Annotated in this window: 45 protein-coding genes (2 of these 45 only partly in view); 33 read left to right on the top strand and 12 right to left on the bottom strand. The window is 69.7% G+C overall.

Going from position 1 to position 57,671, the window contains the following annotated elements; genetic code table 11:
- Window positions 1-147: the 3' portion of an ABC transporter substrate-binding protein gene (locus ACOKM3_RS12345; protein WP_426899863.1), read on the top strand. Its footprint begins 1,380 nt before the window's first position; 147 of the gene's 1,527 nt are visible here — the last part of the coding sequence; the start codon falls outside the window, past its left edge; it ends in the stop codon at window positions 145-147.
- Here the strand turns inward: ACOKM3_RS12345 and ACOKM3_RS12340 are convergent.
- Together ACOKM3_RS12340 and ACOKM3_RS12335 are read right to left on the bottom strand one after the other, a co-directional pair.
- Window positions 108-314 (bottom strand): DUF397 domain-containing protein, encoded by a 207-nt coding sequence (locus ACOKM3_RS12340; RefSeq protein WP_426899861.1) that lies wholly within the window; start codon window positions 312-314, stop codon window positions 108-110. The genes ACOKM3_RS12345 and ACOKM3_RS12340 overlap by 40 nt on opposite strands.
- The gene (locus tag ACOKM3_RS12335) at window positions 311-1,135 is read right to left on the bottom strand and encodes a helix-turn-helix domain-containing protein (RefSeq protein ID WP_426899859.1); all 825 of its coding nucleotides are present in this window, start codon (window positions 1,133-1,135) and stop codon (window positions 311-313) included. The genes ACOKM3_RS12340 and ACOKM3_RS12335 overlap by 4 nt, the downstream gene beginning before the upstream one ends.
- A 113-nt stretch (window positions 1,136-1,248) precedes the next feature.
- Between ACOKM3_RS12335 and ACOKM3_RS12330 the strand changes: the two genes are divergently transcribed.
- A complete protein-coding gene (locus ACOKM3_RS12330) occupies window positions 1,249-1,704 on the top strand; it encodes an ATP-binding protein (protein ID WP_426899857.1) in 456 nt (151 codons plus the stop codon).
- Here ACOKM3_RS12330 and ACOKM3_RS12325 read toward each other — a convergent pair.
- Window positions 1,644-5,531 (bottom strand): GH92 family glycosyl hydrolase, encoded by a 3,888-nt coding sequence (locus tag ACOKM3_RS12325; RefSeq protein ID WP_426899855.1) that lies wholly within the window; start codon window positions 5,529-5,531, stop codon window positions 1,644-1,646. The two genes, ACOKM3_RS12330 and ACOKM3_RS12325, sit on opposite strands and share 61 nt — an antisense overlap.
- Before the next feature lie 261 nt (window positions 5,532-5,792).
- On the opposite strand from ACOKM3_RS12325, the gene ACOKM3_RS12320 reads away from it, so the two are divergent.
- Window positions 5,793-6,857: a PP2C family protein-serine/threonine phosphatase gene (locus ACOKM3_RS12320; RefSeq protein WP_426899853.1), complete on the top strand. Its 1,065-nt coding sequence runs from the start codon at window positions 5,793-5,795 to the stop codon at window positions 6,855-6,857.
- Between the two features lie 24 nt (window positions 6,858-6,881).
- On the opposite strand, the gene ACOKM3_RS12315 is transcribed toward ACOKM3_RS12320, so the two are convergent.
- Window positions 6,882-7,733, bottom strand: coding sequence for an SDR family oxidoreductase (locus ACOKM3_RS12315; protein WP_426899851.1), 852 nt, complete (start codon window positions 7,731-7,733; stop codon window positions 6,882-6,884).
- A 92-nt stretch (window positions 7,734-7,825) separates the two neighbouring features.
- Here ACOKM3_RS12315 and ACOKM3_RS12310 point away from each other — a divergent pair, with 92 nt between their 5' ends.
- The 11 genes from ACOKM3_RS12310 (at window position 7,826) to ACOKM3_RS12260 (ending at window position 22,325) form a co-directional block, all read left to right on the top strand.
- The gene (locus tag ACOKM3_RS12310; protein ID WP_426899849.1) at window positions 7,826-8,197 is read left to right on the top strand and encodes a winged helix-turn-helix transcriptional regulator; all 372 of its coding nucleotides are present in this window, start codon (window positions 7,826-7,828) and stop codon (window positions 8,195-8,197) included.
- Window positions 8,198-8,602: 405 nt separating this feature from the next.
- The gene (gene ngcE, locus ACOKM3_RS12305; protein ID WP_426899847.1) at window positions 8,603-10,006 is read left to right on the top strand and encodes an N-acetylglucosamine/diacetylchitobiose ABC transporter substrate-binding protein; all 1,404 of its coding nucleotides are present in this window, start codon (window positions 8,603-8,605) and stop codon (window positions 10,004-10,006) included.
- A 7-nt stretch (window positions 10,007-10,013) separates the two neighbouring features.
- A complete protein-coding gene (locus ACOKM3_RS12300; protein WP_426899845.1) occupies window positions 10,014-11,072 on the top strand; it encodes a carbohydrate ABC transporter permease in 1,059 nt (352 codons plus the stop codon).
- Window positions 11,069-11,977, top strand: coding sequence for a carbohydrate ABC transporter permease (locus ACOKM3_RS12295; protein ID WP_426899843.1), 909 nt, complete (start codon window positions 11,069-11,071; stop codon window positions 11,975-11,977). The genes ACOKM3_RS12300 and ACOKM3_RS12295 overlap by 4 nt, the downstream gene beginning before the upstream one ends.
- A gap of 206 nt (window positions 11,978-12,183) precedes the next feature.
- The gene (locus ACOKM3_RS12290) at window positions 12,184-13,395 is read left to right on the top strand and encodes an ROK family transcriptional regulator (RefSeq protein WP_426899841.1); all 1,212 of its coding nucleotides are present in this window, start codon (window positions 12,184-12,186) and stop codon (window positions 13,393-13,395) included.
- Between the two features lie 121 nt (window positions 13,396-13,516).
- A complete protein-coding gene (locus tag ACOKM3_RS12285) occupies window positions 13,517-14,635 on the top strand; it encodes an ABC transporter substrate-binding protein (protein ID WP_426899839.1) in 1,119 nt (372 codons plus the stop codon).
- A 192-nt stretch (window positions 14,636-14,827) separates the two neighbouring features.
- On the top strand, window positions 14,828-15,619 hold the full coding sequence (locus ACOKM3_RS12280) for an ATP-binding cassette domain-containing protein (protein ID WP_426899837.1): 792 nt from the start codon (window positions 14,828-14,830) through the stop codon (window positions 15,617-15,619).
- A 17-nt stretch (window positions 15,620-15,636) separates the two neighbouring features.
- On the top strand, window positions 15,637-16,926 hold the full coding sequence (locus ACOKM3_RS12275) for a sugar ABC transporter permease (RefSeq protein ID WP_426906774.1): 1,290 nt from the start codon (window positions 15,637-15,639) through the stop codon (window positions 16,924-16,926).
- A gap of 237 nt (window positions 16,927-17,163) precedes the next feature.
- Window positions 17,164-19,086, top strand: coding sequence for a 1-deoxy-D-xylulose-5-phosphate synthase (gene dxs / locus ACOKM3_RS12270; protein WP_426899836.1), 1,923 nt, complete (start codon window positions 17,164-17,166; stop codon window positions 19,084-19,086).
- A gap of 162 nt (window positions 19,087-19,248) precedes the next feature.
- Window positions 19,249-20,766 (top strand): amino acid permease, encoded by a 1,518-nt coding sequence (locus ACOKM3_RS12265; protein ID WP_426899835.1) that lies wholly within the window; start codon window positions 19,249-19,251, stop codon window positions 20,764-20,766.
- A 71-nt stretch (window positions 20,767-20,837) separates the two neighbouring features.
- Window positions 20,838-22,325 carry an ArnT family glycosyltransferase gene (locus ACOKM3_RS12260; protein WP_426899833.1) on the top strand — a complete coding sequence of 496 codons (1,488 nt, stop codon included), beginning with the start codon at window positions 20,838-20,840 and terminating at the stop codon, window positions 22,323-22,325.
- Between the two features lie 10 nt (window positions 22,326-22,335).
- Here the strand turns inward: ACOKM3_RS12260 and ACOKM3_RS12255 are convergent, their stop codons facing one another.
- Entirely contained in the window at window positions 22,336-23,430 is a 1,095-nt protein-coding gene (locus tag ACOKM3_RS12255; protein ID WP_426899831.1) for an LCP family protein, read from the bottom strand.
- A 193-nt stretch (window positions 23,431-23,623) separates the two neighbouring features.
- On the opposite strand from ACOKM3_RS12255, the gene galE reads away from it, so the two are divergent.
- The 8 genes from galE to ACOKM3_RS12215 all read left to right on the top strand — a co-directional run bounded on the left by galE (window position 23,624) and on the right by ACOKM3_RS12215 (window position 36,099).
- Window positions 23,624-24,610 carry a UDP-glucose 4-epimerase GalE gene (galE, locus tag ACOKM3_RS12250; RefSeq protein WP_426899829.1) on the top strand — a complete coding sequence of 329 codons (987 nt, stop codon included), beginning with the start codon at window positions 23,624-23,626 and terminating at the stop codon, window positions 24,608-24,610.
- Between the two features lie 8 nt (window positions 24,611-24,618).
- Window positions 24,619-25,728, top strand: coding sequence for a PLL family lectin (locus tag ACOKM3_RS12245; RefSeq protein ID WP_426899827.1), 1,110 nt, complete (start codon window positions 24,619-24,621; stop codon window positions 25,726-25,728).
- Between the two features lie 40 nt (window positions 25,729-25,768).
- Window positions 25,769-27,373 carry a PLL family lectin gene (locus ACOKM3_RS12240; protein WP_426899825.1) on the top strand — a complete coding sequence of 535 codons (1,605 nt, stop codon included), beginning with the start codon at window positions 25,769-25,771 and terminating at the stop codon, window positions 27,371-27,373.
- Between the two features lie 182 nt (window positions 27,374-27,555).
- A complete protein-coding gene (locus ACOKM3_RS12235; protein ID WP_426899823.1) occupies window positions 27,556-28,749 on the top strand; it encodes a CDP-alcohol phosphatidyltransferase family protein in 1,194 nt (397 codons plus the stop codon).
- Window positions 28,746-33,257 carry a bifunctional glycosyltransferase/CDP-glycerol:glycerophosphate glycerophosphotransferase gene (locus ACOKM3_RS12230; protein ID WP_426899821.1) on the top strand — a complete coding sequence of 1,504 codons (4,512 nt, stop codon included), beginning with the start codon at window positions 28,746-28,748 and terminating at the stop codon, window positions 33,255-33,257. The genes ACOKM3_RS12235 and ACOKM3_RS12230 overlap by 4 nt, the downstream gene beginning before the upstream one ends.
- Window positions 33,247-34,053 (top strand): rhamnogalacturonan acetylesterase, encoded by an 807-nt coding sequence (locus ACOKM3_RS12225; RefSeq protein WP_426899819.1) that lies wholly within the window; start codon window positions 33,247-33,249, stop codon window positions 34,051-34,053. Before ACOKM3_RS12230 ends, ACOKM3_RS12225 begins: the two co-directional genes overlap by 11 nt.
- On the top strand, window positions 34,050-34,814 hold the full coding sequence (locus tag ACOKM3_RS12220; RefSeq protein WP_426899817.1) for an Ig-like domain-containing protein: 765 nt from the start codon (window positions 34,050-34,052) through the stop codon (window positions 34,812-34,814). Before ACOKM3_RS12225 ends, ACOKM3_RS12220 begins: the two co-directional genes overlap by 4 nt.
- On the top strand, window positions 34,804-36,099 hold the full coding sequence (locus ACOKM3_RS12215; RefSeq protein WP_426899815.1) for a phosphodiester glycosidase family protein: 1,296 nt from the start codon (window positions 34,804-34,806) through the stop codon (window positions 36,097-36,099). Before ACOKM3_RS12220 ends, ACOKM3_RS12215 begins: the two co-directional genes overlap by 11 nt.
- A gap of 24 nt (window positions 36,100-36,123) precedes the next feature.
- Here ACOKM3_RS12215 and ACOKM3_RS12210 read toward each other — a convergent pair whose 3' ends face one another.
- Both ACOKM3_RS12210 and ACOKM3_RS12205 read right to left on the bottom strand, forming a co-directional pair.
- A complete protein-coding gene (locus tag ACOKM3_RS12210) occupies window positions 36,124-36,480 on the bottom strand; it encodes a PIN domain-containing protein (RefSeq protein WP_426899813.1) in 357 nt (118 codons plus the stop codon).
- Window positions 36,477-37,301: a hypothetical protein gene (locus ACOKM3_RS12205; RefSeq protein ID WP_426899811.1), complete on the bottom strand. Its 825-nt coding sequence runs from the start codon at window positions 37,299-37,301 to the stop codon at window positions 36,477-36,479. The genes ACOKM3_RS12210 and ACOKM3_RS12205 overlap by 4 nt, the downstream gene beginning before the upstream one ends.
- A gap of 164 nt (window positions 37,302-37,465) precedes the next feature.
- On the opposite strand from ACOKM3_RS12205, the gene ACOKM3_RS12200 reads away from it, so the two are divergent.
- From ACOKM3_RS12200 to ACOKM3_RS12175, 6 genes are all read left to right on the top strand, one after another.
- Complete coding sequence (locus tag ACOKM3_RS12200; RefSeq protein WP_426899809.1) at window positions 37,466-38,686, top strand: CapA family protein; 1,221 nt, start codon at window positions 37,466-37,468, stop codon at window positions 38,684-38,686.
- A 236-nt stretch (window positions 38,687-38,922) separates the two neighbouring features.
- The gene (locus tag ACOKM3_RS12195; protein WP_426906773.1) at window positions 38,923-41,223 is read left to right on the top strand and encodes a HAMP domain-containing protein; all 2,301 of its coding nucleotides are present in this window, start codon (window positions 38,923-38,925) and stop codon (window positions 41,221-41,223) included.
- Window positions 41,224-41,231: 8 nt separating this feature from the next.
- Window positions 41,232-42,734 carry a poly-gamma-glutamate synthase PgsB gene (gene pgsB / locus ACOKM3_RS12190; protein WP_426899807.1) on the top strand — a complete coding sequence of 501 codons (1,503 nt, stop codon included), beginning with the start codon at window positions 41,232-41,234 and terminating at the stop codon, window positions 42,732-42,734.
- A complete protein-coding gene (locus ACOKM3_RS12185; RefSeq protein ID WP_426899805.1) occupies window positions 42,731-43,213 on the top strand; it encodes a poly-gamma-glutamate biosynthesis protein PgsC/CapC in 483 nt (160 codons plus the stop codon). The genes pgsB and ACOKM3_RS12185 overlap by 4 nt, the downstream gene beginning before the upstream one ends.
- Before the next feature lie 34 nt (window positions 43,214-43,247).
- Window positions 43,248-44,309, top strand: a complete 1,062-nt coding sequence (locus ACOKM3_RS12180; RefSeq protein WP_426899803.1) for an NlpC/P60 family protein — start codon at window positions 43,248-43,250, stop codon at window positions 44,307-44,309.
- A 50-nt stretch (window positions 44,310-44,359) separates the two neighbouring features.
- On the top strand, window positions 44,360-45,397 hold the full coding sequence (locus tag ACOKM3_RS12175) for a PLL family lectin (RefSeq protein ID WP_426899801.1): 1,038 nt from the start codon (window positions 44,360-44,362) through the stop codon (window positions 45,395-45,397).
- Window positions 45,398-45,472: 75 nt separating this feature from the next.
- Here the strand turns inward: ACOKM3_RS12175 and ACOKM3_RS12170 are convergent, their stop codons facing one another.
- The 5 genes from ACOKM3_RS12170 to ACOKM3_RS12150 form a co-directional block, all read right to left on the bottom strand.
- On the bottom strand, window positions 45,473-47,605 hold the full coding sequence (locus ACOKM3_RS12170) for a 3-hydroxyacyl-CoA dehydrogenase NAD-binding domain-containing protein (RefSeq protein ID WP_426899799.1): 2,133 nt from the start codon (window positions 47,603-47,605) through the stop codon (window positions 45,473-45,475).
- Window positions 47,602-48,828, bottom strand: a complete 1,227-nt coding sequence (locus ACOKM3_RS12165; RefSeq protein WP_426899797.1) for a thiolase family protein — start codon at window positions 48,826-48,828, stop codon at window positions 47,602-47,604. The genes ACOKM3_RS12170 and ACOKM3_RS12165 overlap by 4 nt, the downstream gene beginning before the upstream one ends.
- A gap of 305 nt (window positions 48,829-49,133) precedes the next feature.
- Window positions 49,134-50,435, bottom strand: a complete 1,302-nt coding sequence (locus ACOKM3_RS12160; protein ID WP_426899795.1) for an HRDC domain-containing protein — start codon at window positions 50,433-50,435, stop codon at window positions 49,134-49,136.
- A 99-nt stretch (window positions 50,436-50,534) separates the two neighbouring features.
- Window positions 50,535-51,197 carry a response regulator transcription factor gene (locus ACOKM3_RS12155; RefSeq protein ID WP_266602921.1) on the bottom strand — a complete coding sequence of 221 codons (663 nt, stop codon included), beginning with the start codon at window positions 51,195-51,197 and terminating at the stop codon, window positions 50,535-50,537.
- 308 nt (window positions 51,198-51,505) lie between these two features.
- Window positions 51,506-52,129 (bottom strand): DUF3000 domain-containing protein, encoded by a 624-nt coding sequence (locus ACOKM3_RS12150; RefSeq protein WP_426899793.1) that lies wholly within the window; start codon window positions 52,127-52,129, stop codon window positions 51,506-51,508.
- Between the two features lie 214 nt (window positions 52,130-52,343).
- Here ACOKM3_RS12150 and hemE point away from each other — a divergent pair, with 214 nt between their 5' ends.
- The 5 genes from hemE to ACOKM3_RS12125 all read left to right on the top strand — a co-directional run.
- Window positions 52,344-53,441 (top strand): uroporphyrinogen decarboxylase, encoded by a 1,098-nt coding sequence (hemE, locus tag ACOKM3_RS12145; RefSeq protein ID WP_426899791.1) that lies wholly within the window; start codon window positions 52,344-52,346, stop codon window positions 53,439-53,441.
- Window positions 53,442-53,575: 134 nt separating this feature from the next.
- Window positions 53,576-54,946: an MFS transporter gene (locus ACOKM3_RS12140; RefSeq protein WP_426899789.1), complete on the top strand. Its 1,371-nt coding sequence runs from the start codon at window positions 53,576-53,578 to the stop codon at window positions 54,944-54,946.
- Complete coding sequence (locus tag ACOKM3_RS12135) at window positions 54,943-56,157, top strand: CaiB/BaiF CoA transferase family protein (protein WP_426899787.1); 1,215 nt, start codon at window positions 54,943-54,945, stop codon at window positions 56,155-56,157. Before ACOKM3_RS12140 ends, ACOKM3_RS12135 begins: the two co-directional genes overlap by 4 nt.
- A 114-nt stretch (window positions 56,158-56,271) precedes the next feature.
- On the top strand, window positions 56,272-57,489 hold the full coding sequence (locus ACOKM3_RS12130; RefSeq protein WP_426899785.1) for an acyl-CoA dehydrogenase family protein: 1,218 nt from the start codon (window positions 56,272-56,274) through the stop codon (window positions 57,487-57,489).
- Between the two features lie 16 nt (window positions 57,490-57,505).
- A protein-coding gene (locus ACOKM3_RS12125; RefSeq protein WP_426899783.1) for a LysR family transcriptional regulator crosses the window boundary here: on the top strand, window positions 57,506-57,671 show its 5' portion. It continues 797 nt past the right edge of the window; the window shows 166 of its 963 coding nt (coding positions 1-166); its start codon is at window positions 57,506-57,508; its stop codon lies off the right edge, out of view.

Below are 57,671 nucleotides of genomic sequence, written 5' to 3'. Positions count from 1 at the left end.
GCGACCGGTACGTACGGTTTCTCGGGCCTGGACCGCAACGACCAGTGGTCGGCGTGCAAGCCGGTACCGGTCGTCGAATTCCCGCCCAGCAAGCGGGTGGTGCCGCTCTACCGGACGTACGAGGACGACGGCGCCTGCCCCGGCTGACCACCCAGGAACGCGGTCCAGGCCTCCGGCGCGACGGTGAAGTGCGGGGCGTCGGGGGTCTTGGAGTCGCGAACGTGGACGGCGACGGAGTGGGTGGCGACCTCGACGCAAGCGCCGCCCTCGCTGCCGCTGTAGCTCGACTTGAACCAGTTCAGTGCGGTGCTCATCGGTCTCCTAGCAGCCGGTCCAGCAGGCCCACGGAGTGCTCGGGCGTGAGGGCCTGTGATCGCAGCATCGCATACTTGTGCGCCAGCATGGACACCTCGTCGAGACCGGAAACCCACTGGCTGCCGCGCTGGGACTCGGTGTACGCGAGGTGCTGATGTTCCGGTGTCTCCAGGAGGATGAAGGCGCCGTCGAGGCCGGCATGGGTAGGTGCATCGAGCGGCAGGAACTGCAAGGTCAAGCCGGGGAGTTCAGCGCACGCACGCAGATGGCGCAACTGCTCGGCGCGGACCAGCGGGTCGAGGTAGGCGAGCTTGAGCGCCGCCTCCCAGACGACGAAGCTCAGCGTCGGCGGGCACTTCCGGTGCAGGATCTCCTGCCGCTGCACGCGGGCGGCCGTCTTGGTCTGGATCTCGTCCTCGTCGTATGCCGGGACGCGGTTGCGCAGCACCGTACGGGCGCAGTCCTCGGTCTGGAGGATGCCCGGCACGGTCGGCACGTCGTACCACGCCAACGCGATCGCCTCCCGCTCATGCGCCATGTACTGCTCCGCCCACAACGGGAACTGGTCGATCTCCGGCATCGCCGCGACCGCCGTCACCAACGCGCCTTTCGTGTCGAGGAGTTGGTCCATCTCCGCCGCCAGCTTCGGCACCAGCGGGCGCCTGGCCTGCTCGATCGCCGCGATCGTCGACTCGGCCACTATCAGCCGCTCTCCGAGGGCCGCCTGCGTGTATCCGGCGGTCTTGCGGAAGAGGGCGACCAGGTTGGCGACCAACCTCATCGCCGACGGATTCTTCGGCGGCTGATGTGCAGGGCTCATGACGGTCAATCTCCCCGCCTCCGGTCTCTGTCGACCCCACCCGAACCCCGACAAAAAATCTGTCGGGGTCGGCGAACTGTCAGCAGTCAATCACTCTCCGCAGTATTTCCCTCGTGAACCTGGAATTCCGCGAGCGCTTCTACCGCCGTGAGCGCCAATCGGTGCCTGCTGCACGGGAGTTCACCCGTGCAGCGCTCGACGACTGGGGTGCGGACGCCCACCGCGCCGACGACATCCTGCTCTGCGTCAGCGAGCTGACCACGAACGCCCTGCTCCACGGCGTCCCGCCGGGGCGCGGCTACCTGCTGCGCCTGCTGCCGTACGAGGACGGGCTCCGCGTCGAGGTCCATGACAGCGGAGACGGCGCCCCCGTCCGGCCGGGACCGGACGAGGGCGCCGAGGGTGGCCGCGGCCTGCTCCTCGTGGAGACGCTCGCCGACAAGTGGGGCGTAGGGGAGCGGGAGCCGGGCAAGGTGGTGTGGTGTGACTTCACGTCACTCCGGGGGTGTCACGACAGCAGCTCCACCTCCGCCACCGTCGCCGCCCCGCCGGTGAACACCAGCCGGTAGTGCTTGTGCGCCGCCGGGGACGGCACGGAGAACGCCCGTGTCTGCTTGTCCCAGGCGAAGGACTCACCGGAGCGCTGGTCGACGGTCTTCCAGTCCTTCCCGTCGTCCGACGCCTCCAGCTTCCAGCCGGTCGGCGCCTTCGCCTTGTCCGCCGACGTCAGCGTGTACTGAACCGCCTTCGCGCCGTCCGCACCCACCGGCAGCTCCACCGACTCCGAACTCGCGCTCGTGTCAGAGGTGTTGTCGAAGAGCGGACCCGAACCGGTGATCGCGTCCGAGCGCGGCGAGGGCACCTTGTCGTCGTTCGTGATCGACGTCGGCGCCGCGTCGGCACCCGTGCCCCACTTCGACGGCTTGTCACCCATCGCGAACTCGATGACACCGCCCTTGGCGATCGCCGAGTGCGGCAGCGACGTCTTCGTCCACGTGCGACCGTTGACCTTCACGCCCTGCACGTAGATGTTCTTCGCGCTGTTCTTCGGCGCCTTGACGACGAGGTCCTTGCCGCCGTCCAGGTGCAGCGTCATCTTCGTGAACTGCGGGGAACCGATGGCGTATTCGCCGCTGCCCATGACCAGCGGGTAGAAGCCCAGCGAGGAGAACAGGTACCAGGCCGACTGCTCGCCGTTGTCCTCGTCGCCGTGGTAGCCCTGCCCGATCTCGCTGCCGGTGTAGAGCCGGGACATGACCTCGCGGACCTTCTCCTGCGTCTTCCACGGCTGGCCCGCCGCGTCGTACATGTACGTGACGTGGTGCGCGACCTGGTTCGAGTGGCCGTACATGCCCATCCGCACGTCACGCGCCTCGGTCATCTCGTGGATGACTCCGCCGTACGATCCGGCGACGTCCTTGGAGCCGGTCTCCGGAGTGTCGAAGTACGTGTCGAGCTTCTTGGCGAGACCGCTCCGGCCGCCGTACAGATTGGCGAGGCCGCGGCTGTCCTGGACGGCGGTGAACGCGTAGCCCCAGGCGTTGGTCTCCGTGTAGTCGTAGCCCCAGATCGCCGGGTCGAAGTCCGCGGACTTCACACGCCAGTTGCCGTCCTTGCCCTTGCCCTGGAAGAAGCCGGGACTGGAGCTCCCGCCGGCAGCCTTGTCGTCGAACATGTTGACGTAGTCACGGGCGCGGTTGAGGAAGTACTCGGACTCCTCCTTGTAGTGCTTCTCGCCGGTCTTCTTGTAGAGCTTCCGGCCCATCTCCGCGATGCCGTAGTCGTTGAGGTATCCCTCCATCGCCCACGACATGCCCTCGTGCGTCTCCGACGGCGTGTAGCCGAGGAAGGGCGACGTCTCCATGCCCTTGCGGCCCACACCGGACGACGGAGCCACCACGGTCGCGTTCTTCACGGCCGCCTTGTACGCCGACTCGACGTCGAAGTCGTCGACGCCCTTCACGTACGCGTCCGCGAACGCCACGTCGGAGGAGGTGCCGGTCATCAGGTCCGCGTAGCCGGGGGACGACCAGCGCGAGGTCCAGCCGCCGTCCCGGTACTGCTGCACGAACCCGTCGACCAGCTCACCGGCCTTCTTCGGCGTCAGCAGCGAGTAGGCGGGCCAGGTCGTCCGATACGTGTCCCAGAAGCCGTTGTTCACGTACGGCTTGCCCTCGACGATCTTCGCGCCGGTGTGGGTCGGGGTGTCGGGACCCGGCATCGGCGAGAACGGGGAGGCGTACTTGTACGTCGCCTTGCCCTTGCCGCCCTCCGAACGCACCTTCTCGAACCCGGAGTTGGGGTACAGGTACAGCCGGTACAGCGAGGAGTAGAGAGCGGTCCGCTGGTCGTCCGTCGCGCCCTCGACCTCCACCTTCTTCATCAGCGTGTCCCACTGGGCGCGCGCCGCGTTCCGTACGTCCGTGAAGGACCGCTTCTGCGGCAGCTCCTGCGCCAGGTTGTCCTTCGCCTGGTCGAGACCGATGAGGGACGTGGCGAGGCGCAGCGTGACCGTGCGGTCCTTGCCCGCGTCGAACGTGAAGTGGCCCTTCACACCGGACGAGTCGGCGTCCTTCACCGGCTTGTCGAAGACGCCGTACACGAACAGCCGCGTGGCGCCCGCCGACAGGCCGGACTTCACGTCCGAGTAGCCGGTGACGACCCCGTTCTCCTTGTCGAGCGTGAGGCCGCCCTGGTCGGAGACGTTGTCGAAGACCACGCTCGCGTCGTCGTCCGGGTAGCTGAAGCGGAGCGCCGCCGCGTGATCGGTCGGCGCCATCTCCGCCCGCACACCGTTCTGGAACTTCACGCCGTAGTACGAGGGCGTCGCCGTCTCGTCGTCGTGCTTGAACGGCAGCGCCCGCCCGGAGCGCGAGGTGTCCAGCGCGTCGCCCGACTTCGCCGACGGCATCACCTGGAACGTCTGCCGGTCGCCCATCCACGGGCTCGGCTCATGGCTCGCCGCGAACGCCTCCATCGTCGGCAGGTTGTCCGCGTTGTTGTCGCGCGCGTAGTCGTACAGCCAGCTCAGCGAGCCCGCGTTGGTCACCGGCGTCCAGAAGTTGAAGCCGTGCGGGACGGCCGTCGCCGGGAAGGTGTTGCCGCGCGAGAAGTTGCCGGTGGAGTTCGTGCCCCGGGTCGTCGACGCGTAGTCGCTCAAGTGCGCCTTCGGCTTTGCCGGTCGGGCCTTCGCGATGCTGAGGGCGTCCAGCCACCCGCGGAACTTCGCCGGCCCCTTGGGGGAGTCGTACGCGACGAGGACCCGGTCGACCGTCTTTCCGGCCGCGACGGACCCGATCCCGGACTTCACGGCGTTCCACTGGTTCACGTAGAGCCGCTTGGCCGCGCCCTGCCCCTGCGGAGTCAGCGCCCCGCCGTAGGAGTCGACGGCCTTGAGGTCGCTCAGATACGTGCCGTCGGTGAAGGCGAGGTCGACGGAGACGTTCGTGGCGTCGTAGTCGCGGTCGCCGTCCGCCATCGACGGGAAGATCTTGTACGCGAGCTCGGTGTCCTTGGCCACCGCCACATCGACGTCGAAGACCTTGTTGTACGAGTAGGCGCGGCCGTCGCCCTTGTGCGTACCCGCGTAGCGCAGCGCGCGCGTGCCCGTGAAGCCGACGCCCGCCTTCGCGGTCGGCGAGGCCGTCGGCCCGCGGTCCACCAGGGAGAGCATGTCCTCGGGGGCCGGGGTGGAGTCGTCGCCGGTCGACAGCTGGAGGTCGGCGAGCTGCGTCGCGTCGCTCGCGCCGTTGTTCTTCGTGAACTCGATACGGAAGTGGGAGTAGTCCGCCGGGCTCTGTATGTCGTACGACTTCAGCTGCTGGCGCTTGTCGAACGTCTCGCCGGAGCGGGAGTCGAGCGTGGTCCACTCCTTGCCGTCCTTCGACCCCTTCAGGGTCCAGTCCTTCGGATCGCGCTCGTCGTGGTCGTTGGCGGACGTGAGCGCGTACTTGGAGATCTTGACCGGCTCGTCGAGGTCGTACTCGACCCAGGCGGTCGGCTTGAACGACAGCCATTTCGTCGTCGGCTCACCGTCGACGAGGTTCTCCTTGGTCTCCCCGCCACCCGTGTTCTCGTCGCTGGCACGGATGTCGGTGACATGACCGTTCACATTGCCCGGCATGCCACTGCTGTACGCGCCGTCGACGCCGCTCGCCCGCTTCTTCCCGTCGGCGCCGGTGTCGACGGTGTTCAGCCAGTCGGGGGCGGGCTGACCGGACTCGAAGGAGGAGCGGAACTCCGGCTTTCCCTCGGCGGCGTGGGCGGTGGTGGCGGGGCCGAGGCCCTGACCTGCCGCCGTGAGCACAAGTGCGGCCGCGCCGAGCGCGGCCACGGTCCCGAGTCTGTGTCTGGATCTGAGCTGTCTGGATCCGAGCTGTCTGGAATCCGCACGCATAAAGGGCGCACCCTCCGGCTACTGGACAACGTTGTCAGTTGGTGAACAGGGTCCAGTAGGGGCGCAAGTCCCCAGTGGTGTCAAGGGTGTTGAACCCTTTGGGCGGTTCGGACGGGACGGGCGGGCCCGACACGCCGTGTGTGCCCCCTTTCGACGGGCTGTGATCGCCCGGCCGACTGGTCGAATCGCCGATGTACAGTGGCAAATCTTGGCAAAAACTCCTATATCAGCTCTTTTGCCCTACGGCCCTCTGGAGGCGTCATGCGCGCTCCCGCGCTCCCCGCGTGGACCGCCGCGCTCTGCCCCGGCCTCGTCGCCGCGGCCGTTGTCGCGGTGCTCGACATGGTGCTGGGGGCGGAGGTCGGCCTGCTGCCCCTGTTCGCGGTCGGGCCCGCGCTCACGGCGTGCTGTGCCTCGGCCCGCAAGGTCGTCACCTGCGGGCTCGTCTCGCTCGTACTGTGCGCCGCCGTGGCGTTCTACGACGACCTGCTCTTCACGCGGCGCGGTGTGGTGGCCCTCGCCAGCGTGACCCTGGTGACCGTCGCCTCCGCCTTCGCCGCGCACGCGCGCGTGCAGCACGAGCGGCGGGCCGCCAGGCAGCGCCGGATCTCCGAGTTCGTGCAGGGCGTCATCCTCGCCCCGGTGCCGCAGGACACCGACCCCGCCCGGATCGCCGCCTCCTACGTCTCCGCCACCGAGGACGCCCGGATCGGCGGCGACTTCTACGAGGCGGTCCCGGCGCGCGACGGCGGTGTGCGCGTCGTCATCGGCGACGTACAGGGCAAGGGACTCGCTGCCGTACGTACGGCCACCATCATGCTCAGCGCCTTCCGTATGAGCGCCCATGACTCGGCGGACCTGGACGAGGTCGCCGCCAAGATGTCCGGGGCGCTCGGCCGCAGGGGCGTCGACGAGCAGTTCGTCACCGCGGTCCTCGCCGAACTCGCCCCGTCGGGGCGGCTCACACTGCTCTCCTTCGGGCACCCGCCGCCGCTCGTCGTGCGGGCCGACGGCAGCCATGAACTCGCCCACCCGCCGTGCCCCGCCCTGCCGTTCGGCCTCGACTGGCTGGAGCAGGATCCGCCGCGGTCGAGCCGCGTCGAGCTGGCGGACGGCGACCGCGTGCTGCTCTACACCGACGGGCTCGCCGAGGCCAGGGACGCGGAGGACGCCTTCTATCCGCTCGTCCAGCGCGTCTCGCTGCTGCGCGGCGAGTCCCTCGACGACTGCCTGGTGCGGTTGCGCGGCGATGTGCATGCGCACACGGACTCGGTCGTGGACGACGATTCCGCGCTGCTGTTGATGGAGTACCGCACGCCGGCGTAGGAGGCCTGGACCGGCCCCTGCGCCTCAGCCGAAGGCGGCGAGGTTGCGGGTGACCCAGTCGCGGAAGGGGCGTGGGGCGTGACCGGTGACCCGTTCCACGTCCGGGCTGATCCGCAGCTCGGCGGGGTTCGGGGCGCCGATGATGTCCAGCGTGTCGTCGGCGAGCTCCGCCGGTACGAACCGGGTCATCGCGGCTTTGGCCTCGTCTCGGGTGAGCTCCTGGAACCGCACCGGAGAGCCGAGCGCGGCCGCGATGACCGCTGCCTGCTCGCGCGGCGTGATCACCTCGGGGCCGGTCAGTTCGTAGACCCCGCCGGAGTGCCGGTCGTCCAGCAGGCAGGCGGCCGCGACCTCGGCGATGTCCGCCGGATCGACGACCGGCACCCCGACATCCCCGAAGGGTGCGGCGACCGTCCCTCCCGTACGTACGGACTCGGCCCAGGCCAGCGCGTTGGAGGCGAAACCGCCCGGCCGCAGGACCGCCCAGTCCAGGCCCGACTCCCGCAACGAGTCCTCAAGTGCGCGCATCGCGACCCGCGTCGGGCCGTGCGGCCTGGTCGACACGCCCTGCGAGGACAGCAGGACGACCCGGCGAACTCCCTTGGCCACGGCGAGTTCGATGATGTCGGCCGGCCTCGCCTCGGGGGCGTGCAGGTCGCCGGAGAGCAGAAGGAACAGCGCCTTCGCCCCGTCCAACGCGGGGGCGAGGCCCGCCGGTTCGGCCAGATCGGCCGCCACGTGCCGAACCCCGTCCGGCGTCGACGCCGAGGCCTGCGCCGCGTGCCGCGACACCGCCGTCACCTGCTCGCCCGCCTCGGCAAGGGCCTGCGTCAAAGGCCGTCCCACATTCCCGGTGGCTCCGGTTACCACGATCATCGTCAGCTCCAAATCTGTTGTTCGCCAAGGCAATTGACGCTAGGAGCCGGACTTACTTTCCGTAAGAACATACCCAGAGGTAAGCTCAAGACATGGGGGAAAGCGTGCAGTTGACACAGGGTGGGCCGGACGCTCGGTATGAGGTGTTTCACACCGACTGCCCGGCGCGCGACATGGTCGACCACGTGACGAGCCGGTGGGGCATCTGGGTCCGGATCTCCTTGCGGAGCAACGACCTTCGGTTCTACGAGCTGCGCGACAGCATCCAGGGTGTCAGCGAGAAGATGCTCGCCCAGACCCTGCGCGCGCTGGTCAAGGACGGCCTGGTCTGGCGGAAGGTCGAACCGACGACCCCGCCCCAAGTCACCTACGGACTGACCGAGTTCGGCCGGGACCTCGGCGAGCCGCTGACGGACCTGTTCGCCCGGATCACGCGACGCCTTCCGCCCCGCGACGACCGATAGTCGAAACGCGGGATTCCACAAGCGGCGCGACGGATTCCGTTACACCCTTTGTATGCAAGGAAGTTGGAAAGCTCGGTTCGTCGCTCGTGCGACGTATTTCCGGGAGGTCTCAACTCGGAAAAGACCGATACCCAAACCTGCATTCGATCTTGCCCCCCTCACAGTGAGTGGACTATACCTGTCGCCACCGCCCCGGCCGTGCGTCCTGCCGGGCGGGTATCACCCACTCTCGGTACAGGCCTTTTCCGACATCGCTCAGCTGATCACCATCGGTGCCCCTGAGGGCACCGAGACCAGGACGCGCTCACAGAGAAGTGCGGCAAGCGCATGGCCAATCTGGCCCGGCAGCCGAACATGCAGCAAACCGTCAGAGATCCAATCGATCAGTTCAGTGAGGATGCAGAGATGACCATTCGTGCCGGCTCTCTTGACAGGCGGACGCTCCTGCGCGGGGCGATCGCGACCGCGGCCATGGGTTCGTTCGCCGTTGCGTGTGGCTCCCCCTCCAGCGACGACAGCAACGACGGTCCGAAGAACAAGGGCAGCGAAAAGAACCCGTTCGGTGTCGCCAAGAACTCCAAGGTCGACGCGGCCATCTTCGACGGCGGCTACGGCACCGACTACGTCGACTACGTCAACAAGGTCATCGGATCCCAGATCGCCGGAGTCAAGGTCGACGTCAAGCCGGTCGTCGACATCGCCCCGGAGCTCCAGCCCCGGTTCGTCGGGGGCAACCCGCCGGACCTCATCGACAACTCCGGTGAGGACCAGATCGGCTTCCTCGGCATCCTCGACCAGCTCGAGGAGCTCGACGACGTCTTCGAGGCCAAGAACTACGAGGGCAAGAAGATCGCCGACACGGTCTACCCCAACGTCAAGGAGCCCGGCACGTACAACGGCAAGTTCGTCGGCCTCAACTACGTGATGACGGTGTACGGCGTCTGGTACTCGAAGACGCTGTTCGAGGCGAACGGCTGGACCCCGCCGAAGACCTGGGACGAAGCGCTCGACCTCGGCCAGAAGGCGAAGAAGAAGGGCAAGTACCTCTTCGTCTTCGGCAAGGAAGCCGCGACCTACTACCAGACGATGCTCATCAACGGCGCGGTCAAGGAGGGCGGCGACGAGGTCCGGCTCTCCCTCGAAAAGCTGGAGAAGGACTCCTGGTCGCAGCCAGCCATCCAGGACATCCTCAAGGTCATGGAGACCATGGTCAAGGAGAAGATGTTCGTCCCCGGCGGCTCCGGCACCCAGTTCCAGAAGGCGCAGGCGCACTGGAGCAACGACCAGAAGGCGCTCCTCTACCCGAGCGGTGGCTGGATCGAGAACGAGATGGCTAAGGCCACCAAGAAGGACTTCCAGATGACCGGCATCCCGGAGATGACGGTCACCAGCAGCCCGAAGATGCCCTACGAGTCGATTCGCGCGGAGGCGGGCGAGCCGTTCATCGTTCCCAAGAAGGGCAAGAACGTGGCCGGCGGCAAGGAGACGCTGCGGGCGATGCTGTCCAAGGAGGCGGCCGCCAACTTCTCCAAGACGAAGAAGGCCCCGACCATCGTCAAGGGCACCGTGCCCGCCGACGGCTACGGATCGTCGGCGCTGGTCTCGCAGACGAAGATGCTCGAAGCCGCGGGCACGAACATCTTCAACATCCAGTTCATCTTCGCCTACGGGATGAACACCGACATGCTGGTGCCGTGGAACTCCTTCCTCTCCGGTGACCTCGACCGCAAGGGCCTGACCTCGGCTCTGCAGAAGATCTCCGACAAGATCCGGGAAGACGACTCCGTCAAGAAGCTCGAGGTCAAGTAGCACCGCCATGAGTGACACGACCACCAATCCCAAAACCGCGAGCCGCCGGCCCGAGCCGGCCGCTCGCGGGGGGCGTCCCCGGCGCCGCAAGCTCACCTTCGACCGGGTGACGTTCTTCCTCGCGTTCCTCGGCGTCCCGTTGGCCGTCTTCGTGCTCTTCGTCCTGTACCCGTTCGCCCAGGCGATCTTCTGGGCGATGACCGACTGGCGCGGCTTCAGCCCGGACTTCAACTTCATCGGGCTCGACAACTTCACCAAGATGTTCGAGGACGACATCTTCCTGAAGGCGCTGCGCAATGTCGCGTTGCTGGCGGCCGTCGTGCCCTTCGTGACGTTGACGCTAGCCCTGGGGGTCGCGGTGGCTGTCACCCTCGGCGGGCCCAGCATCGGCCCCGTCCGGGGGATCCGGGGCGCGTCGTTCTACCGGATCGTCTCGTTCTTCCCGTACGTCGTGCCGGCGATCATCGTCGGCCTGATCTGGGCGCAGATGTACGACCCGAACGCCGGTCTGCTCAACGGTGTCCTCACCAAACTCGGTCTGGACTTCGAGGAGTTCTCCTGGCTGGGCGAGCAGGCGACCGCGATGCCGTCGCTGATGTTCGTCTTCGTCTGGGGGCTCGTCGGGTTCTACGCGGTGCTCTTCATCGCCGCGATCAAGGGAGTCCCCGCCGAGCTGTACGAGGCGGCCAGGATCGACGGGGCCGGCCGGTTCCGGATGACGCTCGCGGTCACCCTGCCGGCGATCCGGGACAGCGTGCAGACGGCGTACATCTACCTCGGCATCGCCGCGCTGGACGCGTTCGTCTACGTACAGGCGCTGTTGCCGGGCGGTGGGCCGAACAACTCGACCCTCACGATCAGCCAGGACCTGTTCAACACCGCGTTCCGGAAGGGGCAGTTCGGCTACGCCACCGCGATGGGGGTCGTCCTCGCCGTGGTCACCCTGGTGTTCGCGGCGCTGGTGTTCCTCGTCAACCGCCTGACCGGCGGTGGCGAGAACGAGGGCAAGAAGAAGGCGCCAGGGTTGAAGGCTCGGCGTGCTGGAGCCAAGGGAGGTGCTCAGTGAGCGCCATAGCCGCCGACCGGAAGCAGGCGAGCGACCGCAAGCCGGCGCGGGACCGGAAGCTGACGCGCGCCGTCGTGAGCAGCGACCGCAGGTTCGCGGCGCTCTCGCACGGCTTGCTGATCCTGTGGTCCGTGATCGTGATCGTGCCCATGCTGTGGGTGCTGGTGTCGTCCTTCAAGTCGACCAGCGAGATCCTTTCCTCGCCGTTCACGCTGCCGGATCACTGGAGGATCGAGAACTACGAGCACGCATGGACCGACGCGAACATCGGGAAGTTCTTCCTGAACTCCGTGATCGTCGTGGTCTGCGCGCTGTTCCTGGTGATGCTGCTGGGCGCGATGTGCGCCTACATCCTCGCCCGGTTCGAATTCCCCGGACGCCGGGTGATCTACTACGTGATGCTCGCCGGGCTGACCTTCCCGGTCTTCCTGGCGATCGTGCCGCTCTTCTTCCAGCTCCAGAACTTCGGGCTGCTGAACACGCGGCCGGGACTGATCCTCACCTACGTCGCGTTCGCGCTGCCGTTCACGATGTTCTTCCTCTACGCGTTCTTCCGGTCACTGCCGCATGACGTGTACGAGGCCGCGCAGATCGACGGCGCGGGGGAATGGCGGGCTTTCTTCCAGGTGATGCTGCCGATGGCCCGCCCCGGCATGGCAGCGGTGGCGATCTTCAACTTCCTGGGTCTGTGGAACCAGTTCCTGCTGCCGGTGGCGCTCAACACCGACCAGGACAAGTGGGTGCTGACCCAGGGGATGGCCGCCTACGCGTCCTCGCAGGTCTACGACATCGACTACGGCGCGCTGTTCGCGGCGATCGTGATCACGGTGGTGCCTGTACTGGTCGTATACATCATCTTCCAGCGCCGGATCGCCGGTTCGGTGTCGCAGGGCACCTTCCGCTGACGTTCTTCCGTCGCGCAACAGGGGTCGGGCCCCGGAGGGACAACTCTCCGGGGCCCGAACCGTGCGTACGCGCGCGTACGGCGGAGGAAACCGATTTTCGTCAAGGGCTTGACGCCGGAGACACCTTCAGCGGACTTTGGAGTTCATAACTTGTACAAGGTCTGGTCACGTACGGTGACGTGGGCCAAGGGACTAAGGGTGGGTCAATGGAGACTCCGGGGTCGCAGTCCTCGCTGCACCGGGCCAATCTCGAGCGGGTCGTACGTGCCGTACGTCTTGCCGGATCGCTCACGCAGGCCGAGATCGCGAGGACGACAGGCCTGTCCGCCGCGACGGTCTCCAATATCGTCCGGGAGCTCAAGGACGGCGGAACGGTCGAGGTCACGCCCACATCGGCCGGCGGCCGCAGGGCCCGCAGCGTCTCGCTGAGCGGCGACGCGGGCATCGTGATCGGCGTCGACTTCGGCCACACCCACCTGCGCGTGGCCGTCGGCAACCTCGCCCACCAGGTGCTCGCGGAGGAGTCCGAGCCGCTCGACGTGGACGCCTCCGCCGCGCAGGGCTTCGACCGGGCGGAAGAGCTGGTCGAGCGCCTCATCGTGGCCACCGGCGTGGACCGCGCGAAGGTCGCCGGTGTCGGGCTCGGCGTACCGGGCCCGATCGACGTGGAGAGCGGCACGCTCGGCTCCACCTCGATCCTGCCGGGCTGGTCCGGCACCAAGCCCGCCGAGGAGCTCGCCCGCCGCCTCGGCGTGCCGGTGCACGTCGACAACGACGCCAACCTCGGCGCCCTCGGCGAGCTGGTGTGGGGCAGCGGCCGGGGCGTGAAGGACCTCGCGTACATCAAGGTGGCCAGCGGTGTCGGTGCGGGCCTCGTGATCAGCGGGAAGATCTACCGGGGCCCCGGCGGCACGGCGGGGGAGATCGGGCACATCACGCTCGACGAGTCGGGGCCCGTGTGCCGCTGCGGCAACCGCGGCTGCCTGGAGACCTTCACCGCCGCCCGCTACGTGCTCCCGCTGCTCCAGTCCAGCCACGGCACCGACCTCACGATGGAGCGGGTCGTGCGGCTCGCGCGCGACGGGGACCCGGGCTGCCGCCGCGTCGTCGCGGACGTGGGCCGGCACATCGGCTCCGGCGTCGCGAATCTCTGCAATCTGCTCAACCCCAGCCGGGTCGTCCTCGGCGGCGATCTGGCGGAGGCCGGAGAGCTGGTCCTGGGGCCCATCAGGGAGTCCGTGGGGCGCTATGCGATCCCCAGCGCCGGACGCCAACTCTCGGTCCTCCCAGGGGCCTTGGGGGGCCGCGCGGAGGTGCTCGGGGCGCTGGCCCTGGCCCTGAGCGAGATGGGCGATTCGATGCTTTTGGACGGGTCCGGTGCGGGTGCTGTGTCCGCAGCTACACCTGCCTTCACTTAGAGAACGCATGACACCGTTGCCAACCCGTTAAGGATTTACTCCTTGACGCTGCGGTTGCGGCCGAGTTGACTTCCAGCCACCTCGGCCGCAACGACGCGGCCTCGTCAGGGAGGTTTCTGAAGTGAACACGCGTATGCGTCGTGCCGCCGTTGCATTCTGTGCCACCGCCATGGCCGCGTCCCTCGCCGCCTGTGGCAGCGCCAAGGAGTCCGGTGGTGAGGGCGACAAGTCCACCGCCAAGAACACCGACGCGCTGAAGATAGGCCTGCTCCTTCCGGAGAACCAGACCGCGCGTTACGAGAAGTTCGACAAGCCCATCATCGAGCAGCAGGTCAAGAAGCTGACGAATGGCAAGGGCAAGGTCCAGTACCTCAACGCCAAGCAGGACGCGTCCGTCCAGTCGCAGCAGATCGACACGATGATCACCAACAAGGTGGACGTGCTGATCCTCGACTCGGTCGACTCCAAGGCCGTCGCCGGCGGTGTGAAGAAGGCGAAGGACGCCGACATCCCCGTCGTCGCCTACGACCGTCTGGCCGAGGGCCCGATCTCCGCCTACACCTCCTTCGACAACCAGGAGGTCGGCAAGGAGCAGGGCAAGGCCCTGCTGAAGGCCCTGGGCGACAAGGCCAAGCCGAGCAACGAGATCGTCATGATGAACGGCGCGGCCACCGACCCGAACGCCGGTGACTTCAAGAAGGGCGCCCACTCCGTCCTCGACGGCAAGGTGAAGGTCGCCAAGGAGTACGACACCAAGGAGTGGAAGCCGGAGAACGCCAACCAGAACATGGAAGGCGCGATCTCCGCCATCGGCAAGGACAAGATCGTCGGCGTGTACTCCGCCAACGACGGCCTCGCCGGCGGCATCATCACCGCGCTCAAGGGCGCGGGCGTCTCGAAGCTTCCCCCGGTCACCGGCCAGGACGCCGAACTCGCGGGCGTGCAGCGGATCGTGACCGGCGACCAGTACATGTCGGTCTTCAAGTCCTACCCGCAGGAGGCCGAGACCGTCGCCAAGATGGCCGTCTCGATCGCCAAGACGGGCAAGCTCGACAGCTCGCTGCAGACCACCAAGGTCGACAGCGGCACCGAGAAGGGCATCCCCTCCGTGATCGTCCCGATCGTCTCCCTGACGCAGGACAACATCAAGGACACGGTCATCAAGGAGGGTTACTACACGGTCGGCGAGATCTGCACGGCCAAGTACAAGAAGGCCTGCGACAAGATCGGCCTGAAGTAACCCGGTAGGTACACCCGGGAGCTCGCAGCAGCTCCCGCCTCGGCCCTGACGGGCCCCTGATGCACGTCCGGCGCCCCGCCGCCAACAGCCCCGCAAAGCTCAACGGCCGGGCGCCGGACGGAACACCAACACCCCCCTCATTCTTCTGAGTTCAACCTCCCGCCGGGTATCAGACCTTTGGCGGTGAAGGAGATGGTTCACGTGTCCGCTACGCCCGTGCTGGCGTTGCGCGGGGTCTCCAAGCGATTCGGTGCCGTGCAGGCGCTCACCGACGTAGAGCTTGAAGTCCACGCCGGTGAGGTGGTCGCCCTGGTCGGCGACAACGGTGCCGGAAAGTCCACCCTGGTCAAGACGATCGCCGGCGTGCACCCCATCGATGACGGTGTCATCGAGTGGGACGGCAAGGCCGTCGCGGTCAACCGGCCGCACGATGCCCAGGACCTGGGCATCGCGACCGTCTATCAGGACCTCTCGCTGTGCGACAACATCGATGTCGTCGGCAACCTGTTCCTGGGCCGCGAGATCAAGAAGCGCGGCATCCTCGACGAGGTCGAGATGGAGCGCCGCTCCCTGGAGCTGCTCGAGACCCTGTCGATCCGGATACCCAGCGTGCGGATCCCGATCGCCTCGCTCTCCGGCGGTCAGCGCCAGGTCGTCGCCATCGCCCGCTCCATGCTCGGCGAGCCCAAGCTGGTGATCCTCGACGAGCCGACCGCCGCCCTCGGTGTCGAGCAGACCGCGCAGGTCCTCGACCTCGTCGAGCGGCTTCGCGAGCGCGGCCACGCGGTCATCCTCATCAGCCACAACATGGCCGATGTGAAGGCCGTCGCGGACAAGGTCGCGGTGCTGCGGCTCGGCCGCAACAACGGCGTGTTCGACGTCAAGAGCACGTCCCAGGAAGAGATCATCTCCGCCATCACCGGCGCCACGGACAACGCCGTGACCCGTCGTGCGGCACGCGCGAACGTGGAGGCTCAGAAGTGAGCGTCAACAAGCCCGAAGTGAGCGTCACCAAGGCCGACAGGCCCGAGGCCGCCGTGGACGCGCCGGGAGTGGCCGCCGGCGCCGCCGTGACCGCCGTCGACCCCCGCCTCCTCGTGCGCGAGCAGGGCTTCGCCGGCTACCTCGGCGAGTTCAAGCGCAAGATCAAGGGCGGCGACCTCGGGGCCATCCCCGTCGTCATCGGCCTGATCGTCATCTGCGCGATCTTCCAGAGCCTGAACTCCGCGTTCCTGGGCGCCGAGAACATCAACAACATCCTCGTCGCGATGGTCGCCACCGGCATGATGTCGGTCGGCATCATCTTCGTGCTGATGCTCGGCGAGATCGACCTGTCGGTCGGCTCCGTCTCCGGTGTCTCCTCGGCGATCACCGCGGTGCTGAGCGTCACGCACGGCGTGAACGAGTGGCTCGCCGTCCTGGTCTCGCTCGCCGCGGGCGCGCTCATCGGCGCCCTGCACGGCTTCTTCTTCGCCCGGCTCGGCGCTCCCGCCTTCGCCGTCACGCTGGCGGGCCTGCTGTTCTGGAACGGCTTCATGCTCCAGGTGCTGGGCTCCAACGGCACCATCAACATCGACGGCGACGGCGTGGTAGGCAAGCTCACCACGTACTACTTCTCGGACGTCGCCGCCGCCTACGGCCTCGCCGTCATCGCGGTCCTCGGCTACTTCGTGCCGACCTTCCTCGGCAACCGGCGTCGCGAGGCCGCGGGCATCCCGTCCCGGCCGCTCAGCGACATCGTGCTGCGTACGGTGCTGATCGCGGTCGCCGTCTTCGCGGTCGCGGTCGTCTTCAACCAGTACAAGGGGCTGCCGCTCGCGGTGCTGCTGTTCGGCATCGTCCTCGTCGGCACCGACTTCCTGCTGCGCCGCACCTCGTACGGCCGCAAGGTCAACGCGCTCGGCGGCAGCGTCGAGGCCTCCCGGCGTGCCGGTATCAACGTCACGGCGATCCGGATCTCGGTGTTCTCCATCGCGGGCCTGTTCGCGGCGGTCGGCGGCCTCTTCTGGGCCTCCAAGATCGCGGCGGCCAACCAGAGCGCCGGCGCCGGCGACCTCCTGATGAACGTCATCGCCGCGGCCGTCATCGGCGGCACCAGCCTCTTCGGTGGCCGGGGCCGCACCTGGAACGCGCTGCTCGGTGTGCTGGTGATCACGTCGATCCAGTACGGCCTCGCCCTGGAGGGCATCGCCACCCCGATCCAGTACATGATCACCGGCGGCGTGCTCCTCGCCACGGTCGTCATCGACTCGGTCACCCGTAAGACCCAGAAGACCGCAGGCCGCGCCTGACAGCTGCCGCGGGCCTTCTGGCCTCGATCGACTGTGCCCGGTGTCAATGGTGACGCCGGGCGCAGTCACGTGTACGCCCTGCGTGCGGGGCGTGCCGCTGGTTCTGTTTCGTGACGAGGGCGTGACGAGGAACGCACGGCCCGCACGCCGCCGCGAGTGGCGGAACATTAGAATCGACAGGCCCGGCAAGCTCGACAGCTCAACCAGCTACTCACAGCTCAACGCAAGGAGGCACGGGTGCCGCTGCTGACCCGCATCACGGGACCGCGCGATCTGGACCGGCTCAGCCTGGAGCAGCTGGACCAGCTGGCAGGCGAGATCCGGACCTTCCTCGTCGACGCGGTCTCCAAGACCGGCGGCCACCTCGGCCCGAACCTGGGCGTCGTCGAGCTGACGATCGCCCTGCACCGCGTCTTCGAGTCCCCCCAGGACAAGGTCCTGTGGGACACCGGCCACCAGTCCTACGTGCACAAGCTGCTCACCGGCCGCAAGGACTTCTCCAAGCTGAAGATGAAGGGCGGCCTCTCCGGCTACCCCTCGCAGGCCGAGTCCGAGCACGACGTGATCGAGAACAGCCACGCCTCCACCGTCCTCGGCTGGGCCGACGGCCTGGCGAAGGCGAACGAGATCCAGGAGCGCGACGACCACGTCGTCGCGGTCATCGGCGACGGCGCCCTCACCGGCGGCATGGCCTGGGAGGCGCTGAACAACATCGCCGCCGCCAAGGACCGCCCCCTCGTCATCGTCGTCAACGACAACGAGCGCTCGTACGCGCCCACCATCGGCGGCCTCGCGAACCACCTCGCGACCCTGCGCACCACGGACGGCTACGAGCGCTTCCTGGCCCGCGGCAAGGACCTCCTGGAGCGCACCCCGGTCGTCGGCCGCCCCCTGTACGAGACGCTGCACGGCGCCAAGAAGGGCCTCAAGGACTTCATCGCCCCGCAGGGCATGTTCGAGGACCTGGGCCTCAAGTACGTCGGCCCGATCGACGGCCACGACATCGAGGCCCTCGAATCGGCCCTCACCCGCGCCAAGCGCTTCGGCGGCCCGGTCATCGTGCACTGCCTCACCGAGAAGGGCCGCGGTTACAAGCCCGCCCTCCAGGACGAGGCCGACCGCTTCCACGGCATCGGCCCCATCCACCCCGACACCGGCCTCCCGATCAAGGCCTCCGGCGCCGACTGGACGTCCGTCTTCGGCGACGAGATGGCCAAGCTCGGCCGCGAGCGCGAGGACATCGTGGCGATCACCGCCGCGATGCTCCAGCCGGTCGGCCTGAAGAAGTTCGCCGACGAGTTCCCCGAGCGGGTCTACGACGTCGGCATCGCCGAGCAGCACGCGGCGACCAGCGCGGCGGGCCTCGCCCAGGGCGGCCTGCACCCGGTCTTCGCGGTCTACGCGACATTCCTCAACCGCGCCTTCGACCAGCTCCTCATGGACGTCGCCCTGCACAAGTGCGGGGTCACCTTCGTCCTGGACCGGGCCGGCATCACCGGCACCGACGGCGCCTCGCACAACGGCATGTGGGACATGTCCCTCCTCCAGGTCGTCCCCGGCGTCCGCATCGCCGCGCCGCGCGACGCCGACCAGGTTCGCGCCCAGCTGCGCGAGGCGGTCCAGGTCGACGACGCGCCCACCGTCGTCCGCTACTCCAAGGGCGCGGTCGGCCCGGCCGTCGAGGCGGTCGGCAAGGTCGGCGGCATGGACGTGCTCCGGGAGCCCGGCAGCGACCGGCCCGACGTCCTCCTGGTCTCGGTCGGCGCCCTCGCCCCCATGTGCCTGGAGATCGCCGACCTCCTCGACAAGCAGGGCATCACGACGACCGTCGTCGACCCCCGCTGGGTCAAGCCGGTCGACGAGGCGATGGCTCCGCTGGCGGAGCGCCACCGGGTCGTGGTCACGGTCGAGGACAACTCCCGCGTGGGCGGCGTCGGTTCGTCCATCGCCCAGGCCCTGCGCGACGCGGGCGTCGACGTCCCGCTGCGCGACTTCGGCATCCCGCCGCGCTTCCTGGAGCACGCCTCCCGCAAGGAGATCATGGCGGAGATCGGCCTCACGGCCCCCGACATCGCCCGCCAGGTCACGGGCCTCGTCTCCAAGCTGGACGGCCGTTACGAGGAGTCGACCTCGGCGACGGTGGAGCCGGCGCGCGACTAGGGGCGTTTAAGCCCCCGCGCCTCAATCGCCGGCGGGGCTTGATTGGTCCCCCAGAAGGGGGCCCGTGAGGCCCCATTCGCATGAATCCGGGTGACTCACCCACCCGCCGGAGGTAACTCGTCTCGATCATGTCGGGGACGACGAAGCCTACGGAGGTAGCCGGTGAGCACCCAGCCAGACACGGGCCCGGGACGGAGCCGCAACGGCCTGTTCAGGACCAAGTCCATCGAGCAGTCCATCCAGGACACCGAGGAGCCCGAGCACCAGCTCAAGAAGACCCTCTCCGCCCTCGACCTCACCGTCTTCGGCGTCGGCGTCGTCATCGGCTCAGGCATCTTCGTCATCACCGGCACCGCCGCCACGGACTACGCGGGCCCGGCGGTCACCATCTCCTTCGTCGTCGCCGCCGTGGTCTGCGCCCTCGCCGCGCTCTGCTACGCGGAGTTCGCCTCGACGGTCCCGGTCGCCGGATCCGCGTACACCTTCGCCTTCGCCTCGCTCGGCGAGTTCCCGGCGTGGATCATCGGCTGGGACCTGATCCTCGAACTCGCCCTCGGCTGCGCGACCGTCTCGGTCGGCTGGTCGGGCTACGTACAGTCGCTCCTCGACAGCTGGGGCATCCCACTGCCGGCGGCCCTCCAGGGACCCGGCTCGGGCCACGACGGCTTCAGCTTCAACATCGCCGCGTTCCTGCTGGTCGTCGCCGTGATGACGGTCGTCGTCGTCGGCATGAAGCTGTCGGCGTGGGTGACATCGGTGGTCGTGGCCATCAAGGTCACGGTCGTCCTGATCGTGATCGCGGTCGGCGCCTTCTTCATCAAGTCCAGCAACTACACCCCGTACATCCCGCCCGCCCAGGACAACAAGGGCGGCTCGGGGCTGAGCGCCACGCTCCTCGAAGGAATCGCCGGCTTCACGCCCTCCAGCTTCGGCGTGATGGGCATCTTCACCGCCGCGGCCGTCGTCTTCTTCGCGTTCATCGGCTTCGACGTCGTGGCGACCGCCGCGGAGGAGACCCGCAACCCGCAGAAGGACGTCCCCCGCGGCATCCTCGGCTCCCTCGCGATCTGCACGGTCCTGTACGTGGCCGTGGCCGCCGTCGTCACCGGCATGCAGAACTACAAGGACCTGGACCCGGGCGCCCCGCTCGCGGAGGCGTTCAAGTCGGTCGGTCACCCGTTCTGGGCGGGCCTGATCTCCTTCGGCGCGGTCATCGGCCTGACGACCGTCTGCATGATCCTGCTCCTCGGCCAGAGCCGCGTCTTCTTCGCGATGAGCCGCGACGGACTGCTGCCGCCGGTCTTCAGCGCCGTCCACCCCAAGTTCCGCACGCCGTACCGCTCGACGATCATCCTGGGCCTTCTGACGGCCCTGGTGGCGGGCTTCATCTCCCTCGAAGAACTCTCCAAACTGGTCAACATCGGCACCCTGTTCGCGTTCGTCGTGGTGGCGCTGGGCGTGTTGATCCTCCGCCGCACCCGCCCCGACCTCCCGCGCGCCTTCAAGGCCCCGTGGGTCCCGGTCCTGCCGATCGCCTCGGTGGCGTGCTCGGTGTGGCTGATGCTCAACCTGTCGGTGGAGACGTGGCTGCGGTTCGCGGTGTGGATGGTGGTGGGCGTGGTGATCTACTTCGTCTACGGCCGCCGCCACAGCCGCGCGGCCCGGGGCAACACCCAGTAATCGCCGGCGGTTCGCCCCGCCCCCGTATGTCCTTCGCAAAGAGAACATATGGGGGCGGATAGTTTGGCGCCATGCTCACCGAGGTGCCCACGCCGCGACTGTACGTATCCGAGGACCGCGGCGGCACCTCGGTACGCAGACGCACTCGCCGCTACTGGCCCCGCCTGATCCTCGCTCTGACGGCCCTCGCCTACGCCACCCGCATCCCGTCCTTCACCCGCCCGCTCTGGAACCCGGACGAGGGCTATCTGGCCGTCCAGGCAAGGATGTTGGCGCACGGCGGCACGCTCTACGAGACGGTCGTCGACCGCAAGCCCCCACTCGTCCCCTGGCTCTACGAAGCGGTGTTCGCGCTCTTCGGCTCGGACTCGCTCACGCCGGTGCGGGTGTGCGCGGTGGCGGCGCACGTGGTGACGGCGGTGTTCCTGGCATCACTGGCCCGCCGCCGCTGGGGCGACACGGCGGGTCGCACGGCAGGAACTCTCTGCCTCCTCCTCTCCATCGGCCTGAACCCGGAGGACACGCAGGCCGCGACCTTCGAGGTCTTCATGCTGCCGTGGACCGCGGCGGCGCTGTGGTGCGCGGACCGCCGCAGGTGGGGCTGGTGCGGACTGGCGATCGCGGGGGCGTTCCTGTCGAAGCAGACCGGGGGAGCGGTGCTGGTGCCGGTGGTATGGATGCTGTGGCGGGCGGGCTGTCCACGAAGTGCCGTACTGCGATGCGGTGTTGGGGTACTCGCCCCGATCGCGGCCACGGCCCTCGCCACGACCCCCACCGGCTTCGTCTTCTGGACGGTGACGGGCTCGGGCGCGTACGCCTCGATCAGCGGCTCCGAACTCCACGTCCTCCTAAGGGGCTTGACGAACGCGGCGATCCTGTCGGTGGCGTGCGCGGGGGTGCTGCCGCCGATCGCGCGGGTGCTGAGGATCGCGCGGACGGGGTGCGGGGAGCTGTGGTTGTGGTTCGCGTCATCGGCCGCGGCGGTGATCTTCGGCTTCCACTTCTTCGGCCACTACTACCTCCAACTGGTGCCGCCCCTGGCCCTGTTGGGAACGCTGGCGCTGCACATTCTCCCCCGCGAACACCTGAGGCGCTCCCTGCTCGCCTCCGCGTGCTGCGGCGCCCTCTTCCTGTCCTGGGGCCTGCTCGCCCCACGCCCCGAACTGGCCCACGCGCAGCGGTTGGCGTCGGCGGTCGAGGAGCGCACGGGCCCGGACGACCGGGTCCTGATCTGGGGCATGCACCCGGAAACGTACTGGCTCGCGAACCGCCGACCGGCCAGCCGCTTCCTGACGGCGGGCCTGCTGACGAACTTCAGCGGGGGCCGGGACGGAGGCGGGGTGGGCGAGCGCTTCGCGGTGCCGGGCAGCTGGGCCACGTTCCGCTCGGAGATCCGGGCCCGGCCACCGGCGGTGATCGTCGACGACTCGCGGGGCGGGCCGTACGGGCCGGGGCGGGTGCCGTCCCTGCGGCGCGTTCTCGGGGCGTACCGGGAGGTGGCCCGGGTGGACGGGGCGGTGGTGTACGAACGCGCCCACCCGGGCCGGGGTGCCGTGTGATCGGCGCCGCTCAGCCGCCCTTCGCCGGGGACCTCTTCGCCGACTCGGGGATCTCGCGGTCGCCGCGGATCGCCTTCCACAGGGTGTCGGCCTGCGGCTGGGCGGCCACGACCCGGTTGGGGTCCACCTTGTCGTACGCGACCGGAAGCATGATCGTCTCCATGCTCGCCGGGTCGACGCCGCGCATGCTCCGCCCGAACGTGGCGAGCTTGGTGAGCGAGGCGAGCCCGTCGTCGGTCGTGAGCGACGTGGTGAGGCCGTCCGCGATCTTGTACGTCTTCGTGGGGCTGCCCAACAGGTCCTGCTGCTTGATCTCGCTCAACAGGGCGATCATGAACTGCTGTTGCAGCCCGATGCGCCCGAGGTCGGAGCCGTCACCCACCCCGTGCCGGGTCCGGACGAACGCCAGCGCCTGCGTGCCGTCCAGCTTGTGCGTCCCCGCTTCGAGGTCGAGCCCGCTGGACTTGTCGTGGATGGCCTTGTCGACGGTGACGTTCACCCCGCCGATGGCGTCGACGAGCCCCTTGAACCCGGCGAAGTCGATCTCCACGAAGTGGTCCATGCGCACGCCCGACATCGCCTCGACGGTCTTCACGACACAGGCCGGACCGGCGAGCGAATACACGGAGTTGAACATGACGCGATCCGCGGAAGGCGTCTTCGTACCGTCCGCCTTGGTGCACCCGGGCCGGGTGACGAGGGTGTCGCGCGGAATGCTCACGGCGGTCGCGCGGGAGCGGCCCTCGGGAATGTGCAGCACCATCGCGGTGTCGGACCGGGCCCCGGCGACCTTGCCGGTGCCGAGCGAGGCGTTGGCGCCGGCGCGCGAATCGGACCCGAGCACCAGGATGTTCTGCCCCGACGTCGGCAGCTTCTCGGGCCGGTCGCCCCCGATCGCCTTGTCGAGGTCGACGCCGTCGATGTTGCCGTTGAGGCTGCTGTAGAGCCAGTAGCCGGTGCCGCCGGCGGCGAGGACGAGGACGAGGAGGGTCCACAGAATGACCCGTCGCACCCGCCTGCCGCGGGTCTTCGCCTTCTTCGGTTTGCGGCGATCACGCGGTGCGGGCGCCGCGCCGCGGCGCGGGGTGGTGGAGGCGTGGCTCATCGTGCCGAGTCCTTGTAAGTCGTGCCCGTGGGGCGGATGTTCGGTGTGGAGGACTCGGGTGGGGGGAGAGCCGGTCCGCGGTGTGGCTGGGGGCTGACGCAGCACTATAGACGTGAATTCAACCGAAAGTGGGAGTCGTGTGGCCACATCATGGTCAAGTTCCGAAGTTTGAGTGAAGGAATAGTATGCGCGCATGACATGGTTGATCACTGGTGGTGCGGGGTTCATCGGGGCGCACGTGGTCCGCGCCATGGAGGGGGCCGGTGAGCAGGTCGTTGTCTACGACGACCTGTCGACGGGGGACGTTTCTCGGGTCCCCGACGACGTGCCGTTCGTCAAGGCCTCCACCTTGGACGGGGATTCGCTGCGCCGGACTCTCGACGAGTATCAGGTGACCGGTGTGGTCCACCTCGCCGCGAAGAAGCAGGTCGCCGAGTCCGTCGCGCGCCCGCTGTACTACTACGAGGAAAACGTGCATGGCCTGCGGACTCTGCTGAGGGCGTCCGCCGATCACGGCGTGCGCGCCTTCCTCTTCTCGTCGTCCGCGGCCGTGTACGGCATGCCCGACGTGACACTCGTCACGGAGGACACTCCCTGTGCGCCCATCAATCCGTACGGCGAGACCAAATTGGCCGGGGAGTGGATGGTCCGGGCCACGGCACGCGCCCACGGGATGGCCACGGCCTCGTTGCGCTACTTCAACGTGGCGGGCGCCGCCGACGTACAGCTCGCCGACACCGGCGTGTTCAACCTGATCCCGATGGTCTTCGAGAAGCTCACGCAGGGCGAGGCGCCGGTGATCTTCGGCGACGACTACGCCACGGAGGACGGCACCTGCGTACGGGACTTCATCCACGTCGTCGACATCGCATCGGCACACCTGGCCGCCGCCCGCGCCCTGGCCGCCCGCGCCCCCGGCACGGACCTGACGGTGAACATCGGCCGCGGAGAAGGCGTTTCCGTACGGCAGATGATCGAGCTGATCGGCGAGGTGACCGGATACGGCCCCGACGCCCGGCCGGTGAGCGCCCCACGCCGCCCGGGCGACCCGGCCCGCGTCGTGGCCGCGGCCGACCGCATCCACACCGAACTGGGCTGGAGCGCACGGCACGACGCGCGCTCCATGGTGGCGTCGGCGTGGGAGGGCTGGTGCGCTCGGCATCCGCAGGCGAGGAGGTGACGCGGGCCGTGAGTGACGCCCTGGTGCGCGAGACGGAGCACCGGGTGGTCGTCGACGTCGCCGCGGACTCCCCGCAGCAGCACGACTTCCGTTCCGGACCGTCTCTGCTGACCGGGCACGACGGCCGCCTCCTCGTCTTCGGCCACGTCGAGGGCGCCGTGCTGCGCTGGACGGAGCGCCGCGCCGGCGGACCGGAGTGGACCGGGCCGGACGTGCTTCCGATGAAGGGGCTGACCCACCTGGCCGTCTTCCAGGGACGCAACCGGTATGCGCAACTCGTCGGCCGACGGGTGCGTGCCTCGGACCAGGTGCCGGTGGTGGACCTCGTCTACGCGATCCAGTACCAGGCGGGCCGCCCGCTCAGCGAGTGGCGCTCCCTCGGTAACCCGCACGCGAAGCGGGAGCGCACAGCGCAGCTAGGTGAGCCCGCGGGAGTCGTCGACACCTCCGGCACCTTGCACGTCCTGGCGCCCACGGCCGAGGGGCGCCTCGCGCTGCGCCGCGAGGACCCGCAGGGCCGGTGGGAGCCGTGGCGCGACCTGGGCGTGGCCGCTTGCACCGGGGTGCCGGCCGCGGGAACCCCGTCGAACGGGTCCGTCGAGATCCTTGCGCCTGCTCGTGGCAGCGCCCTGATGTGGTGTCAGCAGGAGCCGGGCGGGGCGTTCCAGCGGGCGGCGGACCTCCCGGTGGTGCCGCTGCCCGGGTCCGCCACCGCGCTGGAGACCTCGCCCGGCCGCACGACGTACTACTTGACCGATGCGCGCACCGGCGCGGTCATGGCTGTCCGTGCGGGCGAGTGGCCGATCCAGCTCGACGGGACACTGCCGGGAGACGGCAGGCACGCCGCCGTAGCCGCCACGGTCGACGGCTACGCGTGCACGGTGCTCGCCCACCGTGGCGTGCACGGCCGGCTCGTCCTGGGTGTGTGCGTGGCCGAGCAGGAACGTTCCGGGGTCTGGTGGACGGACACGGGCATGGCGACTCTTGGCGACCCGGCCCTCGCCCTCGACGCGCACGGGCGGGTCACGGTGCTGGCCGTGCCCCTGGACGGAGCGCCGGCCGTCGCCCGCCAGGAGGCCGGGCAGGGCCTCAATCTCGGCGCATGGAACCGGATATGACCACGGTGGGCCAGGCCCCTGCGAGGAGGAACGGCGCAGCATGACGCGAAGGTCGGAGCGCGGAACCACAGGCACCCGGCCCGGGCAGGCGCCGTCCGCCCGTGCCCGAGGCGTGGCCCTCGTGGCCGCGGAGCCCGTCGACGCGGTGCCGCTCGTCGCACTCCAGGAGCCCGGTTCGGGGATCGCTGTCGTCTGCCTGCGGCCAGGCGCCCGCGACGGGCGTTCGGCGCTCGACCGCGCGCTCGCCGAGGCGGCCGGACGCGGTTGCGCCGATCTGCAGGCTGGGCCCCGGATCCTCGGTGTGGCGGGGGCTGAGGCGGTGGCCGTACTGGCCGATGTGCTGGAGGAATTGGGCGTCGATCGAGTACACACGCTCGACCCCGACCCGGCCCGCGCCACGTTCGAAGAGCCCAGTGGCAGGCCCGTGCACGACGTGCCGCCCCGGCAGGCGGAAGCCGCCGCGGTGGCGCTCGCAGCGGCCCGCACGCTGCAGGAGCGGACCGGTGCCCCCGTGACCGTCGACTGCCTTCGATCGGGGGCCGACACGACGCTCGGCGCCATCGCGTGCCGCAGGTACCCCGAGGCGGTCAACTGGCTGACGGCGGGGATCGACGGCCGGCTCACCGCCTTCGCCGTGACCGCGGCCGGTGTCGCGCGCTGGTGTCAGGATCTGCCCGACGCGGACACCTGGCGAGGACCCGAGCTGCTGGAAGGGGCCGCTCTCGCTCCCGGCCTGAGGGTCGTGCTTGATCCGTACGGCTTTCCGCACCTGTTCGGGCTGCGCCGCACCACGCGGGACGACGGAGGCGTCGACGTCGAGGTCGTGCACTCCGTGCAGCACCGCACCGGCCGTCCGCCGACGCCGTGGCATTCGTTGGGCGGTCCCAACGCTGCCGATGCGGCGAAGGGGCGCGAAGTCGGCTTCCCCGCCGCCGTGTTCGACGCAACGGGCGATCTCTACGTCTTCGTACGCAACTTCGGGCACAGCATCAGCTACCGACGCCAGGGTGCGGACGGCGTCTGGTCCGCGTGGCAGCACCTGGGTGGGACCCGGGTCGCCGACGACCTTGCCGCCGTGCCGTCCCCGCACGGCGGCGTCGAGGTCTTCGCACGCGCCAGGGACACGGCCGCCGTCGTCCGCTGGTACCAGGGGCAGACGGGCGCCTTCACGGAGGATCGCACCGTGCCGTTCGCCGCGGTGCCGGGCACGCTGATGCCCGCCGCCGAACCGGGCGGGGTGCTCTTCCGGGAACTGCGGACCCAGGCGGCATCGGTCTGGCGGGCGGGGGCGCAGGCGCCGTGCCCGCTCGGCGACGACGTTGGCTTCGGGCCCTTGTTCACGGTGGCCGGGGTGCCGCTCGACGGCTGGCGGTACACGCTGCTCGCCCGTGCCGGGGGGCGCGGAAGCTGCGCGGTGGGCATCCACCCCGAGGGCCGGCCGGGCGCGGGTGTGTGGTGGCAGGAGCTGGGGGCGCCGGGGTCGGATGGTGCGGTGCCCGCCGCAGCTGTGGACAGGGCCGGGCGGCTGACCCTCGCGACCCGCACCGCGGACGGCGTTCTGCTGCTCGCGCGGCGCACGCAACGGCGCGACAGGCTCGCCTTTGACTCCTGGCAACGGGCAATGGTTGTACGGAAAAGCATGTGAGGAACGTCGCGAAAAAGTGAACAAGAAGTGATGTTCGTGTGAAGGCGAGTCTTGTTAATGTTCTGGCCGCTCAGTTAAGGATTCTGTGAGTTTTTAGAACCATATGAGCCCTCCCTGGGTCGCGACGCTGCCTCCGCAGGGCACACCACTGCACGTTGGTTGCATCAGACGACTGAGGGGTTATGGCCAAGCTGTCCTTGAGGGCTGTCCAAAAGCTCACCTGCAAGAAGCGGGATGCCTGGTGGACGGTCCTTCTGGTCGACCCCGTCGCCACCAGAATCCTGATCCTCCTGGCACGCTTCCGGTTCGTCACGCCCAACGGAGTCACGTGGGCGGCGCTGTTGGTGGGGCTCGGCGCGGCCTACTTCTTCATCAAGGGCGACCGGGAGTCGCTGCTCATCGGCGCCGGCCTCTACCACGTGAGTTTCATCCTCGACTGCGTCGACGGGAAGCTGGCCCGGCTCAAGGGCAACGGCACGGTCTTCGGTGGCTGGCTCGACTACGTCTTCGACCGCATCCGTGTGCTGCTCTGCTCGCTGGCCCTGATGGGCGGCCAGTTCCTCGGCGGGCACGACGAGCGCTATCTGCTCGCTGCTCTGGCCGTCGTCTTCCTCGACATGCTCCGCTACGTCGATGCGCTGCAGATTTACAAGATGCGCATGTCGATGCGTACGAAGATCGAGAAGGTCACCAAGGAACGGGCCGGGGTAGAGGCAGCGGTCGAGGCCGCGGTGCAGGGTGCCGAAGAATCCCCCGCGGCGGAGAACGCCCAGGTGATCTTCATGGAGGACCTGCTCCGGGACAACCCTGATGCCGAGGCGGCTCAGCTGCGCCGGGAGGCGGGCGCCGACAACGTCGTCGACCTGCACGAACAGTTCCGCGACCGGTTCCCCTGGTACACCCGGGTGCGTCGCGCCATGCTGCGCACGCGCATCCGACCGCATCTCGTCAGTGGCATCGAGTTCCAGATGTTCGTCTTCATCGTCGGCCCGCTGATCGGCCGACTGCTGTGGACGACCTTGGTCTCCGCGATTCTGCTGGGCCTTTTCGAACTCGTCATCATGTACAAGTTCTGGCTCTCCACCCGTGACTTCACGCGCGTCATGGAGCAGCTCAGCCCGCCACCCGACACGGTCGGCACGATCGCCCCGCACCTGCACCGGGGCCGGCACCGTCGCGCCGCAGCGGAAGCGCTGCTCGCCGACGACCGGTACCGCGAGCCGGTGGCGGAGGATGACCCCGGTTTCCGGCCCTATCCGCAGCCCTACAAAGACCCCCACCCGCACAACGGCCTCCCCCACATTCCTGATCAGGCCCCGCAGTCCCGGCAGCACCATCCGAACGGCCCGCAGGAATCGTGGGAGAGCATTCAATGAGATCCGTTTCCGACGGCGACAACTCCTGGGTGACCGTGGTGATCCCCGCGTACAACGCGGCGACGACCATCGGCAAGGCGTTGCAGTCCGCCGTGAACCAGACATACGAACTGGTCGAGGTCATCGTCGTCGACGACGCGTCGACCGATGGCACGCTCGAGGTCGTCAGCAACTTCGCGGGCAACAACGGGCGGGTGCGCGTCCTGCGCGGCCGACAGAACAGCGGAGGCGTCGGGGCGCCGCGGAACTGGGGCATCGCCCAGGCCGCGGGGCGCTGGGTAATGTTCCTCGACGCCGACGACGAACTGCCGCCGCGCGCCTGCGAGATGCTGGTCGCGGGCGCCCTGGAGACCGGCGCCGACATCGTCGCGGGCAAGGCTCTGCGCATCAATCGCACCTCGGGCGAAACGGAGCCGTGGGCACCCGAGGTGTACGCCATGGGGCGCACCGTCGCGGGCCTGGAGGAGTTCCCGCTCCTGCTCTCCGACCCGATCGCCGCGGCGAAGCTCTACAGCGTCGACTTCCTGCGCTCGCAGGACATTTGGTTCCCCACGGGGGTCTTCTACGAGGACACCTACTTCTCGACCGTGGCCGGTTGCCTGGCACGGGGCATCACGATCATCACGGACCCCGTCTACCGCTGGATGTGGGAGACGGACGGGCCCTCCATCACCGGCCGCACCGGCGAACTGCGCAGCATCCGCGACCGGATCACGGTGCACCGCGCCACCGACCAGTTCCTGCTCGAGCGCGGCCTGTGGGCGTTGAAGGTCCGCAAGGACTCCAAGTTCCTCTCCCACGACCTGCGCCTGTACATGCGGGCACTGGCCGAGGGGGACGATGCGTTCCAGCAGGCGTTCGCCGAGATCGTCAGCGCCTACCTGTTCTCCATCGGCGACGAGGCGTTCACCCTGTGCGGCCCGGTGGACCGTGTGCGCGCCTACTTCCTGATGTACCAGGAGGTCGAGGCGGCGCTGACCACCCTCGACTACACCCAGCGCAAGAGCGTCTTCTCCTCCCATCTGCTGGAGGAGGACGGCCGTGTGTACTGGTCCGCCGACCATCTGCACCTGCCGGACGCCCGCCGCATGCTGGACGTGACCGAACTGGGCCTGCACGGCGCACCGGTCTCTCAAGTCCCCCTCTTCGCCCAGCTCAACGGGTGGAGCATGGAACAGGGCCGATTCGTCTTCGACGGCGAACTCGTCAACCGATTCGGCCGCATCGAGCCCGACGACACCGTCCGTATCTCCCTCGCCGCACGCAACCGGCAGAAGAAGAGCGATGCCGTCGTTCCCGTCGAGCACGTCTCCGTCTCTGAACGGGCCGTCACCTTCGAGGGGGCCATCGACCTCGCCGACCTGCTGGGCGACGGATTCGACGACAGCACGGTCTGGAACGTCTCACTGATCGTCGAGTGGAACCGCAGCCGCTCGCGCTCCGCGCTCAACGTCCGCGACGTTCCGCTCGAGGACCTGACCTTCACCGTCGAGGGCGAGGAGTACGAGGGCTATCAGACGGTCAGCGGCAATCTCGCGCTGCGCTCCGCCGTCGCCGCCCGTCGCACCTTCGAGTCGGACCAGAACGATCCGAACGCGCCCTGGATGTGGTGGCAGGGGCGCCTCCACCCGCCCATCCGTCAACTGCAGCACCGGTTCGAACTCGCCGTCGTCGTGCCCTGCTACAACGTGGCTCAGTACCTGGACGACTGCCTGGGCTCGATCGCCGCCCAGCGCGGTTTCGCCGCCACACAGGTCATCCTCGTCGACGACGGAGCCACCGACGAGACTCCGCACATCCTGGACCGCTTCGCCCACTACTACGCCAACGTCACTGTTGTCCATCAGCGCAACGGCGGCCTGGGCAACGCGCGCAACAACGGGCTCGACCAAGTGGTCGCCCCCTACGTCACGTTCCTCGACTCCGACGACATCCTCGGCCCCGACGCGCTCTTCCAAATGCTGCAGGCGGCACGGCGAGACAGCACCGAGATCGTCATAGGCGACCTGGTCAACTTCCCGGACCGTCCCTACGGCCCGTGGAAGCAGTACTTCGGGGACGGCGACCAGGTCATCGACGACTTCGCGGAAGCCCCCGACCTGATCTTCAGCGGGTCCGCCTGCAACAAGCTGTTCTCTACGGACCTGCTGCGCCGCCTCGGTGTCCGGTTCGGTGAAGGCGTCCACTTCGAGGACGCCTGGGTCACACTGCCGTCGATGCTGAGAGCCAAGGGCATCAGTATCGTCGACGCTCCCGTCTACTACTACCGGGGCCGTCCGGACGGCTCGTCCATCATGGACTCGTTGTGGAGCAAGCCGGCCAACTACCGGGACCACCTGCGGCTCAATCACTTCCTGCTCAATTACACGGCGGCCGAGCGCGACGAGATCCGGCACATGTTCCACCGCTACGCCACCCGTACGTACAAGGGTTTCCTGGGCAACGCCCGCGACGTGATGACCCGTACACAGCTGTCGGAGATGTTCCCCGACATCCACCGGCACTACGTACAGATCCCCGACGAGATCCTCAACGAGTTCGCGACCAACCCGGCCCAGCAACTCGACCACTACGCCGCCAAGAGCGGCAACTTCGAGCTGTTCTGCGACCCCAAGCCCGCTCTCGAGCAGGCCCCGCTGCTGTTGGAGATCGACGACGAGGGCTTCTACCGCACTTTTCCCGGTGGCCGGGTGGAGACAGCGTCGGCCCGTGTCGCCGACCCGAACGTCGTTGTCGAGTCGGTGCGCAGCCGCGGTGACGTGCTGGTCGTCGAGGGCTGTATGTCCTTTCCCGGAATGGACATCAGTGGCCCGATGCTCAACCGGCTGGAGTTTGTTCACCAGACGCCACAGCGGAAGATCGTCGTCCCGGTCAGCCAGACGTACCGCCGAGATCTGTGGAACGCCCGCAACAAAAAGGACCTGTACGCGGGCTTTCACGCGGAGATTCCCGCTACGAGGCTTGCCGAGGGCGGATTCGTGCCCGGCGACTTCCGGCTGCGGGTGCACCGAGTGGACGGCACCCGAGCGCGCAATGTCGTCATGAAGGCACGGCTGACGCTGCACCGACTCAAGGGGCACAACCATCTGGGTGCGTACCGCTACATGCTCACCATCGGGGCCGGCGATGCCTTGCACCTTCGGATGGTGGACCGTGGTGTCACCGCGCGCTTCAAGCACACATTGTGGCGTGCCGCCCGGGAGCTGCGCATCCTCAGGACGCGCAATCCCGGCTGGCGCATGCGGCTCGCCTACTGGCTCACCTTCCCACTCCTGAACGGCAGGGAGATGTGGCTGATCGGCGAGCGCTCCGACACGGCACAGGACAACTCGTACCATTTCTTCAAGTGGGTGCGCACCCATCGCAAGCGTCGACGGATCTACTACGTCATCGAAGCGAACTCGCCGGACTACGCCAAGGTCGCTGAGTTCGGCCGCGTGCTGAAGCTCGGTTCGTTCCGGCATCGGATGTACCTGCTGCACGCGACCAAGCTGATCGGCAGCTACGACTCGGAGTCCTACCTGGTGCCCGAGGGGTATCGCAAGGTGCTGTTCCTGCACCGCTTCGGTGAACTGCTCAAGTACCAGCGGGTGTTTCTCGCCCACGGCATCACGTACAACGACGTCACGACGGGCATCGACCAACGGGTCACCAGCTACGACTTGATCGTGTCAGGCGGCAGGCAGGAGCGGGACTTCCTGGGGCACGAGGCCGGGTACGGCAACCGTGCGGTTCTCGCCGGCTTCCCCCGCTTCGACGCGCTGCGACGCGAGCGGCTCGCCCGGCCGCGCATCCTGCTGATGCCCACCTGGCGGCAGTGGATCGTGACGGCCTCGTACAAGAAACAGGCGGGCCCGGCGAAGACTGCGTTCACCCAGTCCGAGTACTTCCGCTTCTACCGCGCCCTGCTCGCCGACCCGCGTCTCACGGCAGCGCTGGAACGCGCCGGTGTGGACCTGGAGTTTCTGCCGCACTACGAGATCCGTCCGCATCTGCATCACTTCAAGACGGACTCGCCCGCCGTCCACGTGGCGGCCCCGACCCGCAACGTCCAGCAGGCCATGAAGGAATGCTCGCTCATGGTCACGGACTACTCGTCGGTCTTCTTCGACGTCGCCTACATGGACATCCCGCTGGTCTACGTCCCCTTCGACGAGGAGGACTTCTATGGCCGTCACTACAAACGGGGCTACTTCAATCTGGCCGACGACGGCTTCGGCCCGGTGTGCCGCACCGTGGACGCCGCCGTCGACGAGATCATCCGGGCCATCGACCGTGGCTTCACCGTGGAGAGCCCCTACCGAGAGCGCGTCTCCGGCTTCTTCGGCCACCAGGACGGGGACAACTGCCTCCGGGTGTACGAGGCGATCGACGATCTCGGTGACCTGCCCGCCGCCGAACTTGCCCCGAGCGCCCCGCCTGAGCCGCTCGAACCACAGTCGGCCGTGATCCTGCAACAGGGACAGGCCCAGACGCCGCTCCCGGAGAGGTGGGCCGGTGCTGCCTGAGAATCCGGGGCGGCCCGCGCCCCAGCGCATCTTCCTGGCCGGCGGCTCCAACGTGAGTACTCGGGAGATCAGCCGCATACCGATGACCGGCTGGGGGCAGGTGTTTCCACTCTTCTTCACTCCTGAAGTGGAGATCGTCAACTGTGCCCGTGCCGGTGCGAGTTCGCGTACCTACGTGGAGCGCGGTCGACTCGACTGGATCCTGGACCACCTGTGTCCGGGCGACTACCTCATCACCTCCTTCGGCCTGATCGACCACAAGCCGGAGAAGGAGCTGCGTACCGAGCCGTTCCACACTTTCCAGAGCTATCTGCGGCAGTTCGTGGACGGAGCCCGCGACCGTGGTGCACACCCCGTCCTGGTCAGCACGAACGAGCGCTGTACCTGGGACGAGCACGGAAACCTGCGTCAGGTGGTGCGGCGGTACCCGATGGCCATGCAGGAGCTGGCGGTTCAGACGTCGACCCCGTACATCGACCTGTACACGCAGAGCCTCGACTGGTGGACCCAGCTGGGACCTCAGCGCACCCGCTCGCTCTTCATGTTCCTGGAGCCGGGGCAGCACCCCAACTACCCCGACGGCATTGAGGACACCACGCACTTCTTGCCAGAGGGTGCCATTGCCTGCGCCCGATTCATCGCGCACTCGCTCGCGCACCGAGCGATCGTGCCGCCGCACTGGGTCACCCGCCTCGACCAGGAGCGCTTCCCGGAGCAGGCGTACGGCTGGCTCGAGGACTCCGTTCATGCGTCGCTGACCCGGGCCCGCACACGAGGCAAGGGAAACACTCTGTGAGCCAACAGCCCGTCGCCGCCGCCCGCCCGCCGCAGCCGGAGCAGTTCCTCCTCGCGCGGATCCGGGTGGTCCAGCCCGACACTCCACATCTGCGCCTGTCTGTCGAGCTGACGGCCAGCGCCGACCCGGCTCTAACGGTGCGCCCAGGACAAGAGGTCGACTTCGCCCTGGCCCTGCTGCCCGAGGGCGGCGCGCACCGCTACTACGGCTACGTGATGGCGGCGCCCTTCGCGGAGGTGGCGTCCGTGGAGCGTCTCGGCGGGATGAGCCTGGTGGCCAAGGGGGACCGGTACGCAAGCTCCGTGGAGGCGGGCGGTACGCGCGTCGCCCGCTTCACCGCTGTCGTCCGTCAGGACGTGAGTGCCGGCGCCTGTCTGATACCGGAGGTCCGTGCGGGCATCATCGCGCGCGGCGGATCCAGTCTCACGAGCAGCACCCACTCGGTGCGCCAGTACGGCTACCGGGTCGCACCGTTCCCGCCGCAGGGCCGCGCCCTCCACCTGGCCCCCGGCTACCGGGGCGTCGTCAAGGATCTGCTCGACGGGCTCGGCGCCACCGCGCGGCTGGTGGGCGTCGGACCGGCCCGGCACGGCGTCACCAGTGTCGAGCCGGACGGCGTCGTCACCTACACGCCCTTCAATGGCCACTACGGCTACGACCGCTTCTCGTACGCCGTGGACGACGGGTCCGGTCACCTGATGTCCGGCCAAGTCACGGTGTACATAGGCGAGCTGGCGGCACCTGGTGCTCTTGGCGGCTGACCGCCGCACGCGTGCGGGACGGCTCGCCGTCGTGCTGGCCCTGGCGCTGCTCGCCGCCTGCACCGCGCCCGGCGGGGATGACGCGCGGCCGATGCGGGCCGCCTCCGGTCCGCACTCCTCGGCCCCGGGCGGGGCACTGCCGCGCGGAGTGACCCTGCAGGAGTCCACTCGCACCTGGGACAGCGGGCGAACGGCACGTGTGCACGTACTCGCCGTCGCGCCGGACGCCGCGGTCCGCGTCGTCGGAGTCCACGGCGCCCACATGGCGACGGCCGATACGGTGCGGGCGATGGCGGCCCGAGTCGATGCCGTGGCCGCGGTGAACGGGGGTTACTTCGACATCGAGACCGGTCCCGACTTCAGTGGCTACCCGGGCGACCCGCTCGGAGTTCATGCCGAGGACGGTGTCCTGCTCAGCGAGGCGGCGGCCGGACGGACGGCCATGGTCGTCGGCCCGCGAGGCACGGCCCCACGCGTCACCCGGGCGTGGACCACGCTGTCGCTGATCGCGGACGACGGTGCCCGCCGCGAGCTGGACGGTGTCGACCGGGTGCCCGGCCGCATCCTCGGCTGCGGCGGTGTCGGCGGTGACGAACTGCGCGGCGGGGGCGGGGTGCGCACGGCACCGCTCCACAACCGCCTGTGTGTCGACGCCGATGAGATCGTGCGGTTCACCCCCGAGTGGGGAGAGGCGACCAGGCGTGGCGCTCCCGGCAGCGCGGAGGCGGTCCTCGACGTGGCGGGGCGAGTCACAGCCGTACGCTCACCGGCCGGCGGCGCCGTACCACGCGACGGCAGCACGCTGTACGGAGTGGGTGAGGGGGCGCGCTGGCTCAAGGAGCATGTGTGGCCGGGCAGTTCACCCACGGCCGGGGCGAGGGCGCACGACACCGAGGGGCACTCCCTGCTCGGTCCTGGGATCTCGCTCGTCGGCGGGGGGCCCGAGCTGGTCCACGACGGCGCCGTCGCCATCGACCCCGCGCGCGACGGCATGTCCGCGCGAGCCTCGAAGGGGCGCGAGCCCCGGACCCTTGCCGGTGTCCGGGCGGACGGCAGCCTGCTGCTCGTCGTGATCGACGGTCGCACCGGCAGCAGCGCCGGAGCCACCCTCCCGGAGGCCGCTTCTCTCATGTCCGGGTTGGGCGCGCGCTCCGCCATGAACCTCGACGGCGGCGGGTCGAGCACCATGGCGGTCGGTGGTCGGCTCGTCAACAGGCCGATGAGTGAGGAGGGGAGCAAGTCCGTCGAGCGCCGTGTGGCCACAGCGATCGCCGTCGTGCCCTGACGGGCCGGGGCGCCCGATCCGCGGTCAGTTGTTTCCGCGTACGGCCCGCGGCCCCACATAGGAGGCACCCAACTCCTGGACTCTGCGTCGTAGTTCACGATCAGCCGTCACCACCACGCAATCCCCCTCCGCCCTCGCCGCCACCGCCACAATGTGATCGTCGCCCTCGCCCGGCGCCTCCTCCACCCGTACGCCCGGCACCGGCTCGACTCCCCGGGCCCGGCCCTCGAGGACCAGCACCACGTCCTCGTCGGGGTGCTCCCGCGCGTATTCGGCCAACCGGTCCCGCAACCTCTCCGCCGCCCCCCGCCGATCCCGCCACCACCCGTCCGGCACCGAACCGACCACGTTCGCGCCGTCCACCACCAGGAGCGTCGTCATGGTCGCTCGCCCTTCTGCCACAGGTTCGTGACCCGGCCGATCGCCGCGGCGGCGGCTGCCGTGCGCTGTGCGTCCGTACGGGTCCGGTTGCTGAACTCGATGTGCAGGAACGGTACGTGTTCCTCCGCCGCCTTGCGGCCCTGCACATTCGTACGGCCTTCCAGAGGGCAGGAGGCGGACCAGGCGCGGCACACGGCGTAGCCCTTGTCGTGCAGGGCGTCGGCCAACAGGCGGCCCTCCGGGCGGGCGAGTGTGCCGCGCCCCGTGGAGACGACGGCGTCGCGGCCCGGTGCGGAGGCGTCGGCGAAACCGTGGACCTGCACGGCGGGCAGGCCGCGCTCGGCCAGTGCCGCGCAGACGGCGTCGAAGACGGTGTCCCTGCGGTGCGCGACGTCCGCCGCGTCGCCCTCGCCGGCCTTGCGATGTGCGCCTGCGATCACCATGACCCCGCCGTGTGCCCCGCGCAGGACGCCGACGCCGAGGCGCTCCGTGTTCCGGTCCGCGACCGGGTGCGGCACCTGGACCGTCCAGCGGTGGCGGGCCGGCGTGCCGTCCTGTGCGAGGTACACGCGGCCCCAGCCGCGGGGCGCCGGGCCGTCGTCGCTCCGGTCGGCGAGTTCCGTGTAGCGTCGGCCCGTCGCGCTGTCCGTGACCGTACGGACGGTGAAGTCGACGTCGTCCAGGGCCCGTTGGGCCGCCGCGCGGTTGCCGTCGAGGAGCAGGCGCACGCCGCGCGCCACCGTCTCGCGGTCCCGGCGGGACGGCTCCCGGTAGCCGGATCCGGGCCGGAAGTCGGCCGTGTAGTCGTCGACGCGGGCCATCAGGTCGACACTCGAGCCGCTTCCGGGGCGGGCTCGGGTGGTCGTGTCCCGGGCGCCGCCGCAGGCCGTCAGGAGGCCGACCGTGGATCCGACAACGACAAGGATTGTTGCAATTGTGACCATCTTCGGCTGGTTGACCTTCATAGTCGTATAAAAATAGCCCGGTGATCAGACGTCCCTTCCGTACCTCGCGTCGGACCCGCCTCCGGATATCCGGCGCCGCCCTGACCGTCCTGCTCGCGGGCGCCACCGCCTGTGAGCCGTTCGGTTCGGGCGACGACAAGGCCGCCCCCGACGGCCCCTCGTTCACGGTCGCCGCGGCCGGTGACATCCTCATCCACCCGGAACTCACCGACCAGGCCCGCAAGGACGCGAAGGCGACCGGCAAGGGGGAGAAGGGGATCGACTTCGGCCCGATGCTGGCCTCCGTCGAACCCGTCATCAGCAAGGCCGACCTGGCGATCTGCCACTTCGAGCCGGTCGCGGGGAAGCCCGGCGGGCCCTTCGAGGGGTTCCCGAACTTCCGGGTGCCGCCGCAGATCGCCACGACGATCAAGGACGTCGGCTACGACACCTGCTCCACCGCCTCCAACCACACGCTCGACCACGGCGCCGCCGGTGTCACCGACACGCTGAACGTGCTCGACAAGGCGGGCCTGAAGCACACCGGTTCGGCGCGCAGCGCCGCCGAGGCGGCCAAGCCGCTGATCATGGACGCCAAGGGGGTCAAGGTCGCCCAGCTCTCCTACGCCTTCGGCTTCAACGGCAACGAGCTGCCGAAGAACAAGCGCTGGCTGGCCAACGAGACCGACTTCGACCGCATCGCCGCCGCGGAGAAGCGCGCCCGGAAGGCCGGCGCGGACGTGGTCGTCCTCTCCATCCACTGGGGCCGCGAGTACCACTCCGACCCGAGCCGCTCCCAGCTCCGTCTCGGCCGCAGGATCGCCGAGAAGACCGGCATCAACCTGGTGATCGGCCATCACGCGCATGTGGTGCAGCCGATGGAGAAGGTCGACGGCACCTGGATCGCGTACGGACTCGGCAACCAGGTCGCCCGCCACGAGGTGCCCACAGGGCTGACCGAGGAAGGCGTCATCGGCTGGTTCGAGTTCAGCAAGCGGGGCGGCGACTGGGACGTGCGGGCCAAGTACGTGCCCACGCTCACCGAGATCCCGCCGGACCCCGACGAGTCCGGGAAGGCTCCGGCGGGAGCCGTCGAGGACCATCGGCTCGTCGACGTGGCCGACGCTCTTCGGCGCGACGACGGCCTGACCGCGCAGGAGCGTGCCCGCTATCGACTGGCGTTCCAGCGCACGGAGGGGACGCTGCTCAACCGGGGCGCCACCCAGGACGGTCTCGAGCCCCTGCGGCCGCTGCCGAACTGACCGGGGTCCGCTGTTCTCGGTGGCGCCTGCGGGGCGCGTGCGACGTGTGTGAGGTGTGGGTCACATTCGCACACGCTTTGTACAACCATTCGAGTCTTGTTCGGGTCAGAAGCATCCGGACCGCCGGAATCTTCCCGCGGTCCCGCGCGCCCGCGCGCTCTGACCCGCCCGAGAGGAGCCCTCCCTTGGCCGCTTCGCGTTCGAAGCGGCGGCACAAGGTCCGCCGACGATCCGACATGTCCCTGCTGGGTGGCATTCGTCCGCCCATCGCTGTGCTGTCGGTTCTGCTTCTCGCCCTCGCGGGTGTCACCGCCCTCACGCTCGGCCGCGCCGACAACGCGGCCCTGCCGAAGGCGATCATGACGTCGCAGCAGCACTTCGCCGAGGACGGCGCGATCGCGCTGCGGGCCTCGGTCGACGAGGGGGTCACCGACCTGTCGCGGACCACCGCGCTGTTCAACGCCGGTGATCCGGTTCCGGCCGACGCCGTCCTCGACAAGATCGGCAACGTCTACCAGAAGTGGACCGGCAGCGCCGTCGTCGAGATCAAGTCCGGCAAACTGCTCGCCGCCCGCGGCGAGAACGTCCCGCTCACCGCGATCGACCGCGGCAAGCTCGGCGCCGAAGACGGACTCGCCCCGCGCATGGTCCGTCTGAAGAACGGCGAGAGCCGGCTGCTCTCCTTCGGGCTGCTCGCCTGGAAGGGACGGCCGCAGCAGCTGATCGTCACCTCCGCGAGCCTGAAGTTCCCCGGCATCAGCCTCGGCAAGTTCCGCTCCATCGCCGTCGTCGACGCCTCCGGGACCGTGCTCAGCAGCGACGGCATCCCCGAGCCCGAACAGGTGCGCACCGACCTCCAGCGACAGGAGGCAAAGGAGTCCGACCGGCAGCTGGGCGCGTTCGCCAGGACCGCCGCGCACAAGGCCGAGCAGAACCCCATCCAGTCGAAGCAGCCCGGCTCCGGCGGCTTCACCGGCGTCAGCGGAAGCCTCACCGGGGACCGCTACCAGGGCGAACGGCAGATCGCCGGATACGCGACGCTGGCCGCGCCGGAGGCCGGTGAGGCCACCGTCGCCACCTCGCTCGGCCTCACCGTCGTCGCCATGACGAAGGTCGCCGAGGACCCGCTGACGACCAGCAGCCCCGTCTTCGGGCTGCTCGCCGCCGCCGCGCTGCTCGTCATCGGCGGCCTCACCGTCGCGTTCCTGCTCGGCACGGTGCAACGCCCGCTGATCCGGCTGTTCCTGGAGAGCCGCCGGCTCACCCGCGGCGACCTCGCCCGGTCGGTCGGCGTGCCACGGCGCGGCGAGGCCGCCCGGATCGGCATCGCCCTGGAGCGGCTGCGCAGGCAACTGCTCGGACGGAGCCCCGAAGCGAGCGCCCACGACGCCCCGGTGGTACGCCGCCGCCTCGGCGCCCGCGCACTCGTGGGCGTCGCCGCGGTGCTGCTGCTCGTGTGGTGCGCCCCGTTGCTGCTCCTGCTCAACCGGGCCGGTGACTCCGTCGTCGTACCGCAGCAGTTGGTCGGCGACCAGCGCGAGCGCACCGACACCCTCAGCGACCGGGTGCGCCGGGCCCTCAACGAGGGGCAGGCGGACCTGGCCTCCGTCGCCTCGCTGATCGGTGACCGCACCCGCCCCGCGGACATGGCCGAGGTGCTGGAACGCACCATGAACGAGCACACCCGCTACCAGTCGCTCTACGTCGTGGACGGCAAGGGAACCGTCCTCGCGAAGGCCGGCGGCGATGTGCACAGCCCCGCGGGCAGGGCCCCCTCGACCAAGGCGGTCCGGGTCCTCGACGACCAGGGCAAGAAGCCCGTCATCCTCGGGACCGCCGAGCTGCCGGGCCGCGAAGGCGCCGCCGTGGTCGGCGAGATCCGCATCGACTTCCTGAACGCGCTCCTGAAGCGGCCCGGGCTCGGCCAGGTCAGGATCGTGGACGCCGAGCACCGCGTCATCGGCGGAAACACCGGCTACCTCGCCTTCCACAAGCTGTCCGGCCGCCGTCTCGACGAACTGGTCGAGGGCACCAACCAGAAGGTGGGCCTCGCCCCGCACCCCAGCGGTGTGCTGTTCCGCGACGGGGACGACATCCAGATCGCCGCGGCGGCACCCTTCGTCGGCGGCGGCGCCGCGAAGTCGCTCGGCTGGACCGTCGTGAGCTGGCAGCCCGCGTCCGGCCTCGCCATCCCGGCGTACAGCTATCAGAACCGCACCGTGCTCGCCGGGCTGCTCGGCGCCGCGGCGGCGGCCGCGTGCCTGGGCTGGCTGCACATCGTCGTCGTGCGACCGCTGCGTGAACTCGCCCGCCAGGCCGAGCGGCTCGCGGACGGCGACCGCAAGACGGTGCTGTACCCGCGCCACCACGACGAGGTCGGCGCCGTCACCCGCAGTCTCGAACTCGTACGCCAGCAACTGCAGGAACAGCGACAGCAGCAGCAACTGCAGGAACAGCGACAGCAGCAGCAACAGCAACAGCAGCGACGGCAGAGCGGACCGCCCCGCACGTCCGCCGCCGGAACCCGAAGGAACTAGGAATCCTCGTGCTCTTCCTCTACACCGTGCTCGTGGTGTGCGGAGCCGTCCTGCTGATCGCCGGCGTGATCGAACAGCGACGGCACTTCGTCAACCTCGAACACATACCGACCCGTGTGCTCGTCAACGGCATCCGCGGCAAGTCGTCCATCACCCGCCTGTGCGCGGGCGCCCTGCGCGGCGGCGAGCTGACCACGGTCGCCAAGACCACCGGCACCGCCGCCCGCTTCATCCACCCCGACGCCACCGAGGAGCCGGTCTACCGCAAGTTCGGCATCGCCAACGTCGTCGAGCAGATCGGCATCGTCCGCCGCGCCGCCGCGTACCACCCGGACGCCCTGGTCATCGAGTGCATGGCCGTCATGCCGGCGCTCCAGGAGATCAACCAGTCCAAACTGATCCGCTCCACGATCGGCGTGCTGTGCAACGTCCGCGAGGACCACCTCGCCGAGATGGGCCCGACCCTCGACGACGTCGCCCGCTCGCTGTGCCGCTCCATGCCCGAGAACGGCATCTGCGTCACCGCCGAGGTCGACCGCTTCCACATCCTCCAGGAGGAGGCGGACGCCCGGAACTGCGAACTGGTCTACGCCGACCCGGAGATGGTCAGCGACGAGGAGCTGCGCGGCTTCAGCTGGTTCACGTTCAAGGAGAACGTGGCCATCGCCCTCGTCGTCGCCGACCTCCTCGGCGTCGACCGGGAGACGGCGCTCCAGGGCATGTACGACGCGCCGCCGGACCCGGGCGTCCTCTCCGTCGAGCGCTACCTCGCCCCCGACGACAAGAAGCTCCGCTTCGCCAACGTCTTCGCGGCCAACGACCCCGAGTCGACGCTGATGAACATCAACCAGCTGCTCGACCTCGGCGCCATCCACCGCCCGCTCAACGTCGTCATCAACTGCCGCCCCGACCGCGTCGAACGCAACGGCCAGATGGGCGAGATCATCCCCGAGCTCGACCCCGAGCACGTCTTCGTCATCGGGCACCCCGCCAAGTCCGCGATCGACGCGATCCCGGCCGCCTACCGCGACCGCGCCGTCGACCTCGGCGGCGACCGCCGCGACCCCGACGAATTCATGGGACAGCTCCTCGGCCGCCTCGGTCCCGACTCCTCCCTCGTCGCCATCGGCAACATCCACGGCCAGGGCGAACACCTCTTGGAGTACCTCGCGGAACTCCCGGCGGACGACAGCGCGGACGACGGTGAGTACGCGGCCGCCGAGCCCGCCACGCAGACCCCGCACCACGTCGAGACCGTGCAGCTGTACGCCCCGCACATCGACCCGTTCCAGCCGTACTCACCGGCGTACGAGGAGCGGTACGCGGCGCCGCCGCCCGCCGTGCCCGTCCAGCGGACCGGACCCGCGCCCCACCACCCCGCACCGCACCACCCCGCACCGCAGCTCGAACCGGCCCGCCCGCGCGGCATGTTCGACCCCGTCGTACCTCCGACCCCGCCCGCCGACGACTTCGAGCAGTGGCACAACTCAGCAGGAGAGCAGCACCGTTGATCCCCTCCGTCCTCACCCCCGAGATCGCCGCGGTCGGCATCGCCATCGGGCTGCTGTTCTCCCTGATCTGCTACCTGACGACCAACCTGTCGCCCGGCGGCATGATCACACCGGGCTGGCTGGCCCTGACCCTCGTCGAGGACCTCCAGCGCGCCGCGATGGTCGTCGGCGTCACGGTCCTCACGTACGTCTGCACCCTCCTGATGCAGAAGTTCGTGATCCTCTACGGAAAGCGCCTGTTCGCGGCCGTCGTCCTGCTCGGTGTCACCCTCCAGGCGACGGTCATGATCGTGCTGTCCATCGAGTTCCCGCTGATGTACGCGAACCAGACGCTCGGCTTCATCGTGCCGGGCCTGATCGGCTACCAGCTCGTGCGCCAGCCCAAGGGCCCGACGCTCCTCGCGACCGGCTCGGTGACGCTCGCGGCGTACGTGGTCCTGACCGCCGGAATCCTCCTCGGCTTCATGCCGTCCGCCTGACGCCCACCCGTTCCCAGACCGGAGCCGAATCCGCATGCCCCCCAAGAAGAAGCGCCCCGTCCTGCACGCCGTCACCGTCCTCGCGCTGCTCGGCGCCAGCGGCTACCTCACCGTGGAGCTGAAGAAGGACGCGCAGGCCAAGGCCCCCACCGCGCAGACGGTCACCGACTCCCCGCTCCTGGAGTCCAGCGGCGGCGCGTCCACCGGCAAGCAGACCTGGGAGCGCCTGAAGAACCCCGCGCGTTCCGTGCTGCGGGGCAAGGGCGGCCAGGTCCTCGCCACGTTCACCGACGGGGCCCGCTCGGCGACGCTCAAGGGCCCCTCCCGCACCTTCAGCGAACCCGCGAACACCAAGTCGCGCGTCGTGACCGACGACTGGGTGCGCCTCATGCCGGAAGCCTGGCGCAAGGGCGCGGAGAAGCAGCAGTGGTTCAAGGACTGGTTCAAGCAGTACTACGGGAGCGAGGAGGACGACATCTTCGCTTACGCCTTCCAGTACGTGGAGGGCGCTCCGGTGAAGAAGGACGACGAAGGACAGCAGTACGCGGGTGACGCGTTCTTCGGCCCCTTCAAGAAGGACGGCGTGGACCGCCTCGAACAGAACGATTTCTACGACTACTTGGGCATCCCCTACACCTTCCGCGACGGCAGCACCCTCCAGCCGCACGCCGAACGCCTCCGCTCCCTGGACTGCTCCGGATTCATGCGCATGATCTGGGGCTACCGGGCGCGCTTCCCGCTGGCCGCCACCAACAAGGTGGGCGACGGACTGCCGCGCACCGCCGATGGCATGGCCCGCTCCAAGGTGGGCGTCGACATCATCAAGCTCCAGGGCCCCTCGCCCTGGTACACCCGCCCGACCAACATCGACGTACTCCAGCCCGGCGACCTCCTCTTCTTCAAGATGGACCACCGCACGGGCAACCACCTCGACCATGTCGCCCTGTACCTCGGCCTGGACACCAACGGACACCGTGTCTTCGTCTCCAGCCGCAAGGAGGTCAACGGGCCGACGATGGGCGACGAGGGCGGTACGTCGCGGATCGACGGGAACGGGTTCTACGCCGGGCTGTTCCGCAGCGCCAAGCGGCTGTGACGCCGAGACCCGGCCGGAGCGGCGAGCAGCCCCGGCCTAAGGTGGAACCCGTGAACGGCGACTGGCTGACCGGCGGGCGCGACGGCGCCCTGAGCGCGTACGCGTACACCCCCGAAGACGACGCGGTCGTGTGCCGCGTCGAGGAGCACCCCGAAGGCCCCTGGTCACCGCCCCGCGTGGTCGGTGGCGAGCAGCGTGTGCACCCGGGTGGGGCCGTCGCCCGCAGCACCCAGGGGTACGCCCACCTCGTCGCCTGGCGCCCCACCGTCCCCGGCGAGGCCGGGCTCGTGCACTCGACGCACTTCCAGTCGCATCTCGCCGCGCTCGACTGGACGCCCATCGGCCACCCGAACAAGAAGGGCGACCGCACCGGGCCGCCCGCCGTCGCCGTCGACGCGCAGGGCCGCGCCCACGTCTTCGTACGCAACAAGGGCGGCGGGGTGAGCCTGCGCATGCAGGAGGAGAAGGGCGGCTGGGGGCCGTGGCGCGACCTCAAGGGGGAGGATGTGCGCGGGCAACTCGCCGCCGTGGCAGGGGAGTCGGGCCTGATCACCCTCTACGCGGTCACGGCCGACGGGGGCATCCTGCGGTGGCGTCAGGAGAAGGCCGGCCAGCCCCTCGTACGGGACGAGAAGCCGCAGCCAGCCGCCGCCCGGCCCGACACACTGTGTGCCCTCGCCACGTCCGCCGGCCACACCACCCTCTTCTTCACCGATGAGGACGGCGCCGTGTGTGCCTGGCGTGGGGAGGAGGCGCCGGTGCGGCTACTGGATGCCGCCGGACCGGGGGCTGTTTCCGTCATACGCTGTCAACTGGACGGCGTGGACTGCACGTTGCTCGCCCAGCGCACGTCCGGTGGGCGCCTCGCCTTCGCCGCGTATCCCACCGAGACGGAGTCCGCAGGGGCTTGGTGGGCCGAGTCCGGGCCGGAGTTGGCGGCGGATGCCTGGGTCGCGCTCGCGGAGGACCACAAGGGGCGTGTCGTGGCGGGGAGTTGGGTGCCCGCGGATCCGGGGCAGCTCCACCTCGCGCGGCGCAAGAGTGACGAACCCGGGCTCGCTTTCGAGGCGTGGCGACAGGTTCTCTGAGCCCCACGACGAACTGTGACGGCTGCCTTCGACCCAGTCGAAGGCAGCCGTCACAGTCGTGTCATACGCGCCTGGTTACGCGGGGACCGAAGCCACCCCGGCCTCCAGGAACTTCTTCCCGGTGGCACGCTCGGAGACGCCCGAACGGTCCAGGTACGGAGTGATGCCGCCCAGGTGGAAGGGCCAGCCCGCACCCGTGATCAGGCACAGGTCGATGTCCTGGGCCTCGGCGACGACGCCCTCGTCGAGCATCAGGCCGATCTCCTGGGCCACCGCGTCGAGGACGCGGTCGCGGACCTGGTCCTCGGACAGGACGACATCGCCCTGCTTGAGGAGCGCCGCGACCTCCGGGTCCAGCTCCGGCTTGCCGGAGTCGTAGACGTAGAAGCCGCGCTTGCCCGCCTTGACGACCGCCGCGAGGTTCGGGGAGACCGTGAAGCGCTCCGGGAAGGCGCGGTTGAGGGTCTCCGAGACGTGGAGACCGATCGCCGGGCCGACCAGCTCGAGGAGGACCAGCGGGGACATCGGGAGGCCGAGCGGCTCGACCGCCTTCTCCGCCACGGCCACCGGCGTGCCCTCGTCGATGACGTTCTGGATCTCGCCCATGAAGCGGGTCAGGATGCGGTTGACCACGAACGCCGGGGCGTCCTTGACCAGGACCGCCGTCTTCTTCAGCTTCTTGGCGACACCGAACGCCGTGGCCAGCGCCGCGTCGTCCGTCTGCTCGCCGCGCACGATCTCCAGGAGCGGGAGGATCGCGACCGGGTTGAAGAAGTGGAAGCCGACCACGCGCTCGGGGTGCTTCAGCTTCGAGGCCATCTCGGAGACCGAGAGGGACGAGGTGTTCGTGGCGAGGATCGCGTGCGCGGGGGCGACGGCCTCGACCTCGGCGAACACCTGCTGCTTGACGCCGATCTCCTCGAAGACCGCCTCGATGATGAAGTCGGCGTCCGCGAAGCCCTCCGCCTTGTCCAGGACACCGGAGACCAGGCCCTTGAGGCGGTTCGCCTTGTCCTGGTTGATGCGGCCCTTGCCGAGCAGCTTCTCGATCTCGGCGTGGACGTAGCCCACACCCTTGTCCACGCGCTCCTGGTCGATGTCCGTGAGGACGACCGGGACCTCCAGGCGGCGCAGGAAGAGCAGCGCCAGCTGCGAGGCCATCAGGCCCGCGCCGACCACGCCGACCTTCGACACCGGGCGGGCCAGGTTCTTGTCGGGCGCGCCCGCCGGGCGCTTCGCGCGCTTCTGGACGAGGTTGAACGCGTAGATGCCCGCGCGCAGTTCGCCGCCCATGATCAGGTCCGCGAGGGCCTGGTCCTCGGCGTCGAAGCCGGCCTGGAGGTCACCGGACTTGGCGTTCGCGATGATGTCCAGCGCGCGGTACGCCGCCGGGGCCGCGCCGTGCACCTTGCCGTCGGCGATGAACTTGCCGCGCGCCACGGCCTGGTCCCAGGCCTCGCCGCGGTCGACGTCCGGGCGCTCGACCTTGACCTCGCCCTTGAGGACCTGAGCGGTCCACAGGAGGGACTGCTCCAGGAAGTCCGCGCCCTCGAAGAGGGCGTCGGCGATGCCCAGCTCGTAGACCTGCTTGCCCTTGAGCTGCTTGTTCTGGTTGAGGCTGTTCTCGATGATGACCGAGACGGCCTTGTCCGCGCCGATGAGGTTCGGGAGGAGCGCGCAGCCGCCCCAGCCGGGCACGAGACCGAGGAAGACCTCGGGGAGCGAGAAGGCCGGGAGGGCCTTCGACACGGTGCGGTAGCTGCAGTGCAGGCCGACCTCGACGCCGCCGCCCATCGCCGCGCCGTTGTAGTACGCGAAGGTGGGGACCGCGAGGGCGGAGAGGCGCTTGAAGACCTCGTGGCCGCCCTTGCCGATGGCGAGCGCGTCGTCGTGCTTCTTGAGCAGCTCGACGCCCTTGAGGTCGGCGCCGACCGCGAAGATGAACGGCTTGCCGGTGACGCCGACGCCGACGATGTCGCCCTCGGCGGCCTCCTTCTCCACCTGGTCGATCGCCGTGTTCAGGTTGGCGAGCGAGGCCGGGCCGAAGGTGGTCGGCTTGGTGTGGTCCAGGCCGTTGTCCAGCGTGATGAGGGCGAACTTGCCCGCACCGTACGGGAGGTCGAGGTGGCGTACGTGCGCGGACGTGACGACCTCGTCGGGGAAGAGGGCCGAGGCGCCCTTCAGGAGCTCAGCGGTGGTGGTGCTCACTTGTCGCCTCCGGCGTCCTTGTGGTGCGGGTTCTCCCAGATGACCGTGGCGCCCATGCCGAAGCCGACGCACATGGTCGTGAGGCCGTAGCGGACCTCCGGCTGCTCCTCGAACTGGCGGGCCAGCTGCGTCATCAGACGGACGCCGGAGGAGGCGAGCGGGTGGCCGTACGCGATGGCGCCGCCGTACTGGTTGACGCGCGCGTCGTCGTCCGCGATGCCGTAGTGGTCCAGGAAGGCGAGGACCTGGATGGCGAACGCCTCGTTGATCTCGAAGAGGTTGATGTCCTCGATACCGAGGCCGGCCTTCGCGAGGGCCTTCTCCGTCGCCGGGATCGGGCCGTAGCCCATGACCTCCGGCTCCACGCCCGCGAAGGCGTAGGAGACGAGGCGCATCTTCACCGGGAGGTTGTTCTCGCGGGCGAAGTCCTCGGACGCGATGATCGAGGCCGTCGCGCCGTCGTTGAGACCGGCCGCGTTGCCGGCCGTGACGCGGCCGTGCGTGCGGAACGGGGTCTTGAGGCCCGCGAGGCTCTCGAGCGTCGTGCCCGGGCGCATCGGCTCGTCGGCCGTGACCAGGCCCCAGCCGGTCTCGCCGACCTCGGCGTTGGTGTTGCGGACGGAGATCGGGACGAGGTCCTGCTGGATCTTTCCGTTCGCGTACGCCTTCGCCGCCTTCTCCTGCGAGCGCACGGCGTACTCGTCGGCGCGCTGCTTGGTGATGTGCGGGTAGCGGTCGTGCAGGTTCTCGGCGGTCATGCCCATGAACAGCGCCGACTCGTCCACGAGCTTCTCGCTCACGAACCGGGGGTTCGGGTCGACGCCCTCGCCCATGGGGTGGCGGCCCATGTGCTCGACACCGCCCGCGATGACGGCGTCGTACGCGCCGAAGGCGATGGAGCCCGCGGTCGTGGTGACGGCCGTGAGGGCGCCCGCGCACATGCGGTCGATGGAGTAGCCGGGGACCGACTGCGGCAGGCCCGCGAGGATGCCCGCGGTGCGGCCGATGGTCAGGCCCTGGTCACCGATCTGCGTGGTCGCGGCGACGGCGACCTCGTCGATCTGCGCGGGGTCCAGGTTCGGGTTGCGGCGCAGCAGCTCCCGGATGGACTTGACGACCAGGTCGTCGGCGCGGGTCTCGTGGTAGATGCCCTTCGGGCCCGCCTTGCCGAACGGGGTGCGGACGCCGTCGACGAAGACGACGTCCCTGACGGTACGAGGCACGATGGCTCTCCTCCAGGTGCGGGAATGCGCTGCCGCGCGGCGCGGGCGTCCGGTACGGATCCGTTTCCGGGTACGCGGACGGCGCGCTGCGAATACCGTCATGCTACTTGCGGGTAACCAAGTCTTGAAGCCCCCCTGGCCGGAGCGGCGAACGTCACACCCTCTAAGCCCCTGCGGCGATTGAGCAGCGGGGTCTGGGGCGGAGCCCCAGGGCGGGGGACGGGGGGGCCGCCACCTACGGCCCCCTTAAACGCCGTACGCCCCCCGACCGAAAGTCGAGGGGCGTACGGAAGAGGGGGACGGGCTCAGGCCGTCAGTGCCGGAAGCAGCACCGGCGTGACCTGCTCCACCTGCCAGCGCCGCGCCCCGTGCGAGGCCAACGCCTCCGCCACGGATTCCGCGTCCACCACCGCCGGAGGCTCCCAGCACACCCGGCGCACGGTGTCCGGCGTGATCAGGTTCTCCTGGGGCATCGAGAGCGTCTCGGCGAGGGCCGTGACCGCCGCGCGCGCCGCCGAGAGGCGGGCCGCCGCGGCGGGGTCCTTGTCGGCCCAGGCGCGGGGCGGGGGCGGTCCGGTCGTGGCCTGGCCCGGCTGCGGCAGCTCGGAGTCCGGCAGGGCCCGCGCCCGGTCGACCGCCGCCTGCCACTGCTCCAGCTGGCGCCGGCCCATGCGGTGGCCGAAGCCGGGCAGCGCGGACAGCGCGTGCACATTGGGCGGCAGCGCGAGCGCGGCCTCGACGATCGCCGAGTCACCGAGCACCTTGCCCGGCGACACGTCCCGCCGCTGGGCGACCTGGTCGCGCGCCGTCCACAGCTCGCGGACGACCGCCATCTGACGCCGGCGCCGCACCTTGTGCATGCCGGACGTGCGCCGCCAGGGGTCCTTGCGCGGCGGCGCGGGCGGGGCCGAGGCGATGGCGTCGAACTCCTCGTGGGCCCACTCAAGCTTGCCCTGCCGGTCGAGCTCCTTCTCCAGCGCGTCGCGCAGGTCGACCAGGAGTTCGACGTCGAGCGCGGCGTAGCGCAGCCAGGGCTCGGGCAGCGGGCGCGTCGACCAGTCGACGGCGGAGTGGCCCTTCTCCAGTACGTAGCCGAGCACGTTCTCGACCATCGCGCCGAGGCCCACCCGCGGGAAACCGGCGAGCCGTCCGGCCAGCTCGGTGTCGAACAGCCAGCCGGGCCGCATGCCTATGTCGCGCAGGCACGGCAGGTCCTGGGTGGCGGCGTGCAGGTCCCACTCGGCGTCGGCGAGCGCGTCACCGAGCGAGGAGAGGTCGGGGCAGGCGACCGGGTCGATGAGCGCGGTGCCCGCGCCCTCGCGGCGCAGCTGCACCAGATAGGCGCGCTGCCCGTAGCGGTAGCCGGACGCACGCTCGGCGTCGACGGCGACGGGGCCCGTGCCGGCGGCGAAGGCCGCGACGACATCGGCGAGCGAGGCCTCGTCGGCGATCACCGGCGGGATGCCCTCGCGGGGTTCGAGGAGTGGGGTGGGCGCACCGTCGACTGAACCAACAGATCCTTCAGCAGAAGATCCGCCGTCGTCCAGAGGGGCGCCTCCGGTGGTGCGCAGTGAACTGTCTGCTGCGGTGTCTTGGGCGTCGGTCACCTGTCAAGAGTATCTGTGAACGCACGGCGCCCGTCGACGGAACGTTCCGTCGACGGGCGCCGTGCCGAAGTAAACCGGACGAATCCGGCCACGGGTCGGTCAGTGGATGATGCCGGTACGCAGCGCGACCGCGACCATGCCGGCCCGGTCACCCGTGCCGAGCTTGCGCGCGATGCGGGCGAGGTGGCTCTTGACGGTCAGCGCGGACAGGCCCATCGAGACGCCGATGGCCTTGTTCGACTGGCCCTCGGCGACGAGCCGGAGCACCTCCACTTCGCGTCCTGAGAGTTCGCGGTAGCCGCCCGGGTGGCTCGGGGCACCCGGGGGGCGACGGTGCATACGGGCGGCCGCGGCGCCGATGGGGGCGGCGCCGGGGCGGGTGGGCAGGCCGATGTTGGTACGGGTGCCGGTGACGACGTAGCCCTTGACGCCGCCCGCGAGGGCGTTGCGCACGGCACCGATGTCGTCGGCGGCGGAGAGGGCGAGCCCATTGGGCCAGCCCGCGGCTCGGGTTTCGGAGAGGAGCGTCAGGCCGGATCCATCGGGGAGGTGGACGTCGGCGACGCAGATGTCGCGGGGGTTGCCGATGCGGGGACGAGCCTCAGCGACGGACGAGGCCTCGATCACGTCACGAACACCGAGCGCCCACAGGTGGCGGGTCACGGTGGAACGGACGCGGGGGTCGGCCACGACCACCATCGCGGTCGGCTTGTTCGGGCGGTAGGCGACCAGGCTTGAGGGCTGCTCGAGGAGAACGGACACCAGGCCTCCTGGGGTGCGGGACGGAGCCGGCTCGGGGATGAAGCCGGGGATGAACCGTGCTTTCAAGGTCACTGGGTCCTTCGGCACCAAACCCGTCCGCCTTTAGAGAATGATCACGATTTGGTGAGTAACAATGCGAGCAATTCGGACACATTAGCGATCATTCGAAAGGGTGGCGAATAGTCACGAGTCGCATCCAATCGAACCAAATCCGACCGACCGGGGCCATTTCGAAAGGACCCGAAACATGCGAAGGCCGCGTCGGAGCTGCTCCGACGCGGCCGAAAAAAGACCCTGGGAAACGGCGGTCAGGAAGGCCGCGGCCCCCGCCGCTGCGGCAGCGTCACCACCGCGCCGTCCGGCCCCTGCGGCCCCGCCGCCACCGGCGGAAGGCCCGCGATCTGGCACAGCACCTCGCACCACGCCGCGAGATGCGAGGCCGTGTCCGGTACGCCGCCCAGGCCCTCGCGCGGTGTCCACGACGCCCGGATCTCGATCTGCGAGGCGGGCGCCCGGTCGCCGAGCCCGCCGAAGTAGTGCGAACTCGCACGGGTGACCGTGCCCGAGGGCTCCCCGTACGAGAGGCCGCGGGCCTCGAGCGCGCCCGTCAGCCAGGACCAGGAGACGTCCGGGAGGAGCGGGTCGGCCGCCATCTCGGGTTCGAGTTCGGCCCGGACCAGGGTCACGAGCCGGAACGTGCCGTGCCAGGCATCGTGGCCCGCCGGATCGTGCAGCAGGACGAGCCGGCCGTCGGCCAGGTCCTCGTCACCGTCCACGACCGCGGCTTCGAGTGCGTAGGAAAAGGGGGCCAGGCGCTGCGGCGGCCGCGTCGGGTCGATCTCGATCTCCGGGCGGAGCCGCGCGGACCGCAGGGCGTCGACCGCCGTACGGAAGGCGGGCGGGGTGGGGTCGTGCTCCTGTGCAGCGTTCATGTCCCGAGCGTTCTGCCCCTCCCGCACCGATTCACTCATCCCGCCTGTGTCCTCGTGGTCGTCGCGACCGTCGCCCGACCGTTGTCCCTGAGCCGCAGCCATGCCGGGAAGGTTAAGGGGAGGGAGCCCCGCGCGCGGGGAGGGACACCCCTCACGGAGCCCCCTTCCCCATGTCCTTCACAGGCGACGTCGCGGGCGTGCGAAACTTTCGGGTGTGAGTGCCAACACCGAGGCCACGGGCCAGCAGCCGTCAGCGACGTACGAAGCCACCAAGGCGGCCGAGACCACCAGGGATTCAGCCTTCCTCAAGGCGTGCAGGCGCGAGCCCGTGCCGCACACGCCGGTGTGGTTCATGCGCCAGGCCGGCCGCTCGCTGCCCGAGTACCACAAGGTGCGCGAGGGCATCGCGATGCTGGACTCCTGCATGCGCCCCGACCTGGTCGCCGAGATCACGATGCAGCCGGTGCGGCGCCACGACGTCGACGCGGCGATCTACTTCAGCGACATCGTCGTGCCGCTCAAGGCCATCGGCATCGACCTCGACATCAAGCCCGGTGTCGGCCCCGTCATCGCCAACCCGATCCGTACGCGCGCCGACCTGGCACAGCTGCGCGACCTCACCCCCGAGGACGTCTGGTACGTCACGGAGGCCATCGGGCTGCTCACCGCCGAGCTCGGCGAGAAGCCGCTGATCGGCTTCGCGGGCGCCCCGTTCACGCTCGCCAGCTACCTCGTGGAGGGCGGCCCGTCCCGCAACCACGAGCACACCAAGGCGCTCATGTACGGCGACCCGCAGCTCTGGGCCGACCTGGTCGACCGGCTCGCCGAGATCACCTCCGCGTTCCTCAAGGTGCAGATCGAGGCCGGCGCCAGCGCCGTCCAGCTCTTCGACTCCTGGGTGGGGGCGCTCGCGCCCGCCGACTACCGGCGCTCCGTGATGCCCGCCTCGGCGAAGGTCTTCGAGTCCGTCGCGGGCTACGGCGTCCCCCGTATCCACTTCGGGGTGGGCACGGGCGAGCTGCTCGGGCTCATGGGCGAGGCCGGCGCGGACGTCGTCGGCGTCGACTGGCGCGTCCCGCTCGACGAGGCCGCGCGCCGCGTCGGCCCCGGCAAGGCGCTCCAGGGCAACTTCGACCCGGCCATCCTCTTCTCCACGCAGGAGGCCGTCGAGACCAAGGCCCGCGAGGTCCTCGACGCCGCGTCGGGCCTGGAAGGCCACGTCTTCAACCTCGGCCACGGCGTCCCGCCGAACACCGACCCGGACTCGCTGACCCGCCTCGTCGAGTACGTGCACACGCAGACCGCCAAGTAGTTCGCGCCGCCGCAGGGGCCCTTCGGAATTACCGAAGGGCCCCTGCGGAAATCGGCCATTGTTCGCGCCCGCCACCTCCGATTTCCTGTGCGGTGCGCCACCCCATCCGGTGGCGCGGGACCGTGGAGGTGGACGTGACCGCGCATGCAGCGTCGCAGGCGGCGGCCGGGGCCGGGACGGCGAAAGCGCCCGGGTTCCGTCGAGGGGTGTCATCGGCGGACTGGTGGATCATCGGCCTGCTGCTGGCCTTCTTCACCCTCAACTTCGCCGACAAGGCGGCCATCGGGCTCGCCGCGCCCGACCTGGAGAAGGACCTCGGGCTCACCGCCGCCCAGTACGGCCTGATGTCGAGCGCCTTCTTCTGGCTGTTCGCGGCGGGCGCGGTCGTCCTCGCGCTGTTCTTCCGGCGGATCGGCTGGCGCTGGTCCGCGGCCGCCCTGATGATCGCGTGGGTGGCGAGCATGGCGCCGCTGACCGTACCCACCACGGTGGGCGTGGTGATCGCGTCGCGGATGGTGCTCGGCTTCTTCGAGGGCCCCGCCCACGCGCTGTGCCAGTCGGTCGTGGCGGACCGCTTCCCGTCCGAGCGGCGGGCGTTCGCGGGCGCGATCGTCAACGCGGGGTCCTCCGTCGGGCCGTTGGTCGCCACGCCCGTGCTTACCTGGGTCATCATCACCTGGACCTGGCACGCGGCGTTCGTCGTGCTCGTCGCCGTCGGGGCGGTGTGGGCGGTCGTATGGCTGGTCGTGACGCGGCGGGAGCCGGGGATGGGGCCGCGTCCCGCGGCGCCCACGGCGGCGGAGGCCGACCCCAACGGTGACATCGACGTACCGCTGACCTCGCTCCTGCGCACCGGCAGCTTCTGGGGACTCGCCCTGCTCTCCTTCGCCGGGTACCTCATCTCCTCGCTCAAGGTGTCCTGGCTGCCCTCGTTCCTGCACGACGGGATGGGCTACTCGCGCGGCACCGTCGGGCTCCTCGCCACGCTCCCGTACGGGCTCGCGATCGTCGTGCTGCTCACCGCCGGGCTCATCTCGGGGCGGATGCTGAAGGCCGGGCGCTCGGCGCGGGCCGCGCGCGGATTCCTGACGATGGGCTATCTCTGCTTCGCGGGTGTCGCCATGATCGCCTTCACGCAGGTGCCGCCGGGCGGGCTCCAACTGGCCCTGGTGGTCGCCGCGTTCTCCATCAACAGCGTGGCGTTCTCGGTCGCCTTCGCGGGCGCCGCCGACTTCCTGCCCCGCAGGCACCGGCCCGGCTTCTTCGGCTGCATCATCGCCGCGTACAGCGTCGCGGGGATCGTCGCGCCGTGGCTGCTCGGCGTCATCGTGGACGCCGCGGACACCGTCTCGCAGGGGTACGCCGACGGGTTCCTGGTTGTCGGCATCACCATCTGCGTCTTCGCCGTCGCGGGCGGGCTGCTGCTGAACCCGGCGCGCTCGCGCGAGGTGCTGCTCGCCGAGACCGCGAAGCGCCGCGCCGCGTCCGTGGAGGTGGCCCGATGAACGCTCTCGCAGGTCTGCGCGTCCTCGACTTCGGGCAGTACATCGCCGCGCCCGGAGCCGGGCAGAACCTCGCCGACCTCGGCGCCGACGTCATCAAGGTGGAACCCCTCGCGGGCGACCAGGCGCGCGGCATCGGCCCCTTCGGCACCGCGATGGTCCGCGCCAACAACCGAGGCAAGCGCAGCATCGCCGTCGACCTGCGCACGCCCGAGGGCGAGGCCGTGGTCCGCGAACTGCTCGCCACCGCGGACGTACTGCTGCACAACTTCCGGCACGGCGTCAGTGAACGTCTCGGCCTCGGCCCGGACGCCCTGCTCGCCCGCCACCCGCGCCTCGTCTACGGCTTCGTCACCGGGTTCGGCACGCGGGGCCCGTCGGCGTACCGTGTCGGGCTCGACATCGCGGCGCAGGCCGAGTTCGCCGTCATGGACCTCACGGGGACGGCCGACGGGGACCCGCAGCGGGTGGGCTTCGCGGTGGCGGACGTGCTGGCGGCGCAGGCGCTGACGTCCGGTGTGCTCGCCGCGCTGCTCCAGCGGGCGACCACGGGGCGCGGTGATGTCGTCGAGACCTCGCTGATGGAGGCCGTCGTGCACGCCCAGGCGTCCACCTGGGCCGAGCACGAGCTGAGCGGCAGCGCCCCGCGCCGGCGCGGCAACGGGCAGGCGCTGGCGGCGCCCGCCGCGGACCTGGTGCGGACCCGGGACGGCGGGGCGCTGGTCCTCTCCGCGTACACGGGGGAGAAGTTCGCGGCGTTGTGCGAGGTGATCGGGCGGCCCGAACTGGCTGGTGACCCCCGGTTCGCGTCCAACCCGGAACGGGTGGCCCACCGCGCGGAACTGCTGGACGTCCTGCACGGCACGCTGGGGCGGCTCGACCGGGCCGAGGCCCTGGAGCGGTTGCGCGGCGCGGGCATCGTGTGCGGGGCCGTGCGGAGCTTCGACGAACTCGCCGACGACCCCGATGTACGGGCCTCCGGGCTGATCGCGGACTGCGGTGGCGGCGGCACCGCCCCCACCACGGCCTTCTCGCTGGGCGGTCGGCGCCCCGCGAGTACGCCGCCGGCGCCGCGGGTCGGTGAGCACACGGCGCGCATCCTGGCGGAACTCGGCCGGGACGAGGCGGAGATCCGTGCCTTGGTCGACGGCGGCACCGTCGTGGCAGCCGACGTCGCGGCCGCCGGCCCGCCCGTGCGGGGCCGGACCCCTTAGCCGTCGTCGCGCGGCACCGTGCGCCGCTTGCCCACCCTGCCGCCCAAGGCGGCAGATTGCCCAAGTCGGGGGCGGTCGGCTCCCCGGCACCACCACCCCCTAGGAGGAATCCGCATGATCGACCCCGACGTCTTCGAGCTCGCCTTCGAGGCGTACTTGGAGCGCGTGGCCCGCCTCACCGACGACGTACTCATCCCCGCCGAGCAGGAGATGGTGGAGGCGGGGGAGGTCCCCGAGCGTGTGGTGGAGGCGCTCGCGCGCAACGGCCTTTTCGGTGTGTCGATACCGCGGCGGCTCGGCGGGCTCGAGTGGTCCATGAGCCAACAGGTGCGGCTGACCACGGAGTTCACCCGTGCGTCGTGCGTGTACCGGTCGCGGTTCTCCACCGTGATCGGGCTGTGCTCGCAGGCGATCCTCGACCACGGCACCGACGAGCAGCGCGAGAGCCTGCTGCCGAAGATGGCGGCGGGGGAGCACGTCACAGCGTTCGCGCTCACCGAGCCCGGTGCCGGGTCCGACGCCGGATCGCTCACCACCACCGCGCGCCGGGTCGAGGGCGGCTGGGTCATCGACGGGCACAAGCGGTACATCACCAACGCCCACTGGGCGGACGAGCTGGTCGTGTTCGCCCGCACGGGAGAGGCCGGCGAGGGAGCCGCAGGCGTCTCCGCGTTCCTCGTGCCGCGCGACACCGAAGGCGTCACGACCCGGCTGCCCACCCGCATGAACGGGCACGCGGAGGCGCCGGTCGCCGAGATCGACCTCGCCGGGGTGCGGGTCGCCGACTCCGCGCTGCTCGGCGGCGAACTGGGTGCCGGGTTCAAGGCGGCGCTGCGCGGCATCAACCACGCCCGGCTGCACGTCGCCGCCACCTGTGTCGGGCAGGCCACCCGGATGCTGGAGGAGACGTCACGGCACCTGTCGGACCGGGAACAGTTCGGGGCGCCCCTCGCCGACCTCGGCGCCGTCCAGGCCGACCTCGGACGCTGCTTCGCCGACCTGGAGGCCGCCCGCGCGCTCACCATGGAGGCGGCGCACGCCTTCGACTCCGGCACCGTGCCGCGCCACCGCATCGCCGCCGCCAAGCTGTTCGCCTCCGAGATGGCGAGCCGCGTCGCGGACCGCTGCGTCCAGCTCCTCGGCGGCGAGGGAATCGTCGGCGACCACCCCGTACCGCGCATGTGGCGCGACGTACGGGCGCTGCGGATCTACGAAGGGTCCTCTCCGGTGCACGAGCGCAACCTCGGCCGCGCCGTGACCAGGCAGGTCGGCGTGGACGGGACGCTTCCGGACACTTACCGTGTCACCCGCGGAGCGGCCGCAGGGGCCTGAAACCGAGGGAGGCCCGGTGGAGCTGAGGCAGCTGGAGCAGTTTCTGGCCGTGGTGGACCACGGCGGTCTCGGGCGTGCAGCAGAACGCCTGTATCTGTCGCAGCCCACCGTCTCCGGATCGATCAAGGCCCTGGAACGCGAGCTGAAGGTCGAGCTGTTCCACCGCACCGCGCGCCGCCTCG

Origin of the sequence: Streptomyces nidicola (assembly GCF_050106155.1) — a bacterium.
GTDB lineage: Bacteria > Actinomycetota > Actinomycetes > Streptomycetales > Streptomycetaceae > Streptomyces.
This window is presented reverse-complemented; position numbering and strand designations above follow the sequence as displayed.

Bases quoted from the DNA above. Each gene is read 5' to 3' on its own strand.
- ACOKM3_RS12340 (WP_426899861.1), bottom strand. From the start codon at position 314: ATGAGCACCGCACTGAACTGGTTCAAGTCGAGCTACAGCGGCAGCGAG.
- ACOKM3_RS12335 (WP_426899859.1), bottom strand. From the start codon at position 1,135: ATGAGCCCTGCACATCAGCCGCCGAAGAATCCGTCGGCGATGAGGTTG.
- ACOKM3_RS12325 (WP_426899855.1), bottom strand. From the start codon at position 5,531: ATGCGTGCGGATTCCAGACAGCTCGGATCCAGACAGCTCAGATCCAGA.
- ACOKM3_RS12320 (WP_426899853.1), top strand. From the start codon at position 5,793: ATGCGCGCTCCCGCGCTCCCCGCGTGGACCGCCGCGCTCTGCCCCGGC.
- ACOKM3_RS12315 (WP_426899851.1), bottom strand. From the start codon at position 7,733: ATGATCGTGGTAACCGGAGCCACCGGGAATGTGGGACGGCCTTTGACG.
- ACOKM3_RS12310 (WP_426899849.1), top strand. From the start codon at position 7,826: ATGGGGGAAAGCGTGCAGTTGACACAGGGTGGGCCGGACGCTCGGTAT.
- ngcE (WP_426899847.1), top strand. From the start codon at position 8,603: ATGACCATTCGTGCCGGCTCTCTTGACAGGCGGACGCTCCTGCGCGGG.
- ACOKM3_RS12300 (WP_426899845.1), top strand. From the start codon at position 10,014: ATGAGTGACACGACCACCAATCCCAAAACCGCGAGCCGCCGGCCCGAG.
- ACOKM3_RS12290 (WP_426899841.1), top strand. From the start codon at position 12,184: ATGGAGACTCCGGGGTCGCAGTCCTCGCTGCACCGGGCCAATCTCGAG.
- ACOKM3_RS12280 (WP_426899837.1), top strand. From the start codon at position 14,828: ATGGTTCACGTGTCCGCTACGCCCGTGCTGGCGTTGCGCGGGGTCTCC.
- ACOKM3_RS12260 (WP_426899833.1), top strand. From the start codon at position 20,838: ATGCTCACCGAGGTGCCCACGCCGCGACTGTACGTATCCGAGGACCGC.
- ACOKM3_RS12255 (WP_426899831.1), bottom strand. From the start codon at position 23,430: ATGAGCCACGCCTCCACCACCCCGCGCCGCGGCGCGGCGCCCGCACCG.
- galE (WP_426899829.1), top strand. From the start codon at position 23,624: ATGACATGGTTGATCACTGGTGGTGCGGGGTTCATCGGGGCGCACGTG.
- ACOKM3_RS12240 (WP_426899825.1), top strand. From the start codon at position 25,769: ATGACGCGAAGGTCGGAGCGCGGAACCACAGGCACCCGGCCCGGGCAG.
- ACOKM3_RS12235 (WP_426899823.1), top strand. From the start codon at position 27,556: ATGGCCAAGCTGTCCTTGAGGGCTGTCCAAAAGCTCACCTGCAAGAAG.
- ACOKM3_RS12230 (WP_426899821.1), top strand. From the start codon at position 28,746: ATGAGATCCGTTTCCGACGGCGACAACTCCTGGGTGACCGTGGTGATC.
- ACOKM3_RS12210 (WP_426899813.1), bottom strand. From the start codon at position 36,480: ATGACGACGCTCCTGGTGGTGGACGGCGCGAACGTGGTCGGTTCGGTG.
- ACOKM3_RS12205 (WP_426899811.1), bottom strand. From the start codon at position 37,301: ATGGCCCGCGTCGACGACTACACGGCCGACTTCCGGCCCGGATCCGGC.
- ACOKM3_RS12195 (WP_426906773.1), top strand. From the start codon at position 38,923: ATGTCCCTGCTGGGTGGCATTCGTCCGCCCATCGCTGTGCTGTCGGTT.
- ACOKM3_RS12180 (WP_426899803.1), top strand. From the start codon at position 43,248: ATGCCCCCCAAGAAGAAGCGCCCCGTCCTGCACGCCGTCACCGTCCTC.
- ACOKM3_RS12150 (WP_426899793.1), bottom strand. From the start codon at position 52,129: ATGAACGCTGCACAGGAGCACGACCCCACCCCGCCCGCCTTCCGTACG.
- ACOKM3_RS12135 (WP_426899787.1), top strand. From the start codon at position 54,943: ATGAACGCTCTCGCAGGTCTGCGCGTCCTCGACTTCGGGCAGTACATC.
- ACOKM3_RS12130 (WP_426899785.1), top strand. From the start codon at position 56,272: ATGATCGACCCCGACGTCTTCGAGCTCGCCTTCGAGGCGTACTTGGAG.